The organism is Methylophaga sp. F7, assembly GCF_056863975.1.
The window spans coordinates 113277-170947 of sequence record NZ_JBWPVL010000002.1; the positions used below are offsets into that span (position 1 = coordinate 113277).

Below are 57671 nucleotides of genomic sequence, written 5' to 3' on the forward strand. Positions count from 1 at the left end.
AGCCAAACACCTACTATCCCACCGCTTACTAAAGAGGCTGTTCGCAAGGATTACAGTGAGCAACCATCGTTTACGAACCTTCTCCCGTGGAGAGAGTATGACAGCGAGAACCAGGTCTTTCTTCTTGAAGATGGAAAGGGGATAGGTGCGCTTTTCGAGATTGAACCTGTAGGTGTCGAAGCAAAAACAGAAGATTACATTCTCGAAATTCAGGACAAGCTTCAAGCGACAATCACTGAAACGATTCCTGAAGACAACATTGCACCATGGACATTACAGTTTTTTGTTCAGGATGAACTAAGCGTTCGCACCCTTACTGACCAGATTAGAGAGTATGCACACCCACGGGCTGTAGGCACACCTTACACAAAGCACTTCCTGAACGTTATGGATGAGCATTTACGCCAAGTAGGCCAGCCAAACGGCTTGTTTCATGATGAAGTGGTTACTGGTGGTCGCTGGCAGGGTAAAAGACGCAAAGTGCGTATGTGCCTTTATCGGTATTTCCCAGAAAACTACAAGTCCGACTACGACAGAGATGTGCGTGAGCTTGGCAGAATTCGCAAACGCCTTATGACTCAGTTTACGGGTATTGGGGTTAAAACCTCTGTTGCTGGTGGTAAAGAACGGGTTCTACCCCGATTCCACGGACGGTTTTAAAACACTCGCAAACATCACATCTCGCTGAGCAACCCTTCTTCTCATTCGAGGATTATGGAATCGCTCAATATAGTCAAATAAATCCGCTTTGGCAGAATCCAAGGTTGGGTAACGCATTCGGTTTGTCCGTTCTCTTTTGAGAACACCAAAAAAGCCTTCACAGGCCGCATTATCGCCACAATGACCGACCGCGCTCATGGAACTCATCAATGTGTTTTTACTAAGCAATCGCTGGTAATCGCCGCTTCTGAATTGGCTGCCTCGATCAGAATGTAAAATCACAGGCTCACTTCCCTGACGCTGCCACACGGCCATTTCGACAGCGCGTAATACCATTTGTCGATCTTGTCGATGATGCATTGACCAGCCAATGACGAGTTTGCTGAACAAATCGAGAACAACGCACAAATACAGCTTGCCTTCACCTGTTTTGAACTCTGTGATGTCGGTGACCCACTTGGTCTCTGGTTCCAGGGCCATGAAGTCCCGCTCCAATAAATTACTTACCCCAGGTGGCGTTAATAAGGGCGGTTTCTTCTGTCCACGCTTCTTCTTTCTCGGCCACCCTTGCAGTCCGGCAACCGACATTAAACGTGCTATCCGGTTTTTGCTGGCTGTTTCACCTTCAATCGTCAGATCTTCATGCATGCGCGGTGCACCCAAAATACCGCCACTATCTGCGTGAAGTTCACGAATGCGCTTCAGCAATCGATTGTTATCAATCTTTCGTTCGCTCGGTAAACGTGATTCCCAGCCGTAATAACCACTAGCGGAAACTTCCAGACAACGACACATTAAGCGCACGGGAAACTCGACGCGACAACGTTGGATCGCCTGATATTTCAGGACGACTCCCTGGCAAAGAACGTCGCCGCTTCGCGTAAAAAATCCCGCTCCTTCTTCACCCGCGCCAGTTCACGTTTCAGGCGGGCGACTTCTTCATCGCGAGGGCTACCCGTGCCAGTAAAGGCCTGTGGGCCATTCTGATCTGCTTCACGTCGCCACCTTGTTAGCAGATTTGGGGCAAGGCCCAGTTCTTGAGCAATCTGAGCACAGCTAACACCGGGCTGCCGGGTTTGTTCAACAGCACCATGTTTGAACTCGGGACTGTATTTTCTTCTCTTTGACATAAACACTCCTTTTGCCCATTATCAGGCTTCTTTGAAGTGTCCGCAAAATCAGGGTAGAACCCAACTGAGCATATTTTTCATAGCCCAGATGTTCTTCAAGTTCGGCATTCAACGCTGCTTCAACCGTTATTTTGGTTAACATCTGGCTAAAGTCAGCTAGGTCTTTTTCGGTTTTGATGCCCTTCGCTGCCTCTTTGGCAAAGGCTTCCAGTTCTTTCTTATTCATCTGCTTATCTCCTTTCGGTCAATGATAAGCAGTTACACAGAATTTTTTACAGTCCCAGACAAGCAAACTTTATCGTTCTGGATGATTGGCTCAACGAAACTCAAGACCTGCTCAAACTCAATCTACTTCTAGACAAACTTTCCAATAATCTTACAGCAGCTCAACTCAGACTATTAGAATGTTGGAAAAATAGAAATTCACAGCGCGACCTAAAGTATATGTGACACCGATAATAAACTTAATTTATCCTATTCGCTTTAACGCTTTCTTATAAACTAAGTTTTTATTCCGCTTACCAACAGTAATTACATCGATGGTGATGGTTTCATCAACAACCGTATAGACCAGTCGATAACCATCATCTCTAAGCTTTATCTTGTATGAATCTTTCATTCCAGTAAGCTTCGCCGACGGTACCCGAGGTGTTTCACGCCGATCTTTCAACTTTTTTGCGAGCTTCTTTCTGATCCCCGCATCAAGCTTGTCCCATTCCTTCTTGGCATCTTCAGTAAATCTTAAACTATAGGTCATCCCAATCCACTTCTATACGAGGCTGGTGCTCCCTCGCACGCACAAGGGCAGCAAGTTCTGCATCTTCCAGCCGCTCCATCATCGCCTCATACGCTTCCGCGGGAACCGCATAAAACACCGCTTTGTTCCTGTTTAAAACAGCAACAGTTTCCCCATCTGATTCGTCGACAACAACCATCGGATTACGCTTAAGCTCTGTAATACCAATAGTCACTGAAGACAAGACGGCACTTACCTTTCTCATCTCCGCTACTCCTCTTCCTGACTACGCTTATCACACCAGCCTAGTCAGCCCATCATGGTTTTTTGCTCCTTAACTGATCAGGCTTCCTTGACCAAACCAGCTACCCTCTATTAGCTCAATATAGCACACTTAAATGACCATATAAAGATGCTTTATGTGTTAGTAACATTCATAACCACTACCCCTATAAAAGAACATTTTATGCCGTACACAGGGTGGGGCTTTTTTAGTTATGTTTAGATTAACTCCGCGTCAAATTCACCTACATACCGATAAACTATACCCAGCATCTTTTGCTCCACTGGATCAACCACACCTTCATCCACCAGCACATGAAACACTTCTTTCCATTCTTCCAGTTCATCTGGCTTAGCCCAAACCATCACACCAAAAAAAGTGAATGTCTCTGTAAGACACTCATTATTTATATGTTCTATTAACGTTTTTCTCGACATAGTTAAATCCCTGTAACGCCTGATTCCAAGGCATAGATAAAGCCATTTTCCTTGCGAGACATCCAAGACCGCTTTATCTGCAATGAACGAACGCTCACCGATAGCGAAGTGAATACAGCTGCTGCTGCGTTTAGTGATTTTTGGCTTCCCTGGCACCTTCATAACAACACTGGCTTTGGGATGCTCATCGGCAGGGGAGAAGGTAATCACTCGCTTGATAATGGTAATCGGCACATTCTTCTTAACTGGTTTACTGTCTTTTCCTGGCTCACCTGCAGCTGCAATTTCAATACACTTCTGCATAGCATCAATGAGGTTGTCACGTGCTATATGGGCAGTGAACGTTCCATCGCCATTATCGACACCTGGGGCGTAACCACCACCGTATTGGGTGGAGTCGTGTATCGAGATAGATGGATTGCTGATCAACACATATTTACCTGTGTCCAAGGGGGACGTGCTGGCAGGTGTAAAGCTAAATTGTTCTTCAAGTTCTTTCATTAATTCTCCACTAACTCACTATGGCTGAATACCAGATTTAAGGTTATCCCAGCTTTGTGATCACGCAAGTATGAACAGGAGGCCAAGAGATGCTGTAAAAAGCGGATTATGTTATTATTAAGTCATTGATTCTGCGTACTTGATTACTCAAGTACCTGAAGTGCCACAGCTGCTTTAACGCTGTGCTCAACGGATACTGACCACGGTTGGTATCTTACATAATGTTGCTGCTTCTATGGACGCAGTTAACCTCAACCCTGAAGGGAGAATTCCCTTCAGGGGGCATTCTCCCTTTTTTATTTTCGGAGAATGTCTATGAGGAAAGACGCAGGTGAAGCTTCCATTAAGGTAGGCACCAATGTCATTACTGCAGGTTTCATCGGGTTAGCATTTGCTAATAGTGGTGAATCACTGGCTAGCGCTTTCATTGCTATATTGTTGGGAGGCGTTTTGATTTACTATGGTATTAAGTTTAGAGACGGAGGAAATGAATGATGACTATTTTAGAATACATAAAGCCGGAATTAGTAATAGGTGCTGTTCTAATTTTAGCGTTTTTCATTTGCCTTGGTAACTATGCAACCAGAGTAGATGAGAAGCGTAAGCACAAAGACAAACATAGTGACAGAACCGCATAAGAGCTAATTCCTACTGGGATTTAGTAAAGCCTCTACCTTCTTCGGGTAGGGGCTTTTTTATTAGCAAGTAATAGCTCCAGCTATCATAAAATGCTGTACTCAAGGCATATCAAGGCTTTTAAGGCTTTTAAGGAATATCTTGGATTAAAGGATTTAGAATGAGAGAAAGCAACCCTGAAATCATTTATCGATATCAAGCATTCAATGCCCTTTCCCTTAATGCCTTATGCCATGACCAGCTATATTTTTCCGATCCTACAAATTTTAATGACCCACTGGACTGTAATCCAGCTGTAGAGCGAGACTCAGATAGAGAAACATTAAGACAAATACTAAGCTCAGGGTTCTACCCCGATTTTGCGGACACTTCAAAGAAGCCTGATAATGGGCAAAAGGAGTGTTTATGTCGAAGAGAAGAAAGTACAGTACTGAGTTCAAACATGGTGCTGTTGAACAAACCCGGCAGCCCGGTGTTAGCTGTGCCCATATTGCTCAAGAACTGGGGCTTGCTCCAAATCTGCTAACGAGATGGCGACGTGAAGCAGATCAGAATGGCCAGCAGGCCTTTAATGGTACGGGTAGTCCCAGAGATGAAGAAGTTGCCCGTCTTAAACGTGAACTGGCGCGAGTGAAGAAGGAACGGGATTTTTTACGCGAAGCGGCGACGTTCTTTGCCAGGGAGTCGTCCTGAAGTATCAGGCGATCCAACGGTGTCGCGTCGAGTTTCCCGTACGCTTAATGTGTCGTTGTCTGGAGGTTTCCGCTAGCGGTTATTACGACTGGGAAGCACGTTTACCGAGTGACCGACAGAATGATAACAATCGATTGCTGACGCGCATTCGTGAACTTCATACAGATAGTGGCGGTATTTTGGGTGCACCGCGAATGCATGAAGATCTGACAATTGAAGGTGAAACAGCCAGCAAAAATCGGGTTGCACGTTTAATGACGGTTGCCGGACTTCAGGAATGGCCGAGAAAAAAGAAACGGGGACAGAAGAAACCGCCCTTATTAACACCGCCTGGTGTTAATAATTTGTTGGAGCGAGACTTCATGGCTCTGGAACCAGAGACTAAGTGGGTCACCGACATCACTGAAATCAAAACAGGCGAAGGCAAGCTGTATTTGTGTGTTGTACTCGATCTGTTCAGCAAGCTGGTGATTGGCTGGTCAATGCATCACCGGCAAGATCGACAGATGGTATTACGCGCCGTTGAAATGGCTGTTTGGCAAAGCCAGGGAAGTGGGCCTGTTATTTTACATTCTGATAGAGGCAGTCTATTCAGAAGCGGCGATTACCAGCGATTGCTTAGTAAAAATACATTGATGAGTTCGATGAGTGCGGTCGGTCATTGTGGCGATAATGCGGCCTGTGAAGGCTTTTTTGGTGTTCTCAAAAGAGAACGGACAAACCGAATGCGTTACCCAACCTTGGATTCTGCCAAAGCGGATTTATTTGACTATATTGAGCGTTTCCATAATCCTCGGATGAGACGAAGAGTTGCTAAGTACGATATGAAGTTATCAACCGTTTTTAAACCGTCCGTGGAAACGGGGTAAAACCCCAATGATGTAGATAAATTTAAGAAAACATACGAAAAGATGAGACGAAAATCTTTGATCGCATGGGAAAATCAGCAGAGCTAGCCTATGCCAACCTTGTAACCTATATTGACACAGCTGAACTATTACAACAATCCGACTATGTGAAAGAAGAATATGTTTTGTGCAGAGGAGGAGAGGCCTATATTGGCCCACCCATTTATTGTGATTTAACGACAAATGACCGAACTACATATTTTGGCGTTAATGCAGATCCACTCGATGTAAAAAGGCTCTCTTTGGAAGAAGCTGAGTTCTTTTGAAATTATCTTAAATATGATGTTGGTAATTTAGATATTGAGATAATCGCTCTTAATAATGCTATTGATAACTCACATAAAATCAATCTTGGACTGCGTAAGAAACTAGTGCTCTACCTACAGAGCAAAGGAAAGATATGATTATTTCCGGCGCTGACCATAGACAGCAATTGAGAAATAGAGAATCATTTCTATTGATATCGCAAAATTTAAAAGTCTGTTATGTACTTTTTATTGTCAAGGCTATTCTAGCTTAGCTTATCCAGCATTTTTCTATGTTTTAAATCTGACGAAATAAATCCATCTTTGTGGGTGCCCTCGGTGGGTTCGTCTCGTATTGCCCGTTAATTTTCCATCGTACTGACTACGATAAATTAATTTACACTTGTTTAATCATAATACCGATTGACGGTCGGTTTTATATGTGAGATAGTTTTAGTGTATATATTGGGTGAGTAAGATATTAACGTGACTCTAGGTGAACTTGAAAAAGCGGTACTTCAGTTTTTCTGGAAGTATGGTGAGGCTGATGCTAAGCAGGTCCATGCTTATTTCGAGCCTAAGCGAGGTGGGACGCTTAACACCATCCAAAGCACTTTAGACAGGCTTTATAAAAAAGGGCTACTAAAGCGCCATAAAAGTGGCTATGCGTATCTATATCAAGCCACAAAAACGAAAGATGACTTCATAGGTGAACTGTTTGTTGACTTAACGAAGGACTTCTTTGCAAGCCCTGAAAACGCTCTTCATGCAGCTTTCTCATCCTTATCATCTAGTCTATCTGATAAAGAAATCACTGAGTTGGAAGCGCTCATTGATAGACATCGAACTGCTTCAGATTCAGAGTAATGGATTTGTTTTTTGACCAAGCAGCACTCTTGCTCAACACGCTCTCTCTTGGGTCAGTCGCCTTCTTTGTAGGTATTGGAGTCTCTAGCTTAATAGTGTTGCCAAAAAGATACTGGTATTCTCTTACTCCAGCACGCAAAACACAATTTATGTGGCTTACAGTGAGCATGCCGTGGGCCTTAGCTATAGCTTCACCTATTTTTGTTGGGTTGTCACTCGATACCACTTTTCCTTCGTTAGCTAATTTAATGCACTGGCATCACCCTGATGTTTTTGTTTTGAATAGTTGGCATATCTATCCGACTATACTTTTACTTATAGTATTCAGTTTCACTTTAGTCAAAAGCGGTGTATTGGTTGCAAGACATGTAAGAAATTTCAGTGCAATCAGTTCATTTCCTGATAGTGAAGGAATCCTGGATGTTAAAGAACCAAATGCATTCTCTGCAGGCTTGCTGAAACCCAAAACATTTATAACGAAAGGGCTCGCAAATGAGCTCGAAACTTCTGAATTAAAAATTGTTCAGTTACACGAACTCAGTCATGTAATAAACAAAGATTCTTTGCATAAGCTCATTTTTGGTTTTATGTCCTCTTTTTTCACTGGAGGCGTAAGGAAGACAATTCAGCATGAGATGGCATTATCAATGGAGCTTAAAGCTGATAATTTTGTTGTCTCAAATGGAATTTCAAAACTTGATGTTGCCGCGACCTTATTGAAAGTGACGAAAATCATTAATGCATATGAAAAAAGCTCTGATGAAAGAAGTCTTCAATGCGGTTTCAGTAGCAATGATGTCAAGGTTCGTATCGAAAGTCTATTGACTCAGCATCCAGCTCGCTCGATCACTAATTATTCGCTTTATGGCTCCTTATTTGTAATCAGCTTATTTTGTCTTCTTAGCCTAGACACCTTTCATCACGTCGTTGAGACGTTTTTTAATCATTAGGAGTCACGTTTGTGGAAAATCAAAGAAAAGTGTTGCCCATAAAACCGATTGGCAGTCGGTTTTATGGTGTTGTTACTCATGGCTCTCCAAGGCCCAGATTTTTCTCCAACAAACCGATTGCCGGTCGGTTTTTATTCAGAAAGCTGTTGATAGGCATGGTCTTTGTCACGGCAATAATTGTATGGCTACCTGTCTATGCCAGTGAGGATAACGAGGTTTTAAATTCAATTTCACTGAGAGAGGCTGTAAACAAAACACTGCTTCTACATCCAGGCTTACCAGGCTACAGCCAACTCATAAATAGTGCCGATGGATACATCCAACAAGCAGGTGTCGGTCAGCGGCCAGAGCTAAGCTTCATGCTTGAAGATGCCCTGGGAACAGGTACCTACAGCAACATAAGAAGTACACAATCAACGCTTAGCCTGAATTGGCTACTTGAAAGTGAGTTGCTGGAAAAGCGAACCATTATTGCTGAGAGAGAAAAGTCTAGTTTAGTTGTGCAGCAAGAAATCAAGCGCTTAGACATTGCTTCCGAAACAGCAAGATACTACCTGTCCGCCCTATTCTTTCAAAAGAAAAAAGGGCTAGTAAATGAGGCCGTAGCAGAGCTTGAGCGAGTAGAAAAAGAAGTTAGTCGGCGTGTAAGAGCTGGCGCTGCGCCAGATGCAGACAGATATCAAGCCATCGCTAATTTAGAAGAAAAAAAGCTTTCCCTTCACAATAGTAGTTATGAAATTGATGTAGCTGTTAAGAGTCTAGCTTCTCAGTGGGGGAGTTCGAGCCAACATTTTCTGAAGTTCAAGGAGAGTTGGATTTACCCACTGAACAAATTAACTTTGAACGACTAAGAGAGTATTTAACCAATCACCCAAATATCGAACTTTTATTAAGTGACGAAAGAGTTGCTAGATCAAAAGCCGAACTTGCCAAATCTGAAGCCAAAACTCAATGGCGTTTCAATGCAGGAATTCGTCGATATGAAGCAGCCAATGATTATGGATTGGTTGCTGGATTTACCATTCCCCTAGGCAGTCCCGATCGTAATATGGCAAAGGTACGAGCGCTTGGTGCTGAACAAGCAGCTTACCGAGCCGATGCTGTAGCCACCCGTATTAGGATGGAAACTGAGCTTGCAAATTACGTTCGTTCGTACGAACGGTATCAAAACTCTGTCACATCACTACAAGAAAAAGTTATCCCTAGCCTCAAACTTGCAGCTGATGAAGCAGAAAATGCCTACAAGTTAGGAAAATACAGCTTTGTTCAATGGAGCTCGGCTCAACAGGATCTAATCAAGGCTCAAGAGACATTACTAAACCTGCAATTCCAGGCTCACCTCAATCGTGTCGAAATTGAGCGTCTGGCTGGTGTCGCACTGTAACTCAAAGGAAATCATGAATGAAAAATATACGTAATAGAGGCCTGATCTTGGTCATACATTTGGCATTATTTTCAATGACATCGTTGCCCGTCTACGCAGTGAAGAATAACGAGAGTGGCTACGAAGAGGTAGAAAAGGGGCCAAATAACGGAAGAATGCTAAGGCAAGAAGATTTTGCGATTGAGTTAGCCATTTACGAAGATGGCGTGCCACCCGAATTCAGGGTATGGGCAACAGAAGCTGGTCAGCCGATAAGTCCTGACGAGATTAAGGTACGTGTAGTTCTGGATCGGCTGGGAGATGTTCAAGACGACATCGGGTTTTATAAGCAAGAAGACTACTTGAGAGGTGATATGGCCATCTATGAGCCTCACTCTTTTGCCGTGAAACTCCATGCCGAATATCAAGGCAAAGACTACACCTGGACTTATGACAACTTCGAAGGTCGAGTCATTATCAATGATGACATCGCTAAGGCAAGTGGAATTAAAACGGAGAAAGCCGGCCCAGCCAACATACGCAAAACCATTTTAGCCTATGGCCAATTGATTTCTCCGATAGAGAATACCAGAACAATATCTGCTCGCTTTGATGGGATTGTGAGAAAAGTGCATGTGAATCTGGGTGATGAAGTTAAAAAAGGCACGCCGCTTTTGACGATAGAGAGTGATAAAAGTCTAAATTCATACAATATATATTCACCAATTGGTGGTGTTGTAACCGATAGAAACATTAATACCGGCGAGCACACCAAGGGCAATTCATTACTGCGAATTGTAGATAAAAAGTCTTTGGCAGCTGAACTATTCGTCTTTCCTGAAAATCGCTCAAAGATTCAAATAGGTAACCCCGTCTCACTAATGGTTGAAGGGGTAGCTTCTCCTATCGAGGGTGAAATCAACTACATAAGCCCGGAAATGGATGGTGTAGATGGTGTGGCGATACGCGTATCTATCAAGAATTCATCAGGAAATTTAAGCCCGGGTGCGATGGTGAAAGGAACAGTTACCACCAACATCCATGAAGTCCCTCTTTCGGTAAAGCGTGATGGAATTCAGGCATTTCGAGATTTTCAGGTGGTGTACGCAAAAGTCGGCACTACCTATGAAGTCCGAATGCTTGAGCTAGGCGAGCAAGCTGGTGATTGGGCTGAAGTTAAAGGTGGACTTCAGCCCGGAACAGAATATGTCACCAGCAACAGCTATGTCATCAAAGCCGACATAGATAAGTCTGGCGCGTCACACGATCATTAAGAGGCAACTATGTTAGATACAATATTGAGAGCGTCTCTGAATGGTCGCTCTGTCATCATGGCATTGGTGCTGTTCATCAGCATCCTGGGAATCTGGAATTTCAACCGGTTACCTATAGATGCAGTGCCAGATATTACTAATGTTCAGGTAGTTATTAACACAGAAGCTCCGGGTTATACACCTTTAGAGGTTGAGCAGCGTGTTACGTTTCCTATTGAGACCGCTATGGCAGGATTACCTAATCTTGAATATACGCGTTCAGTGTCTCGTTATGGACTTTCTCAGGTAACAATTATATTTAGTGATGACACTGATATTTACTTCGCCAGACAACTGGTCAATGAGCGACTCACCAATGTTAGAACCAAGCTTCAGGCCTCATTGAACCCCGAGCTCGGACCGATGGCTACTGGTCTGGGTGAAATATTTATGTTCACAGTTGACGCGCTACCCGGTGCAACAAAAGACGATGGAACTGCAATCACGCCTACAGACTTGCGTACGGCTCACGATTGGATAATTAGACCACAGCTCCTGCGCGTACCCGGTGTAGTCGAAGTGAACCCAATAGGTGGTTTTAAACGTGAAGTATTAATAGCAATGAAGCCGGAAAAACTGCTTTTTCATCAAGTTTCACAGCAGGAGCTTATTGACGCTATTTCTGACAGAAATCAAAACCGAGGTGTAGGTTTTGTTGAGAAAAAAGGTGCACAACTTTTATTACGTGTTCCTGGACAGGCAAATAATCTAGAAGAAATTGGCAATATCTTAGTGAAGCCTTCTGAGAAATTGCCTGTTCGTGTCAAAGACCTCGCGAATGTAGAAGAAGGTAAAGAGCTTCGGTCAGGTGCGGCTACGCAAAACGGTCGTGAGGTAGTAATGAGCACGGTCTTTATGCTGGTTGGAGAAAATAGCCGAACGGTTGCTAAAGGTGTTGCAGAAAAATTAGAGGTTATCAACGCTAGTTTGCCAGAGGGGATAGTAGCAAAGGCCGTTTATGATCGCACTAAGCTCGTTGATAAAACACTTAAGACAGTTCAAACCAACCTTTTGGAAGGGGCTTTGCTTGTTATCGTTATCTTATTTTTCTTACTTGGGAATTTTCGGGCTGCGTTATTAACTGCGGCGGTAATTCCAATTGCGATGCTAATGACTATCTCTGGTATGGTACAGACTCGAGTCAGTGCGAACTTGATGAGCTTAGGCGCGCTTGATTTTGGTCTTCTTGTCGATGGTGCCATTATCATCGTTGAAAACTGTCTACGTCGTTTGGGTATAGAAGCTAAGCAAGGTAAAACGCTCTCATTATCTGAACGGTTGGACGTGGTCTATAACGCTACGCGTGAAGTTATCAGGCCGGCAATGTTTGGTGTCTTTATCATCACTGCTGTTTACCTCCCCATTTTCTCTCTCACGGGGGTGGAAGGTAAGATGTTTCACCCTATGGCAATAACTGTTGTCATCGCTTTAGTTTCATCAATGATTTTATCAATTACATTCGTGCCTGCGGCAATTGCTTTTCTTTTCAAAAAGCCCCTGGCTGAGAAAGAAAGCAAAACTTTCAATGCTTTGCATAATGGTTATCAGTGGTTACTCATTAAGGCAATAAAAGTCAGGTGGCTAGTGATCCTACTTGCTGGAGCACTTGTCGCTTTATCAGGGTGGTATGCAACAAAGCTGGGGAGTGAATTTGTTCCCAATCTTGATGAAGGTGACATTGCGATGCATGCACTTCGCATTCCTGGCACCTCGCTGTCACAGTCAATTGAGTTCCAGCAAATTTTGGAGAGTAGGATTAAGGAATTGCCTGAAGTTCAAAGAGTCTTCGCAAAAATTGGTACTGCTGATGTAGCGACAGACGCTGTTCCACCAAGTGTTGCGGATAACTTCATCATTCTTAAGCCACGTTCTGAGTGGCCTAACCCAGATAAATTAAAGAGTGAAGTTGTTGCTGATTTAGAGACGTTAGTCAGTGATATTCCTGGCAATCGATATGAGTTTCTTCAGCCAATTCAAATGAGATTCAATGAACTTTTATCGGGTGTCCGAGCTGAGTTAGCGATCAAAGTATTTGGTGATGACTTGGACTTGCTGGCTGAAGTTGGCCGTAACATAGAAGAAGCTATTTCTGACGTCGAAGATATTGTTGATGTTCAAGTAGAACAAACGAAAGGCCTGCCATTTCTGGCTATCGAACCTAAATTTGATGTTATGTCACGTTATGGAGTCAGTCTGGACATGCTTCAAGATCAACTTGCCATTGCAATTGGTGGGCAAGTTTCAGGACTCTTTTACGAAGGGGACCGTAGCTTTGATATTACAGTTAGGCTTCCTGAGGAGCGCCGAACGGATCTTGATAGCCTAGGTTCTCTACCAATTCAGGTCACAAATCAACGATATGTCCCTCTAATGGAGCTTGTCGAGTTCAGCTACATCGATGGTTTGAATCAGGTTAATCGTGAGAATGGCAAACGACGAGTTGTTGTCACGGCTAACGTTCGAGGGCGTGACCTAGGATCTTTTGTAGAAGATGTTAAGAGAACTGTCAGTCAACGAGTTGATATTCCGGCTGGTTATTGGGTGGAGTATGGCGGCACTTATCAAAGCCTACAATCAGCCTCCAAACGGTTGATGGTAGTTGTGCCTGCAACCCTATTCATGATTATCGGATTATTGCTGCTGGCACTTCGTTCTTTTAAAGATGCCATGGTGATTTTCACTGGTGTCCCACTTGCTCTAACTGGAGGCGTGATGGCACTAGTGTTAAGGGATATTCCATTTTCTATTTCCGCTGCAGTTGGCTTCATCGCCCTATCAGGCATAGCCATTCTGAATGGCCTGGTGATGTTGTCGTTCATCCGAGAACTGCTGAAAGAGGGACTTGAAGTGACAGATGCGATTGTGAAAGGAGCAATGACTCGTTTACGACCAGTCATTACTACTGCATTTGTCGCCTCTCTGGGCTTTGTACCTATGGCACTCAATACAGGTATTGGTTCAGAGGTTCAAAGACCATTAGCAACTGTAGTTATTGGAGGCGTTATTTCATCCACGTTGTTAACGTTGTTTGTACTTCCGGCTCTGTACCGGATAGTACAAAGAACACATAAAAAAACTATATAAACTCAAAGGATTAAGGGGAAAAACAATCATGTTTAAATTGTTGTTAGTGCTAGGTCTAATTTTGATTAGTCCGTTAGCTTTTGGCCACGGTATGTCAGCTGAAGATCAAGTTCGCATGCTCAATGCTAACTTCATGGAATATATAAGCCTAGGGGCGACCCATATGCTTACGGGGTATGACCATCTGCTGTTTTTGTTCGGTGTCATGTTCTTTTTAACCAAGTTCAGCACAATCGTTAAGTTCATCACAGCTTTTACTGTTGGTCATTCAATTACCTTAATATTTGCTACATTAATAGGCATTAAAATTAACTATTTTTTGATTGATGCAATTATCGCTTTAACAGTCTGTTACAAGGCATTTGACAATTTAGACGGCTTTAAGCGTTACCTTAATACAAAGCCACCTAGCTTGCTTTGGATGGTATTTGGTTTTGGTTTAATCCATGGTTTTGGCCTATCTACACGTCTGCAGGAGTTACCTTTAGGTACAGAAGGGTTGGTAGCAAAAATCCTGGCATTCAATGTAGGTGTTGAATTAGGCCAAATCGCTGCACTGGCTGTAATGCTTGTTGTACTGACTATTTGGCGTAAACGTGAGAGTTTCTCAAGGTTTGCTGTTGCATCGAATGTCAGTCTTATGATGGCCGGTTTGGTCTTGCTGATGTTCCAGCTTCATGGCTACACACATACGAAATTCATTGATAACTTTCCGATAAATAAGGATGAGCACCTCCATACTCATCAAGATATGGCTGCAGCTGCAGATAAAAGCGAATCCAGTACTAAAGCAAATACACTCATCAGTAACGCCTTCGCAAATGAGAGTGAACACACTCATGACGGCACTAGTTATCACAGTCATATGGATGATAACGCTGAAAAAGAGGTATCTGCAGCTTCAAATGAGAGCTCGTATGATGAAAGGCTACATAGTCATGATGGAGAAAATTATCACATTGACGGTGAAGAAATCTCAGAACAAAAATCAGATTCTCTCTTAGAGCAAGATACCCATGATGAAAGTGTTCATGATCATGGATTGGGTGATGAACACAGACACTAATACTAGCGCTAATCACAGAGTTCGCCTGCGGTTTAAGAGATAAAAAGTATGAATGATAAATTTATTATCAACTGCGCCTTAAAAATACTAAAAGGGCTCGCTGCGACAGAGAATGAAGTATCAATCGGGAAGTTGCATTCAAGCTGGGCGAAGGTTGATATTCAGAATATAACGATCGTAGGGCGCTCGGAGGACTATGCTGTTGTCGAGGCAACAAATTCAGCTTTGCCTGACACTACATACCTGATGGTCTCGAACAAAGGTGAGCTTTATGAAATTAATGATAGTGGTAATTTTTAAAGTATAAGAGGTTATATGAAATGGAAGCACTAATTAAAGTTTTTCTGGCAGCCGGTATTATTTCAGTCACATCATGCCTGTCAGGAAAGAAGCCGGAGTTAGCTGGTTTTATTATTGCTCTACCCATGGTCTCTATTTTGCCATTACTTTTTCATATGTTGAGCACAGGGAGGCTGAGACGTCAATCACTCTAGCAAAGAGTGTGATACTCGGTGCTCCTGTATCTTACCTGTTTTTTTACCTTTCTTTTTAGCAGAAAAATTAGGATGGGGGTTTTGGGAGCCATACATTTGTGGATTAGTTCTGAGCATAATGGGTTATTTCTTACATGGCACTCTCATGAAGTTTATTGGTTAATGAAATATCACCCCCCAACCAGCTGAATCAGCACGTGTTTGTCAGGAGGATTTTTATTTCGGTTCTACCCCGTTTTTAAACCGTCCATGAAAACGGGGTAGAACCCGAATTACACACTGCAATGTCTTGGGGACGCATTTGTGCTTAAACACTGACCACTATGAACAATTAAAGCTATTCCAATATTCAAAAAATTAAGGTGAACCATGTTTAATGTATTGAGGCATCGCACATATCGGCACCTGTTTTTCGCACAGGTTGTTGCCTTGTTGGGAACCGGCTTGGCAACTGTTGCTCTCACTCTTATGGCGTTTGATCTGGCCGGTAATGATGCCGGCCAGGTGCTGGGCACGGCAATGGCCATCAAGATGATCGCTTATGTATTGATCGCACCGCTTGCTTCGGCGTTAGCGGAAAGCGTCCCACGCCGGGCGATGCTGGTGTCGTTGGATATTGTTCGTGCTTTAACAGCGCTTGCATTGCCTTTTGTTACCGAAGTCTGGGAGGTGTATGTGCTGATCGCAGTACTTCAATCTGCTTCTGCAGCATTTACCCCAACCTTTCAGTCGATTATCCCGGATACGCTTCCGGATGAAGATGATTACACCAAGGCTCTATCGCTTTCCCGCCTTGCTTATGATTTGGAAAACCTCATTAGCCCGGCTCTGGCAGCAATTTTCTTGCTGGTTACAAGTTGGCATGGACTTTTTTCAGGCACAGTTATTGGTTTCATTGGCTCAGCATTGCTGGTGGTCTCTGTGGTTATTCCATCAGGTGTCAAACCCGAGAAGCATCGCAGCGTTTATGAGCGTGCCCGGCGCGGATTTAAAATCTTTGCTGCAACGCCCCGGTTAAAGGGACTAATGGCGTTAAACTTTGTTGTCAGCTTGGCCGGTGCCATGGTGATCGTTAACACTGTGGTACTGGTGAAGGGCCAGTTCGGCCTGACAGATCAGCATACGGCAATGGCCTTTGCGGCATTTGGTGGTGGTTCGATGTTGGCGGCGTTGACTTTACCTGCTTTGCTCAAGCGATGGCAGGATCGTCGGGTCATGTTAACGGGAGCAGGTATCCTCATTTCAGGAATGCTTTTGGCCATCGCTGTAGACAGCTTGGAATGGCTGATCCCGGTCTGGGCTTTGCTTGGAATTGGCTCTTCGACTGTACAGACCCCCGTCGGCAGATTGTTAATAAAATCATCCATTGGGGTGGACCGACCCGCACTTTTTGCTGCCCAGTTTTCCTTATCCCACGCCGGTTGGCTTGTTGCCTATCCGCTGGCTGGCTGGCTTGGATCTATAGCCGGTTTACAGATAACTTTGGTGGTGCTTGCAGGTCTTGCATTGATTGCGCTCATTTCAGCTATCAGGTTATGGCCATTTAATGAATCTACAGAGTTAATGCATAGACATGATGATCTGGCTGATAACCACCCGCACATCGCAACATCTGGACGTCAGCATATTCATCATTATGTTATCGACAATCTGCATCCTAAATAGCCATGTCAACCCAGTGTCCGTTTTAAAATGGAGCTATTACAGTAAGTTTCTAAAACTTTCATAAGAAGGATATTAGCCGATGATACTTTCTGAAAGAAAATGAGCGGAGAAACCTAGTCAATGTTTCGATTGAAGGATTATCCAGTCGTACCAGTACTCTTTTCCCAGATTTAGTAAAGCGAATGGCGTTGGAAAGTAGGTTAGATATTGCTCTGCGCAATATGGCTTTATCGCCATGAATTGGTCATGCTTGACCAGCTATGGTTAGTGCGACTTTGTGGTCTTCTGCTAGCGCTTCAAAAAAACCAAACAACGCTTTGACTTCATCGGATAAATCCAGCGGTGTTGGTTCAAGTTTGATTAAGCCGTGGTCACTTTTTGCTAACCACAACATATCATTAATCATCTTTGCCAAACGTTCTTGTTCTTCCAAATTTGAGTACAACAATTCACGGTATTCTTCGAGTGTTCTGGACTTGCCTAAGCCAACCTGTGTCTGGGTGATGAGATTAGTCAGAGGTGTTCGTAGCTCATGTGCAATATCAGCTGAAAAATGTGATAGCTGATTAAAGCTATCCTCAAGTCGACCTATCATGTGGTTGAATGAAGACACCAAGTCCTGTAATTCAGATGGGACAAAAGAGGGGGTCAAGGGTACAGCTCGGCACAAAGTTAAGGCAGTGCATGCCGCTTACACCCAGTTAATAGTCGGCACTGAAAAATGCTTTTAGTCTAGCTCGGGTGGGTTTTATCACTGACAAAACAATCCATATCACATTGATATTAATCAGAATGATGAATATTTATTAACTATTTCATTGCGAAAATAGTCAGTTGTTCAGTCGTAGTTCAGTTTCTTTATGATAAAAATGTCTTCAACAATAAAAAGAAATTTGAAATCAACTAGAGAGGTTCTTTCTAATGAACATTATCAAAACAACAACTGCTGTTATCTTAGGTGCTTCAGCACTTTTTTCTGCCGCTGCAATGGCAGAAGTTCATGAGGTACAAGCTGTGGGGCTGGCATTTAAACCTTTAGTTTTGAAAGTCCAGCCAGGTGACCAAGTTTCATGGACAAAAATGACCATTCACAACGTTAATACTGAATTTACATCAAATGATGGTGTGAAACAATATATTCCTGAAGGTGCAGAAGGATTTACGTCAAAAATTGGAGAAAACTTCACCAGTGATCCACTTACTGTTGAGGGGGTTTATTTGTATAAATGCGATCCGCACTGGGGTGCCGGTATGGGTGGCGTAGTTATCGTTGGCGAAGCAACTAACTTACAAAAAATCGTTGACGAAGACCCTAGTGGTGCATTAGGTCGTCTTGTTAGAAAAACGCAAAAAGCTGTTAAATAAAACAATCCTAATTAATATTTACTAAATAATCTCTAGTATTTATTGAAAAATCATTAAATAACAAAAAAATTAACGGCTAAATAATAAAACAAGCCCCTGATGGCTTTTAGTCACCGGGGGTTTTTAACTTTAATTTTGCCAGCCAGCTTTGAACGGCAATGTTCTATAGAGTGTAACCCCTATAATCCTCTCCCATATTAACTCATGTCAAATGTTATTATTTTCCTGTTTTCTATGTTGAAAACCTAGTAACCATATGATTAAATTGAATTTTAATATCCACACTTAATGTTAAGTACAGATTACACCAAGAACACAGATTCATCTAACATTGCTGTAAAAGTAGAGGTGCAAATCCACCACCCGGTGTACGTAAGTTGGTAGCTTGACCTCGATAAAGTCTTGCTGCAGCAAGTAATAACTCCCCTCGGTAGGTATACAATCGCACATCAACCTTAAGCATTTCACGTTCGTTATCAACCATCACAACACGTTCTGAGGGTGGCACATAGGCCTGTGCAACATAATCACTTTCAAGAATACGTGCAAAGGTGCTTTTAGTCAGCTTGCTGCCACGATAGACACCCTTACTGCCATGGCCAGCCACCGGTTTAAAAAACCACTGTCGCCGTTGCAGCCAAAGCGATTGCTCATCATATGCATTAACCTGAATGGTGTGCGGAATACCCTTTTTTAAAAGTTCAGCATTTTCAGCACTTAACCCCCAATCTATCAGGTTATGTTGATCTGACAGTAAGACCAGATTTCGCTTATCAGCCAATAGAGCGTGCGTATAGGGATTCGGGGTGATAACGGCACCACCTTCTAACCATGCAGAGCGCAAAGCGGCATGTTCAGGTGCATCTAGTCCAAAATCGACCAGACGGTTGTATACCAAATCGATTTTCTGGTTATTACCATACAAGACTCCTGATTCGTATTTGAGATCCTTTGGGGAGAGTATGACGGCATCAATGCCATGTTGGATGAAAAGCCCTTGCGCGAGTTTGAACTCCGGATAGAGATGTTGTTCTTCTGGTGCATCGTCGATGATTGCAATTCGGTCAGGTTGACCGCTACCTCGCTGGCTTTGCCATTCACTTATAAATTGCGTAATGACCGCTTCATCGAAATCTTTAGCCCAAGATGCCTGTGCACTGCCGCTACAACATTTTAGTTGGGCACGAGTCAGAATGGCATTAAGAAAAGCGCCACCGGCATTGGTGTTGATTTCGATAAGACGAGGGCCATCTTCACTCAGGTGGAAATCATAGCCCATAAAAGCGCCTACTGGACCGGGATTATGCCGTGCACTCTCAGGTGCCCAAGACATGATCTGTTGCTGATATTCTGCAAGTGAAGCAGCGGATTCGATTGCCTTAACAATCGCCTGCATTTGTTCAAGATCAGAACTTGGAACAAAAATCGCGGCATTTGAGAAGAATTGGCGCATGCCCGAAGTAGACAGGATGCCTTCAGCGTTATCACCCAATTGGTTGTTGAGATCGCGAATAATCGCTGACCAATCTAGAGTAACGCAGGTACAGTGATGGTTTAGCCGTTGTGATCTTGTCTGCTCTTGAGAACTATCGATTTTTTTCATTGATTCTCCTCTGTCGGAATACGTTATATTAATGTCCAACGGTTAACTTTAAATCATAGGTGTTTAGTTTGATTAGTGACCGTTATTGCAATCTTTACCAGCCTGCTTAAAGCCCCTTTGTTGGACGTCCTCTATAGTTAAACAGGATGAACATTCTGCCTGAGGCTTCCATAATCCTTGTAATAAGCAAAGGAAATCGTGAACACAAAAGAATAATTAACAAAGGCAGGTAGGGCAGAATATAGTTCGTATGCTCTACAAACGGTAAAAAAATGCCACTCCAATAAGTAAAAGTGTTGAAGCTGCGTGAAGCTTTATCTAGTATCTGAAATTGTTAATCACATTATATTTAATGTCGCTGATAGGAATAACCACCGACATATCCCAACCATCATTCAATAGCTTTAATCGTCGTGGGTAAATAGATGATGAATGCAGTCTTATCACTTTTAGATGTGACTTCTACCCGCCCACCATGGGCATCAATAATCGAACGAGCAATGGCGAGACCAAGACCGGCACCTTCACCTTGTCTTGACCTAGAAGGATTTGCTCGATAAAAACGGTCAAAGAGATATGGCAAATGTTCAACTGGAATTTCAGGCCCAGGATTCTCAACTGTCAGGGAAACCTCGTTGTCTGAGAGATTTTTCAGTCGAACTAGTACTGATCCCCCAGATTTCGTATAACGAATGGCGTTGGAAAGTAGATTAGAAATTGCTCTGCGCAACATGGCTTTATCGCCCAGAATGAGGTGAGCGTGGCCTTCCTTGGTGAGTGCGATTTTTTTGTCTTCTGCCAAAGCTTCAAAAAAACCGAATAATTCTCTTACTTCATCGGATAAGTCCAGCGGTGTTTGTTCAAGTTTGATTAAGCCGTGGTCACTTTTTGCTAACCACAACATATCATTAATCATCTTTGCCAAACGTTCTTGTTCTTCCAAATTTGAGTACAACAATTCACGGTATTCTTCGAGTGTTCTGGACTTGCCTAAGCCTACCTGTGTCTGGATGATGAGATTAGTCAGAGGTGTTCGTAGCTCATGTGCAATATCAGCTGAAAAATGTGATAGCTGATTAAAGCTATCCTCAAGTCGACCTATCATGTGGTTGAATGAAGACACCAAGTCATGTAATTCAGATGGGACAAAAGATGGGGCAAGTCGCATATCTAGACGATCTGCTTGTATGTCACCCATTTTGTTCGAAAGTCTTCTTATTGGTGCATGCGCTTTGTGCACGCCATACCAAGCAGCCAACAGGGTAACGGCCCAAGTAAGGACCATTATTAACCATAGCGTTAGACGAAATTTATGGAGAAATTGAAGGTGAAAGCCAATATCGATGGCAGTAATAACCAAGTAGTTATGACCCGCTATCGCATTGTGCGTGAGGACACCCCGAAATGTCTTATCGTCCGCATGCCAGACTTGTAGGTTACCGGCACTAATTTCTGTAACGTGGCGAAGGCTGTCCTTCACTATTGAAAGGTTTGCGCCGGCACTTTCGAAAACCACCTTATCTTGTTGATTACGTACTTGATAATAGACGCCATGATGTCCAGAGACAGCACCGAACAGCGCTTTACTAAGTTGTAAATTGCTGTCGTTATTATTTCGCAATACGTCTATGACATCCTTATTAATAACGGCAACTTCTTCTGCATCCTGTTCAGCAAAATGGCGTTCGACCGCATTCAGTACAAGGATGCCAATTAAAAGTAAGCTTAAACCTACAGATGCGCCAACGAAAAACATTACCCTTGCAGCGAGCGAAAGAGGTTTTTGATTATAAGGCTTCATCAACGGGCTCTACGTCAAGTTTGTAACCCATACCGCGAACCGTATGGATAAGTTTCGGTTCAAAATCGTCATCAACTTTTGCTCGCAGGCGGCGTATTGCCACATCTATCACGTTGGTGTCAGAGTCAAAATTCATGTCCCATACCTGAGAGGCAATCAAAGAGCGTGGTAGAACCTCACCTTGGCGACGTGACAATAACTCTAAAAGACAAAACTCTTTGTGGCTAAGATTGATTTTTTTACCTGCTCGCGTAACTCGATGCTTAGGTAAATCTAAAGTCAGATCTGCTACTTTTAGAAGCTCAGTAAAGGTTGGAACACTGCCTCGGCGCAATAATGTTCGAATCCGGGCTAGCAGTTCGGCAAAAGCAAAAGGCTTAACCAAATAATCATCAGCACCTAATTCCAGACCTTTTACACGATCATCCACAGAATCACGTGCCGTGAGGAACAGCACTGGCGTGTGGTGCTCGGCCTCACGTAATGACTGCAAAATACGCCAACCGTCAACATCCGGCAACATAACATCCAGAACGATTAAATCGAATGCTTCTGTCATTGCCAAATGATGACCATCTAGGCCATTTCGAATGAGGTTGACCTGAAATCCTGCTTCAGTTAGCCCCTTCTGTAAGTAGTTGCCTGTTTTGATCTCATCCTCAACCAGCAGTAATCGCATGGGCGGGTTCTCCGTTAATTAGCTTCTAAGGTTAAAAGACCAACAAGCACCGTAGAATTACATAAAGATTACATTTTTGTAATGTTCGGGTCATCCAGATGACAGAGTCTGCGGATTACTCTTTAATAAAAGTTTTAATCGGAGTGCTAACATTGAAGTTACCAATTCAATCTGTCCTTAATTTTAATCCGAAGCGTCGTCAATTTGTGCAGGGTATCGCTGCTGGTGGTGTGCTGGCCACCTTCCCAATGCTGTTACACGCCGGAAGCCATCCCAACGAACAAGCATACCGAGGCACGGCACCCGTGTTGACGGGGCAAGTTATTGATTTAACTGTTTCTGAATCAATGGTTAATTTCACTGGCGTAACACGTATAGCGACAACTATTAATGGATCCATTCCAGCGCCAACTCTCCGTTTACGAGAGGGAGATGACGTCACTATCCGAGTAACTAACCGGCTGAAAGTACCAACATCCATTCACTGGCATGGCATTATCTTGCCATATCAGATGGATGGTGTTCCCGGCATCAGCTTTGGCGGCATAGAACCCGGCGAAACTTTCGTGTACCAATTCAAACTTAAGCAAAGTGGCACATACTGGTATCACTCTCACAGTGGTTTTCAGGAAATAACCGGCATGTACGGTGCACTGATTATTGAGCCCCGTGAATTTCAATCCGATTCGGCAAAAGCCCATGTATCGGCAGATCGTGACTACGTAATGTTGCTTTCTGATTGGACTGATGAAGATCCGATGTCCGTATTCTCTAAGCTGAAAGTTCAAGGGGATGTATATAACTATAATCAGCCGACGGTGCCGTCATTTTTTAGTGATGTCTCAAAACTGGGAATCAAAGGCGCATTTGAAAAGCGACAAATGTGGAACCAGATGCGAATGAACCCGACCGATCTTGCCGATTTATCCTCAGCAACATTAACTTATCTTATGAATGGCACAACACCTGCTGGTAACTGGACAGGGCTTTTTCAGCCGGGGGAAAGGATAAGGTTACGATTCATTAACGGCGCTGGTAATACATTTTATGATGTGCGTATCCCCGGCCTGAAAATGACAGTAATTCAGGTTGATGGTCAGAACGTACAACCCGTTAGCGTGGATGAGTTTCGTTTTGGTCCCGGAGAAACATATGACGTCATTGTTGAACCACAAAATGATGTATATACCGTCTTCGCTCAGAGTATGGAACGCACTGGTTATGCGGTGGGCACGCTTGCTATCAGGGAAGGACTGACCGGAGATATACCTGAACTTGATCCGGTTCAGTGGCTGACCATGACCGATATGATGGGGGAAATGGATCATGGTTCGGCAAATAGCAATATGAGCCATTCAGAAATGAATCATGGTGAAATGGCGATGGATCACAGCCAACATGGCAAGCAACATGATGCACTTGCCATACCATCACAGCAGGTTAGGCATGCCAGTACAGAATATGGCCCTTCAGTTGACGCTCGTGTCGATATGCCTCGTACAAACTTAGACGATCCCGGTATAGGCTTAAGAGATAATGGACGAAAGGTGCTGACCTTGTCAGATCTCCACTCTTTAGAAGGGGTATTTAGCGATAAACGGCCACCATCTCGGGAAATCGAACTACATCTTACCGGTAATATGGAACGATACAGTTGGTCTTTCGATGGACTTGAATTTGGTAAAAGCACACCGGTGCATTTGCCGCACAATGAACGTATACGTGTCATTTTGCAAAACGACACCATGATGGCTCATCCCATGCATTTACACGGAATGTGGAGTGATTTAGAAGATGACCAAGGCAATATGCTTGTTCGCCGCCATACGATACCCGTGCAACCTGCCCAGCGAATCAGTTTTTTGACAACACCTCAAGACCTGGGTCGATGGGCATGGCATTGTCACTTACTTTTTCATATGGATGCGGGCATGTTCCGTGAAGTGGTGGTGTCATGAAAAACTATTCTCTGACTCCTGCAATCAGACAGATCATCATTGCTTGTTCGATGTCTTTAATCATTTCCCCACTGTGGGCACAGTCTGATGATGTCACCAAAAACCTAGACGCTATGACAGAACAGACAACGACAATGCAAAAAGATGACATGGAAGGCATGGCTCATTCTGAGATGCAAAAAGATGACATGGAAGGCATGGATCATTCTGAGATGCAAAAAGATGACATGGAAGGTATGGATCATTCTGAGATGCAAAAAGATGACATGGAAGGTATGGATCATTCTGAGATGCAAAAAGATGACATGGAAGGCATGGATCACTCTCAAATGCAGAAAGATGATATGGAAGGCATGGATCATTCAGAGATGAATATGGGGAGTAATCAACCACCATCAGACGCAAGGGATCCACATGCCTATTCAGATGGTTTTACACTGACTAAGGGTCCTTATGCATTCTCAGAGAAACGCGTTCTGAAATTAATGGATGAACATTATTTCGGATCTTTTTTAGCTAATCGACTGGAATATGATGCAGATAATGATGCTGTCATATTTGACCTTCAGGGCTGGTATGGCAGCACCTACAATCGATTTACGGCCAAGCTTGAAGGTGACGTGGTCGATGGCAAGTTAGAGGAAAGCCAATCGGACCTATTGTGGACGCATGCTATTAGTGCTTTTTTTGATACTCAGTTGGGTGTGCGATTTGATCAGTACGACGAAGGCAAAAATCGTCAATGGCTGGCTTTTGGTGTTCAAGGACTCGCTCCCTACTGGTTCGAATTGGATATGACCGCCTACCTTGGAGAAAGTGGCCGATCAGCACTTTCAGTGGAAGCTGAATATGAACTGCTGCTTACACAACGTCTGATTTTACAGCCCCGAGCTGAACTGACTGCCTATGGCAAAGAAGATAAAGTTAATGGTTTAGGCAGTGGCTTATCTGATGTTGCGTTTGGTTTGAGACTTCGTTACGAGTTATCACGTCAATTCGCACCCTACATCGGTATTGAGTGGACCGAGAAGTTTGGAGAAACTGCAGATTTGGCCCAACTAAATGGTAATGATGACAGCGACACTATCTATGTTGCTGGTATTAGGTTCTGGTTTTAATCTCTCTATATAGTTTTACCTCGACTAAGGAGTCGCCGTATGAAACGTCATTTATTGTTATATTTAATTGCTTTACCAGCTCTGGTGCTGACTTTGACTGCGCAGGCACATGATCCAAAAGAGCATATGAATGAGAAGCAGACACCGGACTGTGCTGCGATGAAAGAGATGGATCATTCAAAAATGAATATGAATGATCCCGTTATGCAGGCCATGATGCAAAAATGTATGGGTAAAGATACGAAAATGTCATCAGACGGACATGATGAGGCAGAGGTAAAAGAGCCAGCTAAACACAAACACAAGTAGTAATGGATGACTAAAATTAAGGAATAAACATGGTGTCTTTTGGTTTTGTGCGATGTATCAAGTGTCTTTCTGTTGCAGCTGGGTTGATGGTGCTGACAGGGATAGCGTTTATCTACTCAGGTCTCTACCCGATGGGTGCAGATAATCAGCATACCAGGCTTACTTTTTGGGTGCTGGAAACTTTACGCGAGCATTCAATCAGTCGAGCAGCCCAGGACATTGAAGTACCCTTGGATCTGGATACGCCAGCACGTTTACTAAGAGGTGGTTCAGATTATGCTGCAATGTGTGCGAGTTGCCATCTTGCGCCAGACAAAAAAGAGACAGATTTTACCAAAGGGCTTTATCCGAAGCCTCCTAATTTAACAATGACACATTTAGATCATGGTGACCCTAAAGATCAAGACAAACAATATTTTTGGATTATCAAACACGGTATTAAGGGTTCAGGCATGCCGGCTTGGGGACCTGGGCATACTGATGAACAAATATGGAATCTAGTTGCTTTCCTAAAGCGATTACCTGAATTGACACCTGCCCAATATCAAATATTAACAGCAAACGTTCCTGAGTAATTTTCCATAATTAATACTTTAATGGGCATTGATTTCCTGGGCAATATTAGCTCCGAATTGAATTTAAGTTTATTGTTAGACATATAGTGGGTAATGGACCGGAGGATTCATGAATAACCAGGGAGATAGAACCACACAGTACAGGGAAGGCAGCTTAACGTTGGCTGGAACGGTTATGCTGGGAACCGGTGTTATGATTGGTGCTGGCATATTTGCACTCACCGGCCAAATGGCGCAGATGACCGGAGCACTGTTCCCGCTTGCTTTTCTTGCTGCAGCCGTCATAATCAGCTTTAGTGCCTATTCCTACATCAAAATCTCCAACGCTTACCCCTCCGCCGGCGGTATTGGTATGTATCTGCATAAAGCTTATGGCGACCGGTTGCCAACTGCTTTTAATGCTTTACTAATGTACTTCTCAATGGTGATCGCACAAAGCTTTTTGGCGCGAACATTTGGTTCTTATACCATGCAACTTTTTGGTGGTGATGATAGCGGTATCATGGTGTCTATTCTCGGCGTTTCACTGATATTGGCTGCCTTTGTCATTAATCTTTCAGGCAATCGTCTGATTCAAGGTGTGGCCTCTTTTATTGGTGTTTTAAAAATCGTCGGCATTCTGATTTTTGGACTGGTGGGCGTTTGGATCGCCAACAGTATCTCAGTCGACTTTTCAAGCCCAGGAGAAGCGGGAACCTTCGGCAACTTCCTCGGTGCAACTGCACTGGGAATACTGGCCTTTAAAGGATTCACCACTATTACCAACAGCGGTTCTGAGGTAAAAGATCCTAAACGCAACGTGGGGCGTGCCATTGTTATTTCTATCGCGGCCTGTGTGGTGATTTATAGCTTGGTCGGTTTTGCTGTAGCGAGTAATTTGTCGTTGTCAGAAATCATAAAAACACAGGACTATTCTCTTGCAGCAGCAGCAAGGCCTGCCTTGGGTGAATATGGTGTGTGGTTTACGGTTGCTATTGCCATGATGGCGACTGCCGGTGGTATTTTGGCCAGCATATTTGCCGTTTCCAGAATGCTGGCAATGCTGACGGAAATGAAACTGGTTCCGCATCGGCATTTCGGTATGCCGGGTAGTATTCAAAAACATACGCTGGTCTACACGGTCGTTTTAGGACTTATTCTGACGGCATTTTTTGATCTGTCTCGAATTGCTGCACTGGGTATCGTGTTTTACCTAATTATGGACATTGCCATTCATTGGGGCGTTCTTCGTTATTTGCGAGAAGACATTAACGCCAATAGATGGGTGCCAACTACCGCGATTATTTTAGATTTGCTCGCGCTAGGGGGCTTTGTCTGGGTAAAACTGAATACGGATCCGTTTGTGATTGGTGTAGCGGTTGTTACGATGATTGTTATCGCTGTGGCTGAGCATATTTTCCTGAAAAAAATGGCTAAGCGTGGATCATTAAGTCAGAATAAATCGCATCCGCATCGTCACTAAAATCTGAAATTTTCCTAAAGGATAGAACGACTATGTCTGACCACAAGCATGCTCATCATCAAGATCAACCGGCACATGACGCTCATTCTGAAAATGATCCGGTCTGTGGCATGAGTGTGGAGCCACAAACTGCGCAGCACAAAAGTCAATATGATGCTAAGAATTGGTACTTTTGCTCTTCAGGTTGCAAATCCAAGTTTGACGACAACCCAAATCGATATTCAGGTGATCAGCAAAAGTCGGTACAGCCGACAATGCCAGGCACGATTTACACCTGCCCAATGCATCCTGAAATCCGCCAGCCAAAGCCTGGCGATTGCCCCATTTGTGGTATGGCTCTAGAACCTGAGCAAGTCAGTTTGAATGATGGGCCTTCTGAAGAGCTAAGGGATATGACTCGCCGGTTTTGGATCGGTTTGATACTGGCATTACCGGTATTGGTGCTTGAAATGGGCGGACACCTGACCGGACTCGATCATATTGTGCCGCCGCAGCTATCCAACTGGATTCAGCTGGTACTGGCAACGCCTGTAGTTCTATGGTGTGGCTGGCCTTTTTTTGTCAGGGGCTGGAAATCTGTTATTAGTCGTAATCTGAATATGTTTACCTTGATTGCCATTGGTACTGGCATGGCGCTGCTCTACAGTCTGGTAGCAACTCTGATGCCGCAAATTTTCCCCGATGCCTTTCGTCAGGCGGATGGTTCTGTCGCTGTCTATTTCGAAGCGGCTGCAGTGATCGTTGTATTGGTATTGCTTGGGCAGGTATTGGAATTGCGAGCGCGGGAAAAGACTTCCGGCGCGATTAAGGCCTTACTGGATCTGGCGCCAGCAACTGCCAGAAAGCTGGAAGATGATGGTGGTGAATCTGATGTGCCGCTGGACGAAGTTAAGGTTGGTGATCGCCTGCGGGTACGTCCGGGCGACAAGGTACCATTAGATGGTCAGGTGCTTGAGGGTAACTCCAATATCGATGAATCACTGGTGACCGGTGAGCCGTTGGCGGTCAGGAAGACCGCTGGCGATCAAGTTATCGGTGGCAGTATTAATCAGCAAGGCAGCTTTATTATGCGCGCCGACAAGGTTGGCCGGGATACGATGCTGTCTCAGATTGTACAGATGGTAGCTAATGCCCAGCGCAGCCGTGCACCCATTCAGGGATTAGCAGACAAAGTGGCGGGTTGGTTTGTCCCGGTCGTTATCGTTATAGCCGTTATCGCTTTTATCGTTTGGTCATTTTTCGGCCCGGCGCCACCAATGGCTTTTGGTCTGATTGCAGCGGTTAGCGTCTTAATTATTGCCTGCCCGTGTGCGTTAGGTCTGGCAACCCCTATGTCCATTATGGTTGGTGTCGGCCGGGGTGCGCAAAGTGGTGTGCTGATCCGCGATGCAGAAGCGCTGGAGCGTATGGAAAAGGTCGATACGGTTGTCATCGATAAAACCGGTACCCTGACTGAGGGCAAACCGCAGGTCACGAAGCTAGTTACAGCGAATGGACTCAGCGAAGCTGAGCTGATGCGTTATGCAGGTGGCCTTGAAAAAGGCAGTGAACATCCATTGGCCCACGCTATTTTAGAAAAGGCCAGGGCAATGGATCTTAAGCTGCCCGATGCTGAAGATTTCGATTCCTCTAATGGTAAAGGGGTCACGGGTTCGATTGATGGCCAGCGGGTTTTATTGGGAAATCGACTGCTTATGGAAGCAGAAGCTGTTGATACCGCAGACTTTGACAATGAAGCTGATACGCTTCGCGGGGATGGCGCTACCGTGATTTTTGCCGCAGTGGCTGGCAAAGTCGCTGGCTTACTTGCTATTGCCGATCCGGTTAAAGAAACCACTCAAGCGGCCATTTCGGCGCTGCAAAAAGACGGTATCCGGATCGTTATGCTAACCGGTGATAATCGTACCTCGGCCGAAGCCGTTGCCCGCAAGCTGAATATTGATGAAGTAGAAGCAGAAGTTCTGCCGGAAGACAAAGGCAAAATTATTCAGCGCCTTAAAGATGAAGGCCGGATTGTGGTGATGGCTGGTGACGGGGTAAATGATGCGCCTGCGCTGGCAACGGCGGATGTTGGCATTGCCATGGGCACCGGCACCGACGTGGCGATTGAAAGTGCCGGAATTACTTTGTTGCGAGGTGACCTGATGGGTATTGTTGAAGCCCGCCGTTTATCTTTAGCAACTATGCGCAATATCAGACAAAACCTGTTTTTTGCTTTCATTTACAATTCTGCCGGGGTGCCGATTGCCGCTGGGATTTTATATCCGTTTTTCGGCATATTGCTGTCGCCAATTTTTGCAGCGGCTGCTATGTCACTTTCATCTGTGAGCGTTATCATGAATGCACTGCGGTTGCGGCTGGTTAAATTATAAAGAAATAAACTTTATCGTTTTAATAACAGAGTATTTGTTGAACCTTCACCAGCACTTTTGGTCAATAATATTTACAAACTGACTGTAAAAGAGTATTCTTAGACTTAATGCGCATAATAAATTTATTTTTTCTTTGTTTCGCCTTGGCTTTTGCCAACGCCAGCTATGCGCATAGCTATGAGACAAATTGCCCAATGGAAGAAGATGGCAGCATGGCCACGATGGACCATGCCGATATGCCAGACTGCTGTAATGATGCCGTGATGGCCGCTAAAACGGGTCAATCCTGTAAAGCAGATCAAGATTGCAGCATCTCTAATGTAGTCATGTTTTTTTCTGTTCCATCATGGAATTTAATTTCTACTGATAGAAGTAGGGCACTAACCAGCATAGCGTTCGTGCCTAACGCAGCACCTACTGATCTCTGGCGCCCGCCAACCTTAAGCTGATCCCATTATTCCCGTAGTGTTTCAAGCTGCTACTTAGTTCCATGCTTGAAACATCTGCGTTGCTTTTGCTCCAACGCCTTTGACTACATCGGATCCAGCTCATGTCAAACCTATTCACCAGAGCCATTGTGCTCAAAAGATATTTGCCAAAATTATGGCGAATATATTGGCTCGGCTTTGTCGCCTTATTTATTGCCAGTTTTGCAACTGCGGTAATAGCGCAACCACAAGCCGAGTCACTTAGCTTGCAAAACGCTTTGCATCTCGCTGAGCAACGCTCTCAGGCCTTGTTAGCGCAAGATGCTGCAGCGCAAGCCTCCCAAGAGCTGGCCATTGAAGCCGGTCAACTTCCCGATCCCATGCTGGAGTTATCTGTAAATAACCTGCCAGTCAATGGTCCCATGGCTTATAGCCTTACGGAAGATTTTATGACCTCTCGCAATATTGGCATTTCTCAGACATATACCCGTGAAGCCAAGCGCCATGCTCGTGCCAACGTGTTTAAACTTAAAGCAGATAAGGCGCAGATAACTAAAAAACTGACACTTACTGAAATTCGCCAAAACACTGCATTGGCCTGGTTTGATGGTTACTACCAGCAGCAAATGGTGGAACTTTTAACACGTGAGCAGCAAGAAGCAAGCTTACAAGTAGAGGCTGCCGAAGCTATTTATCGAGCAGGGACTGGCCCGCAGTCCGATATTTTTCTGGCCAAAACAACTGTGGCTGAAATCCAGGATCGTATTTATCAAGCTCAAGCGCGCCTTGATAATGCCAAAACGACGTTGGCGCGTTGGGTCGGGGATATTGATAATCTATCTTTAGACGCCGCGCCCGACATCACTCAGTCTTCGCTCGACACTCAGCATTTATATCATCAGGTAAGTGAACATCCAGATATTGCTGTAATGAGGGCTGAGGAGGCGGTTGCAATGGCTGAAGCCAAGGTCGCACGTCAAGAGAAGCAGTCTGATTGGACTTGGTCAGTAATGTATGGCGAACGAAGTTCAGGTTTTTCGGACATGATTTCGATTGGTGTCAGCGTGCCGCTGCAATGGAATCAGGAGAGCCGCCAAGATCGTGTGGTGGCTGCCAAATTGGCCCAAGCGGACCAGGTGCGAGCAGAACGCGAAGAAATGACCCGAGAACATATTGCTGAGACAGTGCGCTGGCTCGATACCTGGAAAAGTAATTTAGTCCGACTCAGTGACTATGAAACGGCTTTGATCCCCCTTGCCAGCCAGGGCACTAATGCTGCACTCGCTGAATACCGGGGAGGTAAAGGCGAGTTAGAGAAAGTGCTTGATGCACGAAGAATGGAAATTGCTACACGTATAGAAAAACTGCGGATCGAAATGGAAACCGCAGCGCTTTGGGCCACATTGGAATATCTGATATTGCCCGATAGTGCCGTCATTCCTTCATCCCGCACCATGGAGTTCAAATAATGAATCGCAAATACATTTTTTTATTTTTAGTCATGGCTCTGATGACGCTTATTGCTGGTTATGCTGCTTATCAATGGGGAATGCAGCAAGGGATGGACATGTCTTCATCGAGTTCAGAGAGCATGGCGGGTAATGCCAAGACCACTGAAGATCCTTCAAGTTGGGGGATTGCCGAAGGCGAAAAAGCGACCCGCCGTCATATCGACGCTGGAATTAAAGCCGGTGATATTGATCCGGTCACGGGCCAAAAGATTCTTTTTTACCAAGATCCGATGGTCCCCGGCAATAAATTCGAGACGCCAGGTAAGTCACCCTATATGGATATGATGCTGGTGCCAGTTTATAAGGGTAGCGCGGGTGGTGAGAGTGCAACCGATGAGCCCGGCGTTAGCATTAACTCCCGCCTACAACAAAATATTGGCATACGGACGGCTTTGGTAACCAAACAGGACATAGCGACGCAGGTGACAGCGGTAGGCGCTATTGCATGGAACGAGCGCGAGGAAGTGAATGTTCAAGCCCGTGCTCTGGGTTATGTGGAAAAACTTTTCGTAAAGGCCACCCTGGAGCAGGTCAATAAAGGCCAGCCGCTTTTGGCTATCTATGTACCTGACTGGGTGGCCGTACAAGAAGAATTTCTGGCTCTTAACAATATGCAAGGAGAAGGATTAGATGAACTGATAGCAGCCTCAATTGCCCGCATGCGCCAAGTGGGGATGAGCGAAGCACAAATCCGTCAGGTAAAAAGCACCGGCAGACTTCAAACGCAGCTGATTATTACCGCCCCCATTGATGGCGTCGTCACAGAATTAGTTGCCCGCGAAGGCATGACCATATCAACCGGTTCCACATTGATGCGTATTAATGGATTAGACCCCGTCTGGGCGAATGCTGAGGTACCGGAGAGTCAGATTGCGTTACTCAACCCTGGTGATCCCATCACCGCCAGCAGCCCGGCTTTTCCCGGCAAACAATTTAGAGGTCAAATACAAAGATTATTACCGGAAGTGAACCCTACAACACGCACCCTTAAGGCGCGTGTGGTGTTGGACAATCCACAGGGTGAATTGGCGCCGGGTATGTTCGTCAATATGCAGTTGGCAGGCAAACAAATTAACGATGCGCTGATGGTGCCAACCGAAGCGCTTATCCGAACGGGCAAACGCACCTTAATCATGCTGGCACTCGATAACGGCAGTTTTCGCCCGGTTGAAGTCATAACCGGACGCGTAACTGATGATAAAACCCAAATCCAGCAAGGACTGCAGGAAGGTGAACGGGTTGTGGTATCAGGTCAGTTTTTGGTGGATTCAGAAGCCAGCCTGAGAGGTGTTGAAGCCCGACTAAGTGACGATAACACGTCGAAAGCCGATGACCATTCAATGTCTGAGATGACAATGGAGACTCATCAGACCGAGGCACAAATCGAAGCCATAAACGGGCAGATATTGACTTTGACCCATCCAGATATTCCCACCCTGGAGTGGCCGGGTATGACCATGGACTTTGAACTTTCGTCATCACTCAATCCAGATGAACTGACGGTGGGTGAGCAAATTGAAATTGCCTTTCGTTTAGAAAAAGGCGCGGCGCCATTGATTGTTGAGTTTCAACCGCTCTCAAAAGCTCCTGAAATGGCAATGGAGAGTCATGAGACGCAGGCAAAAATCGAAGCTATAGACAGGCAGATTTTGACGCTGACCCATCCAGATATTCCCAGCTTAAATTGGCCGGGCATGACCATGGACTTTGAATTGTCATCCTCGCTGGATCCTGATGGGCTAACAGTGGGCGAGCAAATAGCAATTGAGTTTCGCTTAGAAAAAGGCTCGGCACCTAAAATTATCGACCTGCAGCCTTTGTCAGCCGAGACTGAAATGGAAGGTGCAAAATGATTGCTAGACTCATACGTTGGTCGATCGACAACCGTTTTCTGGTGTTATTGGCGACGCTGATGATGCTTGCCTGGAGCTTAGTATCGTTATCACGCACGCCGCTGGATGCGCTGCCTGATCTCTCGGATGTTCAGGTGATAATTAAAACGAGCTGGCCGGGACAAGCACCACAATTGGTCGAGGATCAGGTGACTTATCCATTAACCACGACCATGTTATCGGTGCCCGGTGCCAAAGTGGTTCGTGGTTTATCATTCTTCGGCGATAGCTATGTCTATGTCTTGTTCGAAGAGGGTACCGATCTGTATTGGGCCCGCAGTCGGGTGCTGGAATACCTTAATCAGGCGCAGTCAAGGCTGCCGGATACGGCAAGTTCCTCAATCGGTCCGGATGCCACCGGTGTGGGTTGGATCTATCAGTATGCTTTGGTAGATAAATCCGGTACTCAGGATATTTCACAACTGCGTGCCTTGCAGGATTGGTTTCTTAAATTTGAGCTGAAAACCGTCGCCAATGTGGCAGAGGTCGCGACTGTTGGCGGCATGGTGCGCCAATATCAGGTGGTGGTCGATCCGGACAAATTAGCGGCTTATCGCATACCGCTCTCCCGCGTGATTGAGGCTATCAATAATGGTAATCAAGAGACCGGCGGGGCAGTGCTGGAGATGGGCGAAGCGGAATATATGGTGCGCGCCTCCGGTTATTTGCAAAGCTTAGAAGATTTTCAATCAATTCCCTTACTCACCACTGATGCCGGTATATCGGTGACTTTGGGCGATGTCGCGCATATTCAAATTGGCCCTGAAATTCGGAGGGCTATCAGCGAGCTCAACGGTGTCGGTGAAGCGGTGGGCGGCATCATCGTGATGCGCTCTGGCAAGAACGCCTTGACCACCATTGCTGCTGTGAAAGACAAACTGAAAACTTTGCAAAAGAGTTTGCCCGAGGGTGTGGAAATTGTTCCGGTTTATGATCGCTCAGGCTTGATAGAGCGAGCTGTCCATAATCTTAATGAAAAGCTTGTTGAAGAATTTATTGTTGTGGCATTGGTGTGTCTTATTTTCCTGTTCCATCTACGTTCAGCCTTGGTGGCTATTGTGTCGCTGCCTCTGGGGATCTTGATGGCTTTTATTATCATGCACTGGCAGGGGATCAACGCGAATATCATGTCCCTAGGTGGTATTGCGATTGCTGTTGGCGCCATGGTCGATGCAGCGGTGGTGATGATCGAAAATGCTCACAAACATTTAGAACGATGGCATGAAAAACATCCCGGGTTAAAGCTTGAAGGTGAAAGTCGCTGGAAGGTGATTGGTGATTCTGCCGTCGAGGTGGGCCCCGCGCTATTCTTTTCTTTGCTGATTATTACGTTGTCTTTTATCCCTATTTTCACCTTAGAAGCTCAGGAAGGCCGACTGTTTTCACCGCTGGCATTTACTAAGACTTATGCGATGGCTGCAGCAGCGGGTCTTGCTGTAACACTTATTCCGGTCCTAATGGGCTACCTCATTCGGGGCAAAATTCCCGCAGAAAAAGCGAATCCGTTGAACCGCTTTTTAATTGCTTTATATCGACCTGTATTGGCAGGCGTACTGAAGTTTCCAAAGATGACCTTAGTGGTCGCCAGCGCATTGTTACTGACCAGTTTATGGCCGTTACAACATATCGGCAGTGAATTTATGCCGCCTTTGGATGAGGGTGATCTGCTGTATATGCCCAGCGCTTTGCCCAGCTTGTCGGCCGGTAAAGTCGCGGAATTACTGCAACAAACGAATCGAATGATTAAAAGCGTGCCGGAGGTGAAAACTGTCTACGGTAAAGCCGGGCGTGCTGATACGGCAACGGATCCGGCGCCGTTGGTGATGTTTGAAACCACGATCCAGTTCAAACCTCGTGAAGAATGGCGGCCGGGCATGACTAAAGAAAAATTGATCGCCGAACTTGATAAAACCGTCAAAGTGCCGGGCTTAACCAATATCTGGGTACCGCCGATCCGTAACCGGCTTGATATGCTGGCGACCGGTATCAAGAGTCCTGTGGGCGTCAAAGTGTTGGGGGAAGATTTAAATGTTATTGATAACATCGCCGGTGATATTGAAAAAGTGCTTAAAGATGTACCCGGGGTCACCAGTGTTTTTGCCGAGCGTCTCACCGGTGGCCGTTATGTGGACGTTGACATTAAGCGTGATGCTGCGGCACGCTATGGCCTTAATATTAATGATGTGCAGTTGATTATCAGTTCGGCTGTGGGCGGCATGAATATTGGCGAAACGGTAGAGGGACTGCAGCGCTTTCCCATTAATGTTCGCTATCCCCGGGAGATCCGGGATTCACTGGCCTCGTTACGGACCTTGCCTATCGTGACTATTCGCGGTCAGCAACTATTACTGTCAGACGTCGCGAATATTAGTGTCAGTGATGGTCCACCCATGGTAAGAAGTGAGAACTCGCGATTAGCGGGGTTTGTGTATGTCGATATTCGGGATCGGGATTTGGGATCTGCAGTAGCGGAGATGCAGCAAACCGTCGCCGAGCACATTGATTTGCCGACCGGCTATTCAATTACCTGGTCCGGGCAATTTGAGTATCTTGAGCGCGCCACTGCCAAGCTCAAGCTGGTGGTGCCTTTCACTTTGCTTATCATCTTTGTTTTGTTCTACCTCACGTTTAAGAATTTTGGCGAAGCATTGCTGCTAATGGTGACTTTGCCATTTTCTTTAGTTGGCGGCATCTGGCTGCTATATCTGCTGGGACACAACTTGTCGGTGGCGAGTGTGGTCGGCTTTATCGCTTTAGCCGGGGTAGCAGCCGAGTTTGGCGTCATCATGCTGCTCTATCTTAAGCAAGCCTGGCAAAAACGGTTGGATGAACAAAAAGGAACGGAAGCTGATCTGCTTGATGCCATAAGTGAGGGCGCAGTACTCAGGGTTAGACCCAAGGCCATGACCGCGACCGTTATCCTTGCAGGCCTGCTACCCATTATGTTTGGCAGCGGCACTGGTAGTGAGGTGATGCAGCGCATTGCTGCGCCAATGGTTGGCGGCATGGTGACGGCACCGCTGCTGTCGATGCTGGTGATCCCAGTAATTTATCTAATGATTCGTAGACCGCGTGCACAGCGGCAGACGAAAAACCAACCAATTCAATCACAAGCAAATAACGAGTGATGAATCACGCCGGGTCATTTAGCGTTTCTTGATCCGGATATTTTTTAACGCAGTGGAGAAAATTAAAATGAAAAAATTATTAGTAAGTTCTTTGACGATCATTCTGTCCTTTTCGGCAACCTCGATACTAGCGGAGCAGAGAATGAATCATGACGATATGAAGAACATGGCTCCAAAAGCGGAGACATCGGATCAACAGATCACCCATTCAGCTAAAGGCACCGTCACTAAAGTCGATGCCAGCTCAAAAAAAGTAACTTTGGCTCATGAACCGGTTGAAAGCCTCAGCTGGCCTGCCATGACCATGGGATTTATGGTCCAGGATGAGCAATTACTTAATAATCTTAATGTGGGCGATACGGTTGATTTTGAGTTTATGAAAGCAGAACAAGGTTATGTCATTACTGAAGTCAAGTAACTGACAATATGCAAACAGTTTGGAATGAGCGATTAAAAATAATTGTCTAAAAATAGGAAAACTGGGTCTTGCACCCTTTACTTGAGGTAAACAACCATGAAAACACAGTTTAAATCTTGGGCTGGAATGCTCTTAGCTACTTTATTGACGACGTCTTACAGTATTGTCAATGCTGACACTCAACGCAACTCGTCGACAAATTCTGACAAAGTAATTACTCAACCTGTCGAGGCAAAACATAAGCATCGGTCTACGCCACTTTATAATTTAACTCAAGGAAACTAGCATCATGAACATACATCTAGGCGATATTGCCCCAGACTTTGAGGCGAATACCACAGAAGGAACGATTAACTTTCATGACTGGATTGGCGACGGATGGGCGATCCTGTTCTCTCACCCGGCCGACTTTACGCCAGTATGCACCACGGAACTAGGTGAGACCGCCAAGCTGAAGGAAGAATTCGACAAGCGGCAATGCAAAATAATCGCTATTTCGGTTGACTCGGTGAAAGAGCATAAAGCCTGGGTCAGCGATATTGAGGAGACCCAAGGACGCGCGGTCAACTTCCCGATTATTGGAGATGAAGATAAACAAATCTCTCGGCTTTACGATATGCTGCATCCCGGGGAGGATGATAGCTCGGCAGTGCGTTCGGTATTTCTGATCGATCCGAATAAGAAGATTAGAATGACGCTGACCTATCCGAAGAGTGCGGGCCGAAACTTCAACGAAATCTTACGGGTGCTCGACTCGATCCAATTAACTGATGGCTATAAGGTTGCTACCCCAGCAAACTGGTGCAATGGTGATGATGTCATCATAGTTCCCTCTTTATCAGACGAGGAGGCTAAAGAACACTTTCCTGAAGGTTGGAAGACGCTTAAGCCATATCTTCGTATAGTCAAGCAGCCTAATCGTTAAGGTGGGGCGCCTACCATTTTAAGTAATGAAAAGGATGACGAATATTCAAGTTGTTCGTAATATTAGGGAGTTCTTTTGCTAAGATTTCCTTCTAATAGTTTTAATCTACAAAGTAGATTAGCATCAAAAAGACATACGCCTCATTAGAGGCGTATGTCAGACTTCTTATGCAGCCATTTTTCTGCATTCTTCAGCGCATTTTCTGCACTCGTTAGCACAGTCTTTACAGTGCTGGTGCTCATACTGAGCACAAATTTCAGCACATTTCTCACAAATTTCGGCACATAAATTACATATTTGAGCTGCATAATCACTGCCACGAGCCATCGCAGCCGCTGCAAAACGACACATATCCGCACAGTCTAAATCCATACGTACGCAATCTGCCATTTTGGAAACATTACTTTCTTCTAAACAAGCCACTGCACAATGATCGCATTGCGCAGCGCAGCGATAACAAGCTTCGATACAAGATTGATATTTTTCATGAGACATAGTGACCTCTCTTTAATTGATGAAACATGCTTAATTGCATGTTAAGGGCATTTAGCAAGAAATATACCAATATAAATTAGCCAATGAGTCGCTGCATTTCCCTTTTACCAAGCTGTCACAATCAGATTATTTATAATGTGGGTTTGACATCCTCCCCGGCCTAAAGGCCGGAGATTCCTACGGCGCTCATCCCGGCATCGCGCCGCAATGAGTTGCTTCGGTGGGTTCCTGCTGCTGGCGACATTACTGCGTCGCTCACTTCACAGGCGCAACGGGCGTGTCCCGCCCTGAGAATGTTGATCGCACCAACTACATCGGCGTTTTCCTCGAAGCCGCACGCAACACACCGGAACCGGGCTTGTGTGCGTCGGTTCTCTTTGGCGACATGGCCGCAGCACGGACACTTCCGGCTGGTGTTTTGGGGTGGTACGGCAACGAGTTGTCCGCCATTCCAAGCGAGTTTGTAGTCTAACTGGCGGCGGAACTCATACCAGCCTTGATCTAGGATGGCTTTATTCAGGCCGGATTTGGCCTTGACGTTTCTGCCCGGTGTCTCGGTAGTGCCTGATGCTGACTTGGACATATTCCGAACCTGCAAGTCCTCGATACACACCATCGCGTGGTTTTGGCTGACCGTGGTCGTGGCTTTGTGCAGGTAGTCGCGTCGGGCATTGCCGATATGGGCATGGATTTTCTGGACTTTGGCTTTTGCCTTTTTCCAGTTGTTGCTGAACTTCTTTTTTCGGCTCATGGCTCGCTGAGCATTCACCAAGGCTTTTTCTTGGCGTTTGAAACTATTGAGCGGGGCGAAATAGCTGCCGTCGCTCAGTGTGGCAAAACGGGCAATGCCCATATCGATGCCGACAATGGCGGTCGACGGGTGGATAGGCGCTTCGACTTCGCGCTCGGTTTGAATCGACACATACCACTTGCCTTGTTTGCCGGATACGGTGACGTTTTTCACAATACCCAACACTTCCCGGCTGATGCGGTAGCGAACCCAGCCTAGTTTTGGCAGAAAAATCCGGCTGTTGCCTTGGTCGAGCTTGCAACCTTGCGGATAGCGAAAGTTATCCGACTGGCCTTTCTTCTTGAAGCGAGGAAAGTCTGCGCGTTTCTCGAAGAAGTTTTTATAGGCTCGTTCCAGGTCTTTAAGCGTTTGTTGCAAGGGTTGGGAATGGGTTTCAGATAGCCATTGCGTTTCGCTACTCTTGCGCCACTCGGTCAGTTGTTTGCACAAATCGGCATAAGACAACTTCTTTTTGCTTTCTGCGTAGTGCGCTTGTTGCAACGCCAATGCCTTATTGAATACAAAACGGCACGACCCGGCGAAACGGCGCATATTGCGCTGTTGTTCGCCGTCCGGCATTAATTCGTATTTGAAAACTTGAAGTCGTTGCATGATTCAATCATACTCTGGTCTATGGGCAATGACAATGACATTAGGCACGGTAGACACTGTGTTTTTAAGATGCACGTTCATCTGGTCTTTGTGACTAAATACCGCCGTGGTGTATTCACAAAAGCCATTCTGGACGACCTTCAAGAAATCTTCTCCAATGTATGCGCCGACTTTGAAGCGGAGTTAGTGGAATTCGATGGAGAGGACGATCACGTTCACCTGTTGGTGAACTACCCGCCTAAGGTGGCAATATCGAAACTGGTTAATAGCCTGAAAGGCGTATCCAGTCTTCTTATCCGAAAAAAGAACTACCCAAGCATTAAGAAGAAACTGTGGGGCGGGGCCTTGTGGTCGCCAAGCTATTTCGCTGGAAGCTGCGGCGGTGCGCCGATTGAAATCATTCGGCAATACATCGAGCAACAGCAAACACCTCATTAAGTATTCAAAGGACGGCGCTGCCGTCCGCGCTATTCATCCCCGCCCTGAACGACGGGGCTTTTCGCGCAATCCGGTAAAATATTCATGATGGCATTAATTATGTTTGTAATCATTACAAAGAGAAGTAGAAACGAGATATTTCGTAGAGTGTCTTAATCAGTTTGTATAGTTCATTTGAATTCTTGTTTCCCCAATCCGCCTTAAAATAGTCTTTATCGACAACTAATAGATTAATAAGACCTACGCTTGACCCCGAGCATGGCCGAACTTCACAATAAATTGCATAACATCACCTAAACACAAAGAAGAAAGTCATTGCCTTTTTATATTGGTAGCAACAATTTATTGTTTAAGGTCAATAAACATCCTCTTAAACCTGTGTGAGTTAAAACGCCTATCATTCTAGTAACCGGCATTGACCAATATCCGGTTATTCATGGACTAACCAGGCTTACTCATTTTAAATGCCACCCTGAGCATAAAATTAATCAACAAAAAGGAGAGCGTCGTGGCTGAAGAGTTGGAAACAGTTGACTCCAAAAGAGAAAGTCGTCAGAAAGTTGAAATGGAAAAGGTTAGACAGTTTTTGACTGAAGAAGAGGTTAAAAGCGAGTTTTACATGGAGATGACCGTAAAGCTCCAGTCAGCACAGGCAAAACGATTATTTCGCCGGACCTTCGATCATATCCAAACGCAGATGACAGCAGCAACGTTGCTCACACGTAAATTCGGATTACGTGAGCTTTCTGATGAAAATGTAAAAAAAATTACTGAAAGTATTAAGCATCTGTCTACTGAAATGAATCGGGATATGGAACAAGCAGATCACATTCTGGACAGCATTGGAATCAAGAATGCTGCCGTCACAGATAATAGTGTTTATTTGCTAATCAAAATCACGTGCCCAGAAGGCATGGCATTTATGAACCTGATCCGTCAGCTGGATAATCTGACAATGAAACTTAAAACGCTTTGGATGGCCGGGGAAGTTCCGCTTGCTCATTCAGAAGATAGGTCTCATGCATGGCAAGTTCGTATCTTTAAAATTGCTGATGCAATCAGAGCACTTGGGCAACAAGCTTACATAGCATCTGATAAGAAAAAAGACAGTGATTTAAATAAGGCTCAGGCCAAACGACAATCGTATAAAAAACGTCAGCACAATGCATCCAAGAAAGCAGCGACTACAGGCTGAAATAAATAATAGTCATGAAAGACATCTCGCTGATTCTTATCCTCGACAAATTAAGTCTATCAGCGTTTGAAGCTGCCTATTCTTTTGGTAGTACCGATACGGAGACATGACTTAAATGGAAGTCAAATGAAAAATTAGTTTCTAACACCGTAACTATACGAATTAAGCAATGATGCGTTACTGGTCGTTATAGGAATTTGAGAGCAATGCCTATTTTCGACCTGTGGTTATCAGACGTGAGGTGGTCATTCCTACCAGATAACCAATCAGATTCAGACATAAAGCTGCAGCAGCAATAACAAAAGCTTACCAACCACAGCCAATAATAGTTTCTGCATTTGGGCTTAATATAGTGAGCAATATCAGAAGATAAAGAAATGTGCCAATTCCTGCATAAGCCGAATCACGACGTGAAAAAAATGCTGAAAACTTTGTTCGCAAACTCACTCCCAAAATGGTGGAAACGAGAACAACCAACACTAATTCGAAAATAATGGTGTCAAGTGATACTTCCAGTTGAATGCCCGTCAGCTATAAAAAAAGCAGAGGAACAATGAAAGGGGATAAAGCAGTATTTACGGCATTAAAAACGTCAGCCAGGGCAACATTGCCTCGCGCCATCAACACTAACAACGGAGATGATACATCTGTGGGTGCCAAGCAAAGTTTGACCCATAGCCAACGAACCCCTGCAAAAAAAAATCGGCCGGTCAGTAGTCCGGCAAGCGACATTGGGCCGTAGACTAGAATCAGCGCTAAAAATTGCCTTGAAGGTTTACGAAGCACTAATCGCACGGCATGGGCATCAAAAGTCGGCTGATAATAAACATTAATGCAGCAAGTAATAGCCCAATTAGTGGTTGGAAATATTTACCCGCCTCAGGTAATACCAATCCAAGCCACAATAATGACAAACCAAACGAGATTTGATTCTACGTAATAAATTAATCTAGTCATGGTTTTAAATTTCCAAACTTCATGTGTGGATGAGAATAAATTACCCAAACATAGAACTAATTTAAATCGTGCAAAAAGGGATCAATAATAAGTAAATACTCAATATCATGATTAATATAACAACATTAATAACATAGAAATCCTTATCTGTAATGCGGCCAATCAATAACTGCATAATAGGATGAGAAATGCTAATTTTTGTTTGATGGATGCCCAACAGGCATATCGTAACGTTGCTGACGGTATAGCCAAGAAGGTAGTAATACATGTGCTAATGCTTCGTTAGCATCCTCTCTATTTGCCGGACCTTTGAGCTCTAGTTGACGCTTTTTGAGAACATACTGCCCAGCCAGAGCTTTCTTTTGAGGGCGTAAAATGGTCACCTTCTCACCTTGCAACAGGGCAAAATAATCGGCAAATTGCATCATTGCCCTGCCGGGTGACTGCTGCTCGGCTGGACGGCTCAAATCTCTGCCTATCATTGGTGTCTCAGCGCTGATGCCCATCAGTGATAGTAAAGTAGGCGCCATATCAATCTGGCTCGCCACCGTCTTGATATGTTTTGGTTTTATATCAGCCCCTAAAATGAGACCCGGGATTTGAAAACGTTCTATCGGCACAAGTGCATTTCCATAAACATTCAAATCATGATCAGCAATCAGCAAAAAGAGTGTATTGTCCCAATAATCACTTTTCATAGCTGTGTTAAAGAATTGTCCCAAAGCATAATCTGCATACTTAACAGCATTCAAATCAGTTTGTTTCTCGGCCGAATGCAGATCGATCTTTCCATCAGGGAATTCGTATGGCGAATGGTTGCTGGAGGTGAAAACTAAACTAAAGTACGGTTGGTTACTCAGGTTCGCTTGAACGATCCGTTTATGCGCCATATTGAATAGATCTTCATCTGAGACCCCCCAACTGCCTACGAAGAGTGGATCAACGTAATCATTTTGGTCAATGATAGATTGAAAGCCATTTCCAATAAAGAAGTTAGCCATGTTATCGAAGTGAGATTGCCCGCCATAAATAAATTCAGTTTTGTAGCCACGTTGACCCAATAAATCTGCAATAGTGAAAAAATTCTGTTGTGATAAAGAAAGTTTTACTACGCTTCTTGCGGGCGAGGGCAAAAAACCCGTTATCGTGGCTTCAATTCCTCTTACTGAACGCGTACCGGTTGCATAAAGTTGTTCAAACCACCAACCCTCATTTTTCAGTTTTTCCAGTTCTGGTGTTACGGAATACTCCCCACCCAAAGACTTGACGAAAGTGGCACCCAAGCTTTCTTCAAGAATGATAACCAGGTTAAGTGGTATATCTCTTTCAACTGTCGCGGGGCGCTTATTGATAGTTGGAAAGGGTGCATTTGGATCATTATCAAGCCAAGGATAATTCTCGCTCATTTCCTGCATAATTTGTTCATCAGTAAGCGTACCATAGACTTCTCCGGCTTCTGCTTCATGCTTCATGTTGTAAATAGCAAAATACACTGACCAGGTTGAGTTAATGACTAGGCTATTGACCATAGCATCCGAAGTGATTGCAAACATTGCCGGATTGGCTGGACGATGCGAAAAAGTAGACCGGATCATGACTACTAGGATGAGAACCATAAGCGGCCAAGTCAGCCAAACACGCCAAACCGGCCAGTCCAAATGATATTGTTTTAACCAATGCTGTAACAGCCGATTCGTGAAACAGCCAGCTAATATAGTGAAAACAACCCCGAGAATAAGTGGCAGACGAAAACCTTCCCACAAGGTTGAGAAAACTTCTTTTGGATATTGTAAGTATTCGACAAAGAGTCTGTTCGGACGCAAGTCATACTGAACAATAAATGTCGGTGTGGCAGACTCCATAAAAATGATCAAAACAATGATCATTAAACTCCAGAACCACACCAACTTTTGCCATAATTGCCAGGTTAATTTATTGACCAGTAGCGGCATCAACAACATCAGTGGCGCAATAAGCATACCCATAATAATGAGATCAGCTCTGAGCCCCTGAATGAATAGTGATGGCAGATCAATTGCTGCCGATACCCGATCCCACTGCCATACAACAAGCCCTAATCTTGATAGCGAGAGAATAAGAAGCCCAATAAGCAGAACCTGAAATAAAATGCGGTAAGGTCCGAGCAGTGAGGGTGATTTTGTGAATATATCTTTTTCGTTTGAATTCAAAAAAATCTGTGCCATAGCAATAATGTCCATGCTGTGATTGAAATAATAAGGGTAAGTAAGACAGCCAGTGATCCATAATCTTTGGCCCGACCGGTTAATAAGTGATGCTCCAAACTGACTCTATCCAGCGTCGATTCAATTGCTGAGTTGATCAACTCGACGACCATTACAGCGATCATGCTGGCAATTAATATAAACCGCTCAATAGCGGTAAAGTCTATCCAGAACACAACTGGCAATAATAAGACAAAGGCAATAAATTCCTGACGAAAAGCAACTTCGTGACGCAGTGCAGAATGCAACCCTTTGTATGAATAAAAAGTGGCCCAAAGCATACGTTTGAAACCAGTGAACTTTTTAGGTTGGATATTAATAATTGTCATTTTTTTATTTGCGTAAAATGTTATTGAGATGCTGTTTAATGGTCACTAAAATCTCTGCAATGCTCCTGATTCAGCTCAAGCTCTATCGTGGTGTGATCTAGATCATATTGAGATAAAGACTCGGCAATCGTTTGTTTCATAGCCAGGTAATTTTCAGAAGAGACATTATCGTTATTAAGTGTCAGGTGTGCAGTGAGGACATGGTGTTCACCATCAAGTGACCAAAGATGTAAATGATGTACCTCATTGACACCCTCAATGCTGACAAGAGTTTTTTGATCTCATCATGCAGCGCTTTATCGGGCACTGCCTGAAAAAACAATTTACCGGTCACCCACAAATTACGAACAACATTAAACAAGATGAATAGCGTAAAACCAATGGATAAAAGCGGATCTAAAATCGGCCAGTCGGCAAACTGCAGAATGATGGAAATGATCAACACAGCCAGCCAACCTAATACATCTTCTAATAAATGCCAGTTGAGTATTTTTTCATTAAGAGACGTCCCTTTACTCAGCCGATAAGCCGCAAACCCATTAACAGTAACCCCCAATACGGCCAATGCCAGCATACCTTCGGTAACCGGCATTACTGGATCGGCCAAACGTGGTATTGCTTCACTCAACACCCATATTGAGCCAGCGATTAATACCAAGCCGTTTATCAGAGCACCAAAAAGAGACAAGCGTCGATAACCATAGGTGAACACAGAATTAGCAGATTTATTGCCTGCGCGGTTCAAAAACCAGGCACTGCCGATAGACAGACTGTCACCAAGATCGTGAACAGCATCAGCCATAATTGCTGTGCTGTTGGTTAGCCAGCCACCGATGAATTCAATGATGGTAAAACTAACATTTAGAAAAAAAGCCGTTGCAATCCTTTTATCAGAAGCACCATCCTCTTGATGATGTGTATGCATAGAGATATACCTTTATGTTTTTGTTTATTGATAAACTCAGGAAAGGTTGGCGGCCAATACAGGCCGCCATGTTTTATCTTGATTTTCCACGGCCGTGCACTATCCGGTAAAGTGCCGGCAACACCACCAGTGTTAGCAAGGTTGACGAAATAATTCCGCCAATGACGACCGTTGCCAGTGGCCTTTGCACCTCAGCCCCGGTACCGGTATTGAGTGCCATCGGCACAAAACCGAGACTTGCTACCAGAGCCGTCATCAATACTGGCCGTAACCGAGTCATTGCACCATCAACGATTGCTTTGTGCAGATCGCCGTGCCGGTGCCAGTAATCCCTGATGAATGACAACATGACGAGACCGTTTAACACCGCAACACCCGAGAGTGCAATAAAACCAACCCCTGCGGAAATAGATAGCGGCATATCTCGCAGCCAGAGCGCCAGCACCCCACCAGTTAATGCCAATGGCACACCAGTGAAGATAATCGCTGCATCACGAAATGAACCAAACAAGGTAATCAGCAGGCCCATAATGATAACCAACGTAACCGGTACCACAATCGACAGTCGTTGACTGGCTGATTGCAGTTGTTCATAGGTTCCACCGTATTCGATCCAATAACCGGGTGGTAATTGCACTTGCTCAGCAATACGCTGTTGAGCTTCTTCTACAAAAGAGCCCAGATCCCGGCCTCTGACATTGCTGGTGACCACGACACGCCGTTTGGCGTTTTCTCTGGAAATCTGACTCGGCGCCTCCGTTAATTCGATGGTTGCGACTTCAGACAAAGGTACGTAATCACCACCAGGTAAACTCACGGGCAGATTTGACAAGGCGGGTATGTCTTGTCTAATTTCTTCAGGCAACCGCACCACCAGATCAAAGCGCCGATCGCCATCATAGATCAGGCCAACTTCGCCACCGCCAACGGCGGTTGATAACATGTTTTGCAAATCATCAACATTAAGACCATAACGTGACATGGCCATACGTTTGGGTTCAATGGTCAGCATAGGCATATCATCGACCTGTTCCAGCCGGGCATCAGCAGCGCCGGGGATCTCCTGAATCACAGCCAGAACCGCCTCTGCATTTTGCTTAATCAAGTCCAAATCATCGCCGAAAACTTTAATACCCAAATCCGCACGAACGCCTGAAATTAACTCGTTAAAGCGCATCTCAATCGGTTGGGTAAACTCATAGTTGTTACCTGGTAATTGGGTAACCGCCGCTTCAATTTCTGCAAGTAGTTCGCTTTTAGGTAATTCCGGATCCGGCCATTCACTCCTAGGCTTAAGTATAAGAAATGTATCGGCCACATTAGGCGGCATCGGATCAGTCGCGACTTCTGGTGTACCGATTTTGGCAATCACCTTATCTACCTGTGGGAAAGTTTTGAGCCGCTGTTCAAGCTGTTCCTGCATTTTGATAGATTGCTCAAGGCTGGTACCGATCGTTCGCAGTGCATGTAAGGCAATATCACCTTCGTTCAGTTGCGGAATAAATTCCGAGCCCATTTTGCTGGCCATGTTGACAGACAAAGCAACCAACACAACAGCCAAAAGCATCAGCAGCCAACGCAATTTGAGGCTGAGCAGCAACACTGGCCGGTAAAGCCATTTGGCACCACTGATGATAAAACTTTCTTTTTCAGTGATTCGCCCCCCATAAACATAGCGATGGCAGCCGGCACGATAGTCAGCGTAAAAACCATGGCAGATAGTAATGCAATAACTACTGTGGCAGCCATTGGCTCAAACATCTTGCCTTCAACCCCTGTCAATGAGAATAATGGGATATAGACAATCGTGATAATCATGACGCCAAATAAGCTTGGGCGTATCACTTCATTGGTGGCCTCATAAACGACATTTAAGCGTTCTTTAACAGGCAACACTCCACCGTTTTGTTTTTGTGCCATAGATAATCTTCGGATAGAGTTCTCAACAATAATTACCGCACCATCGACAATCAGGCCAAAATCAAGTGCCCCCATACTCATCAAATTGGCAGAAATACCTGCCTGTACCATTCCAGTAATCGTTGCCATCATTGATAGTGGTATAACTGCAGCCGTGATTAAGGCCGCGCGGATATTGCCTAACAACAGAAACAACACAACGATAACCAGCAAAGCACCTTCAAGCAGATTTTTTTCAACCGTGGCAACGGCTTTATCGACCAAGGTGGTGCGATCGTATACCGCTTCCAGTATGACGCCCTCCGGTAATGACGATTGAATCTCCGCCATTTCACGAGTCACAGTCGCAGCAACTTCACGTGAATTTTCTCCAAACAACATCATAACTGTGCCGACAACCGTCTCTTTACCATCACGTGTTCCCGCACCACTGCGCAACGGCTTACCAATCACAACGTCGGCCACATCTTTGACGAGCACCGGCCGATCATCGATATTTTTCACTACCACCTGACCAATATCATCGATGGATTTAAGCTGTCCTGGCGATCGAACCAAAATCTGCTGCCCATAACGTTCAATATAACCGGCGCCCCGATTATCATTGTTTTGCATCAGCGCCTGTTTCAGATCACTGAGGGACACGCCAAAATTCAGCAATTTCGCTGGATCCGGCTGAACATGAAATTGCTTTTGATAACCACCGTTAACATTGACTTCTGTGACCCCTTTTACCCGCTCCAGCCGGGGTTGAATGACCCAGTCCTGAAGCACTCGTAAATCGGTAGGATCATATGAACTGCCATCAGGTTGCCTGGCATCAGGTTCTGCGGTAATTGTGTACATGACAATTTCACCCAGCCCGGTCGCGATAGGTCCCATCTCCGGTTCAATACCCTGTGGCAGTGAGCCTTTTATCACTGCCAAACGGTTATTAATAAGATTACGCGCAAAATACAGATCGGTGCCTTCTTCAAATATCACGGTGACTTGTGATAATCCATAGCGAGAGATGGATCGGGTGTAATCAAGATCCGGCAGTCCGGCGATCGCTCTCTCGATGGGATAAGTGATGCGTTGTTCAGATTCCAGCGGCGAATACCCGGGTGCTCTGGTATTGATCTGCACCTGTACGTTGGTGATATCAGGCACCGCATCAATCGGCAGCTTCTGAAAGCTCCAGATCCCAAGGCCAATGATAAGAAATATCATTGACAACATCAGGCCACGTCTCTCGATTGAGAGACTTAAAATATTATTAATCATGTCTGTTTCCTAAATCAGTGAGCGTGAGCTGCGCCGGCTTTTTCCAGATCAGCTTTAATCAGATAGCTATTTTCAGCGACGATGTCATCGCCCTGCCGGAGTCCGGATATAACCTCACTGAATTGACCATCATTAAGACCCAGTTGTAATGGCCTGACTTGATATTGATTACCTACTTTGACAAAAGCGACTGATGCGCCTTCAAACTGTTGTATGGCACTGTTAGGAATTCTTAGTTTGACTTCTGTTTGCTCGGTAATGGCTTCAGCCTCAACGAGCAAACCCGGAAACCAGACTTGCTGCTGATTATCAAGTGCAACGCGGGCAATCCGATAAGGGGCATCATCTTTGCTTGGCACCAGTTGCTTTATCGTCGATTCATAAAATGTGTTGTTATGTAACAGACGCACTTTCTGACCGGGTTTTATATTCATGGCCTGTCCTGGAAAGACTTTGAGTTCAGCCCAAAGTGATTGGGTATTCGTGATCGTAAACAAACTTTGATCTGCCGCGACTTCGCCGGTATTGGCATCTTTTGCTGTAATGACACCTGAGATGGGCGCGGTTACGTTATAACTCTGTAAGCTGTTGTTTGACTCAACACTGGCTAATAGCTGACCTTTTTTGACAGAATCACCAAAATTCACATAAACGCGGGTGATTTGACCCGGAAAACGTGCTCTGACTTGACTTATCTCATCAGGTGATAAAACCACTCTACCGTAGAGTTTGGAGGTGACCGATATTTGTCCGGCTGTAACTTCTGCAGTTACCACACCGTGTTTTTGAGCCATACCGTCATCCATTTCTACATGCTCACTACCTTCATCCTCAGCGTCGTGAGCATGCCCTTCTTCTTCGGGTTTTGATTCAGCGCTATGATCATGTTCATCCTCTTTTGGCATCGATTCATCATGGTTATCTTTATCATGTGTTATCTCATGATCATGCTGCTGATTTGATTCTGCTAGCTGGGCTTGTGCTTGTTGATCTGATTGAGGAGCCTCATGCGCATGACCATCTTCAGCAATGGCAGGTGACATGATGAGCAATATTAGCGCTGCTACTGATAGTAGGCTGCGCATGGGTAAAAAAACGAAATGTGATTTATTAAACATAGTTTTGTCCTGATTCATATTGCTTACTCTGCAGCTGTTAGCGGTTCGGCGGTGAGTTGTTCGATTTCTGTCTGATATAGCAATGCAGCCGTTGCAGCCTCAATGACACTACGTCTGGCACCTAGCAGGTCTTGTCTGACGGTAAGAAATTCCAGATAACTGTAGAGTCCCCGTTGATAACCGGTTTGCGTTTGCTCCAGACTTTTAGTGAGTTTGGGGATAATCTGTTGTTGCAACTTGGAAATACTTGCAATTGCTTGTTCACGCCCGGAATAGGCCCGATAAAGCTGAGCATGAAGTTGTAACAGCATATCTTGACGGCGATAGCTGACTTCATTACGCGCGGCCAATGCTGATTCAATATCCCCTTGCGCTCGCTGGCGGCTGAACAAAGGCACTGACACACCAGCAACTAACGCCGAATCATTCAGTCCTTCATCTCGCCTGATCCCAACTGACCAGGTCAGATCTGCAACTTGCTGAGTTCTGGCAAGACGTACTTGTGCATCACGAACCCGCGTTTCTGCAGCGAAACGTTCCAGTTGCGGATTTTGCTGGGCCTGATTAAATAAGGCTTCAAATGACATGGCCTCGCTAAAGGCAAACAATGAGCCTGTGGCGGTCTCAAAATTAGGTTGATAACTCCCCCACAAATTAGCGAGTACCACTTTGTTGGCTTCCAGCTGACGTTTTTCGGCAGCCAATATCAGTTCAGCCTGATTAACAGAAGCTTCGGCGCGGCCCAAATCTGCTTCAGCCGCGACGGCAGCACCTACACGTTTATTAACTTCTGTTAATGTTGTTTGCGCCAGTTCCAGCCCCGTCTCGGCTAGCTTTACACGCTCCTGGCTATTGAGCACTTTAATAAATTGTCGTGTTACCTGACCTAGCAAGTCCAACGCTTTTATTTTGCGATCAACACGGACAACATCACTTTGTTGTTCCACCAGTTCAACACGGGACAATCTTTTATCACCCAGTTCAACGACAGAGGAGAGAGTGACCGTGGTTTCCAGTGACTTGATACCGCTTAGTTCTCTAGTGCCAGCGAAATTTTCAATCTCAGCACCAACAACATATGCCGGTTTGAGATTGGCCGTTTTTTTCTGGGCTTCAAGTTGTTGCTGTCGAATTGGAAAAACCTGTAATGCCGGATGTTGCGCCAGTGTTTGTTGCATGGCCTCGTTTAAACTCAACGTTTTCGTTTGTTGAATGTTATCGGCAATAACCGGTGAGACAGAAAAGGCAACCAGCATCGAACAAAGCAATGCACGGATAGCAGGCGCACGCACATTTGTAGTGCGATCAAAGTGTATTTTCATGAAATTAGATCCTGTTTAACTGCAAACAACGGACTTACGTTAAGTCCGCAAAAACATCAGCAGTTCAAGATCTCGGAGGGCGGTACATACTGACTGTAAAGTCAGGTTTTGGCGATCTAGGGTGGAGGTTGAAATAATTGTATGGAATAGCAGCAACATTAATTCCATCAATATTAAAGATGGCGATAAAATGTGAACACTGACAATGCATACAAAAATCACAATCGCCAGTACTTTGTGCATCATGCGAAGACGCATTGTTCGCTTGTTGAATTGCATTGGAATCATCAAGAACAAGCTGATGTTCTTGTGATGTCTTGGAATCATATGTATGAATGTCAGCCGCAACTATGCCTGATTGCATCACAATCATAAAGATGAGCATGTTGATAATTAATTTTACTGACATTCGTTAATTTTATTAATGGATTCTGATGTCTTAGTTAACAACATAATAACTTAGTTCCCAAAAGATTAGCAAAATTAAAAGTTCTCTGCTGGGTCTGTGAGAGTCTGTCACTGTTTTTATGTAACAAACACAAAGTTTGTGATGATTTTGAATAGTGTATGAGATCTTATGCTCGGGGTCTCCGGATCTATAAACAAAACTAAGGCACTATAATTCGCTAATACTAAGGCGAGAGAAATGTATTGGCTGAAAGATCTTGAGCTATAGAAATTCAGAAAGTGTTATGTATTCATATTTTCAACTAAAGCAGCTAATTATGAATAGATAGCATGTTGCTAAGTCTACTTAATATGTGCTCGAACTCATTGCGTTCAACACGAAGCTTCTGTTTTCTGACTTGGTACCCACACTTTTGGCGTCAACAGCACCACGTGGTCGACCTCGGCAGTCCAAGTCACAGCTACAATAGAGTGTTCCTAATGATCCATTACGATTCTGGTCATGATAAACATGATCACGAAGCTCAGCTCTTGCTTGTTCAAATGATTCTGGATCTGCCAGTGCTTAGACCAAGATGAGTAACCCAGCGAATAGCGATAATATGATTTTATTCATTAATCTTTTCATCTTCATTTTATTGTTCATACAATCACTGTCACTAAACGACTGACACGCGGGTTACGAACTTTGACGATATCGTTTGCCGGCGCATTATCTCGAATTAACGCCCAGGTTTCTGTGGTCCGGTTTGGCTTTCCATTCCGAAGAGTTTGCTGGGGCTTTATTATCTTTCAGTTGGATGAGGTGAGTAATTTAGAAAGCCGACGCCAGGCACGGTCAATCGAGCTGATGACCATTCGCTCACAAAAGTGTTCGACATCAAGTAGAGAGGGGTGAACATCACCAATATGCGTTTTGATTTGTAGGTCTAAGCAATCATTTGGTGATGTCTTCAACCTTACCACTAAACTATGCAACCCAATCTGTTCGGCTGGCCACTCTGACAGATGCTTCAGCAATTCGTGTTTGATGAAAGCGGCCTTTGAGATATGGAGGTGAGACCAATTGAGGATGTCTTACCTTAACGTAACCACTTTCTAGCGATAAGCTTTTGTCTAATTGAAAAAATGATTATATGAAATAAAACTTATCACGATAGTTGCCCCGATTTCGCTTCTTTATTACAAAAAACAACAGGAATTTATACTAAAAATTAAGATGCGTTATATTGTACCAAAGTACAGTTTGATTAGACGTAAAAAGCATGTCATGGTGTCCTTAATTGAAGTAATTTTGAAATTCTACTTGAACCAGACGCCAAACTCGTTGTGAAATGAGGACGGAAAGCTTCGGGTCTTTAAAGTAAAGAAAGATAGCCGGGTTGCATTGCACCATTTTCTTTTTTCTTAATGTTAAGGACTTATGCTATGAAAAAACACTCTTTTTTATTACTGCACTAATGTTCAGCATTTCAGCTAATGCGGCATCAATTAACGTAACGCCAACAGTAACCTCTCCCTACACTATTACCAATAACGGTAGTAATAACGTATCGGTCGCTGCAACTTACAGTGCTTTTGTAGGCGCTTTTCTTCTCACCACTGGTGTGACTAGTGATGTTGACACATTGGTGAAATTTGACTTCTCGTTTAATAACTTACCTGCGACTCCTGGCAGAGTTACTTTTTCTCAACCTATCAGTGGAATGATTACTCCAGTGGAATCTTTCGCCATAACATCATCAAGCTTGACCTTCACGAGAATGTTATTTGCTGGACAAACAGCATTTTTTAATCCTATGCCGGGTGCGGCTGGTTCATTTGATTTGAGCATTGCAGCACTGCCCTCAGAATTGCCAGTACCAGCAGCATTGTTTTTATTCGCACCAGCCTTGCTTGGTTTTTTAGGTCTACGTCGTAAAATGGCAAAAAACTAAAACATTAAGCTTTATTTTTAATTGAATAAGTGTCATCCGGTTAATACCGGATGACTTTTTATTAACGAAAAACAATATCAAAAGTACCAGAGTTCAAAAACCAAAAGGGTCAGAATCAATTGCTTCATTCCTAACATTATGGAGTTTGCGTTATGGGATGTATCAAGATAGATATTTTTCCAGAGTTAGATTTTGAGTCGGAAATATTTGGAAGCAGTTTAATTGGCTATATAGCTTCTGGTGAGCAGAAACTCAATATCGAAATTGCTGTTAAAGACATTATTACCTATAAATGGGCTCTGAGAATAAAAGCTGTAAATGAAACAAAGATAAACATCATTGAAATCGCAGCAAATGGGATTCGATTACTGCTTTGACCGGTGAGACTCTTGTCTCCTGATCATAGTTAAGAAAATTTCAATATATTGGTTGAGATGACTAGGCATGTAAATGCCAATTTAATTACCATACAGCATTTATCGTTAGAAGAGGCGGCTAGCCTTACCTATACGCCAGAACGTTTCAGAAGTGTTCGTAGATAATCGTGTATTTAACACATGGCAGATCATTAATTTAGAAATCATCTGTTTGATGAGTAGATTGATTTAACGGTTTAAAAATATCCCTGTATTTAAGTATCTTAATGATGCTTTCTGCTAAAGCTTCATCTTTGGATAGCACAATCACCCTTATGAGATCATTTGAAAGTAATTGTTTGTTAATTGAATGCACTAATTGAAGTCTGTTGGGTTTACTCAAATAAATGAGTTACACTGGGCAACAACACGAAAGGGGCTAAAAAGGGCTTTTGCCTGCTTTTTTTGTCTATTATATTAGCCATACATCATTGGCTTTCCAAACCCACACGGAGATCGGCTCTTCCGTATGAGGTGTCGATCCCAAGGAAATCAATGTGGAAACCTATCCAGTGATCGCTTTAAGTACTTCTCATATTGAGCAGGCCGATATCAATGCATTACGCATTGCAGCGTTTCAGACCAATATGGTGATGGAGCGTGAATCCGGCTTCTTTATTAAGCTGTATATGAACGATTTGGCAGGAAACCTCCGAGGAGATTACAGTCCTTCACTCTGCAAAGTTATTGAGTTCGCATTTAACAATAATTTTGAAATGATTGAACTGGATTCAGATGCCGAGGCCATCCCAGAGTTAGACCAGCACGACTGGTAGAACATTACCCCTGGCAACAGGGGTATTCCAAAGCGTATTCACAGAGTACGTTTCGGAATAGATATCCAGTAGATAGCCAAAAACTATCTATTTGATAAGTCAGCCGGACTTATTTAAAACCGGCCTCAATGTCCAAGCAGTACGCTGTTTGGAATCTCAAAAACCCATAGGGGAAGTAACCTTCCCTTATGGGGGACGGGTGCCTCCCCTTTTTTTATTATTGGAGAAGCAGTCATGGGATGGAGCTATTCAACGCAATGGCGATCAAAAAAACAATTGGTCGAGTATCTTACTGATTCATATCGCTTTGGCGAAAATCAAGAACTCTTAAAGTCCAGTGTAGTGGGTAACAACCACTGGTACTTGGCCAAACTGAAAACGACCGGAGAAATCTGGATTGGTCTTGATATGATGCAAAGTGGCCGTGAGGATGGTTGGGGCTATAAGGACCTGACTGCTTCGTGTGGCCCGGTCGAAGTGAACTGTCCGATTTCATTTTTGAAAGAAGCCAGTGAGCCAAACCCGGATAGTTATGATGGCCAATGGCGTAAGCGAGTAGTGGCTTATCACAAAAGCAAGCGACAGAAGGCTAAACGTAGCTATGAAGCCGGAATGGTTGTTCAGTATGGTGGAACTGATTATCGGTTAGATAGACCTGCCGGTAGTCGTCGTGGCTGGTATGTCAACAGACAGCCCGATGGTATGTTGTTTCGTATGAACGCCAGACAACTCGGACAGGCCGAGATAAGAGGAGCTAATCACTGATTGGTTCTAAATACTCCCTTCTTTAAGAAGGGGGTATTCCAAAACATCTAACCAGGTGTTTCGGAATACCAGATTCTTGGCAACAAATTTGTTGTCTTGAAGAGTCAGCCGGACTCACCAAAACCGGCCTCAACGTCTTTGCTGTACGCAGTTAAGGCAGGTTTCACCCTCTGGGGGATTTATCATTCCCTCAAAGGGGTTGGTGGATCTCCCTTTTTTATTTGTATTTAGGAGATCCATCATGCAAAACCAAGTAATCAAAGTGCAAACCAATGAAAGCATTATCAGCAAGCTGAAAAATGCGTTTACTTCACCTGGCTGCGTACTCTCTGAAGCGATGCAAAATGCCCGCCGGGCAGGTGCAAGCAAAGTAGAGTTTTCGTATTTGGATGAAGACGCGCTGCTCATTGTTGATGATGGCCAGGGAATTCGTGATTTAGCTGATTTTCTGACTTTGGCAGGTTCAGGCTGGTCAGAAGAAGTAATTCAGAAAGAAGGTGCCTTCGGTATGGGCAGCTTCTCAATGCTTTACTACTGTGATCGGCTGCGAGTGGAATCGAATGGCTATGGCTTTGAAGCATATACACAGGACATTTTGAATGGTCTTGAAATATCTGTGTTTCAGAGCGATGTGACATCAGGTACCAGAATCGCACTGTATGGCTACGAAATCAGCGATGAAAACAATGCCAGCCGGATTGAGCTTTTATTAAAGCGTCTGGCCAAAGGGTTTTCAATTCCGGTCTTTTATGACGGCACTGAATTGGAACGGCCATATAGCCTTGATAAAGCTGAACTGAATTTTACCGAAACGCCGATTGGTTTCTGTGCAATGTCCGAGTTTGACGATGACTCGATCATTGGCAAGCCCGGTAATTATTACAGGGACTATGGCACGAAGGTGAGTCATTTGTTTTATCAAGGATTGCCAGTCGATAGTATCTGGGGGGAGGAGCATTCATATCGTGAACGCCCTGGTAACATTATCCATCTTGATGAGTTGCAATTTGATGTGCGGATGCCGGACAGAGATGTTCTGATAGATCAGGCAGTTCAGAGCGGAAAAATCGAAACAGTTTTAAAAGAGCTGTGGCGAAAAAAGTTTATTGAGCTGAAAGGTATATTGGAACCAGCCATGTTTGCCAGTAAGTTCCAGCGCGCCCTAAAATCGTGGGAGTGTTTGG

At 44.5% G+C, this 57671-nt stretch carries 47 protein-coding genes, 4 pseudogenes and 1 riboswitch (2 of these 52 cut by a window edge); of the genes and pseudogenes, 33 read left to right on the top strand and 18 right to left on the bottom strand.

The features are described from left to right. Nucleotides 1–660 carry the 3' portion of a TraC family protein gene (locus AC08OG_RS15875; RefSeq protein ID WP_482930586.1) on the top strand. It extends 24 nt beyond the left edge of the window, so 660 of the gene's 684 nt are visible here — the last part of the coding sequence; the start codon falls outside the window, past its left edge; it ends in the stop codon at nucleotides 658–660. Here AC08OG_RS15875 and AC08OG_RS15880 read toward each other — a convergent pair. From AC08OG_RS15880 to AC08OG_RS15900, 5 genes and pseudogenes are all read right to left on the bottom strand, one after another. After that, nucleotides 634–1790, bottom strand: a protein-coding gene (locus tag AC08OG_RS15880; RefSeq protein ID WP_300497071.1) for an IS3 family transposase whose coding sequence is annotated in 2 segments (ribosomal slippage) — nucleotides 634–1550 and nucleotides 1550–1790 — 1158 coding nt in all. Because the reading frame shifts where the segments join, the coding sequence is not laid out codon by codon here. The genes AC08OG_RS15875 and AC08OG_RS15880 overlap by 27 nt on opposite strands. 58 nt (nucleotides 1791–1848) lie before the next feature. Beyond that, nucleotides 1849–2016 (bottom strand): annotated as a pseudogene (locus AC08OG_RS15885) (IS256 family transposase); the annotation flags it as partial. Nucleotides 2017–2259: 243 nt separating this feature from the next. Beyond that, complete coding sequence (locus AC08OG_RS15890; RefSeq protein WP_289245416.1) at nucleotides 2260–2547, bottom strand: type II toxin-antitoxin system RelE family toxin; 288 nt, start codon at nucleotides 2545–2547, stop codon at nucleotides 2260–2262. Then, complete coding sequence (locus AC08OG_RS15895; protein ID WP_289245417.1) at nucleotides 2537–2791, bottom strand: type II toxin-antitoxin system Phd/YefM family antitoxin; 255 nt, start codon at nucleotides 2789–2791, stop codon at nucleotides 2537–2539. Before AC08OG_RS15895 ends, AC08OG_RS15890 begins: the two co-directional genes overlap by 11 nt. A 236-nt stretch (nucleotides 2792–3027) precedes the next feature. After that, a complete protein-coding gene (locus AC08OG_RS15900) occupies nucleotides 3028–3747 on the bottom strand; it encodes a hypothetical protein (protein WP_292411660.1) in 720 nt (239 codons plus the stop codon). A gap of 315 nt (nucleotides 3748–4062) precedes the next feature. On the opposite strand from AC08OG_RS15900, the gene AC08OG_RS15905 reads away from it, so the two are divergent. The 12 genes from AC08OG_RS15905 (at nucleotide 4063) to AC08OG_RS15960 (ending at nucleotide 17031) form a co-directional block, all read left to right on the top strand. Then, a complete protein-coding gene (locus tag AC08OG_RS15905) occupies nucleotides 4063–4242 on the top strand; it encodes a hypothetical protein (RefSeq protein ID WP_289245420.1) in 180 nt (59 codons plus the stop codon). 546 nt (nucleotides 4243–4788) lie between these two features. Then, nucleotides 4789–5945 (top strand): IS3 family transposase gene (locus tag AC08OG_RS15910; RefSeq protein WP_482930587.1). Its coding sequence is split into 2 segments (ribosomal slippage): nucleotides 4789–5029 and nucleotides 5029–5945, totalling 1158 coding nucleotides; the frame shifts between segments, so codons are not numbered across the junction. A 65-nt stretch (nucleotides 5946–6010) separates the two neighbouring features. Next, entirely contained in the window at nucleotides 6011–6250 is a 240-nt protein-coding gene (locus AC08OG_RS15915; protein WP_292411657.1) for a hypothetical protein, read from the top strand. Between the two features lie 465 nt (nucleotides 6251–6715). Then, complete coding sequence (locus AC08OG_RS15920) at nucleotides 6716–7096, top strand: BlaI/MecI/CopY family transcriptional regulator (RefSeq protein WP_292411655.1); 381 nt, start codon at nucleotides 6716–6718, stop codon at nucleotides 7094–7096. Further along, nucleotides 7096–8046: a M48 family metalloprotease gene (locus tag AC08OG_RS15925; protein ID WP_292411653.1), complete on the top strand. Its 951-nt coding sequence runs from the start codon at nucleotides 7096–7098 to the stop codon at nucleotides 8044–8046. Before AC08OG_RS15920 ends, AC08OG_RS15925 begins: the two co-directional genes overlap by 1 nt. Before the next feature lie 11 nt (nucleotides 8047–8057). Beyond that, nucleotides 8058–8897: a TolC family protein gene (locus AC08OG_RS15930; protein WP_482930588.1), complete on the top strand. Its 840-nt coding sequence runs from the start codon at nucleotides 8058–8060 to the stop codon at nucleotides 8895–8897. Then, a complete protein-coding gene (locus tag AC08OG_RS15935) occupies nucleotides 8858–9430 on the top strand; it encodes a TolC family protein (protein WP_482930589.1) in 573 nt (190 codons plus the stop codon). The genes AC08OG_RS15930 and AC08OG_RS15935 overlap by 40 nt, the downstream gene beginning before the upstream one ends. Nucleotides 9431–9447: 17 nt before the next feature. Continuing rightward, a complete protein-coding gene (locus AC08OG_RS15940; RefSeq protein WP_292413596.1) occupies nucleotides 9448–10683 on the top strand; it encodes an efflux RND transporter periplasmic adaptor subunit in 1236 nt (411 codons plus the stop codon). A 9-nt stretch (nucleotides 10684–10692) separates the two neighbouring features. Further along, complete coding sequence (locus AC08OG_RS15945; protein WP_292479053.1) at nucleotides 10693–13806, top strand: efflux RND transporter permease subunit; 3114 nt, start codon at nucleotides 10693–10695, stop codon at nucleotides 13804–13806. A 28-nt stretch (nucleotides 13807–13834) separates the two neighbouring features. Then, a complete protein-coding gene (locus tag AC08OG_RS15950) occupies nucleotides 13835–14872 on the top strand; it encodes a HupE/UreJ family protein (protein WP_292479052.1) in 1038 nt (345 codons plus the stop codon). A gap of 48 nt (nucleotides 14873–14920) precedes the next feature. Continuing rightward, nucleotides 14921–15172 carry a DUF6488 family protein gene (locus tag AC08OG_RS15955; protein ID WP_292413601.1) on the top strand — a complete coding sequence of 84 codons (252 nt, stop codon included), beginning with the start codon at nucleotides 14921–14923 and terminating at the stop codon, nucleotides 15170–15172. A 563-nt stretch (nucleotides 15173–15735) separates the two neighbouring features. Then, the gene (locus AC08OG_RS15960; RefSeq protein ID WP_292413603.1) at nucleotides 15736–17031 is read left to right on the top strand and encodes an MFS transporter; all 1296 of its coding nucleotides are present in this window, start codon (nucleotides 15736–15738) and stop codon (nucleotides 17029–17031) included. A 139-nt stretch (nucleotides 17032–17170) separates the two neighbouring features. Here AC08OG_RS15960 and AC08OG_RS15965 read toward each other — a convergent pair. Next, nucleotides 17171–17683 (bottom strand): annotated as a pseudogene (locus AC08OG_RS15965) (histidine kinase dimerization/phospho-acceptor domain-containing protein); the annotation flags it as partial. Between the two features lie 269 nt (nucleotides 17684–17952). Here AC08OG_RS15965 and AC08OG_RS15970 point away from each other — a divergent pair. Further along, nucleotides 17953–18396: a plastocyanin/azurin family copper-binding protein gene (locus AC08OG_RS15970; RefSeq protein WP_296593931.1), complete on the top strand. Its 444-nt coding sequence runs from the start codon at nucleotides 17953–17955 to the stop codon at nucleotides 18394–18396. A gap of 325 nt (nucleotides 18397–18721) precedes the next feature. Here AC08OG_RS15970 and AC08OG_RS15975 read toward each other — a convergent pair whose 3' ends face one another. The 3 genes from AC08OG_RS15975 to AC08OG_RS15985 form a co-directional block, all read right to left on the bottom strand. After that, nucleotides 18722–19999, bottom strand: coding sequence for an ATP-grasp domain-containing protein (locus AC08OG_RS15975; protein WP_482930590.1), 1278 nt, complete (start codon nucleotides 19997–19999; stop codon nucleotides 18722–18724). A 391-nt stretch (nucleotides 20000–20390) separates the two neighbouring features. Then, complete coding sequence (locus AC08OG_RS15980) at nucleotides 20391–21800, bottom strand: heavy metal sensor histidine kinase (protein WP_482930591.1); 1410 nt, start codon at nucleotides 21798–21800, stop codon at nucleotides 20391–20393. Then, nucleotides 21787–22479 carry a heavy metal response regulator transcription factor gene (locus AC08OG_RS15985; RefSeq protein ID WP_482930592.1) on the bottom strand — a complete coding sequence of 231 codons (693 nt, stop codon included), beginning with the start codon at nucleotides 22477–22479 and terminating at the stop codon, nucleotides 21787–21789. Before AC08OG_RS15985 ends, AC08OG_RS15980 begins: the two co-directional genes overlap by 14 nt. A 98-nt stretch (nucleotides 22480–22577) precedes the next feature. On the opposite strand from AC08OG_RS15985, the gene AC08OG_RS15990 reads away from it, so the two are divergent. From AC08OG_RS15990 to AC08OG_RS16045, 12 genes are all read left to right on the top strand, one after another. After that, nucleotides 22578–24437 (top strand): copper resistance system multicopper oxidase, encoded by a 1860-nt coding sequence (locus tag AC08OG_RS15990; protein WP_482930593.1) that lies wholly within the window; start codon nucleotides 22578–22580, stop codon nucleotides 24435–24437. After that, nucleotides 24434–25555, top strand: coding sequence for a copper resistance protein B (locus AC08OG_RS15995; RefSeq protein WP_482930594.1), 1122 nt, complete (start codon nucleotides 24434–24436; stop codon nucleotides 25553–25555). Before AC08OG_RS15990 ends, AC08OG_RS15995 begins: the two co-directional genes overlap by 4 nt. Nucleotides 25556–25594: 39 nt before the next feature. Further along, complete coding sequence (locus tag AC08OG_RS16000) at nucleotides 25595–25864, top strand: hypothetical protein (protein WP_226069897.1); 270 nt, start codon at nucleotides 25595–25597, stop codon at nucleotides 25862–25864. Nucleotides 25865–25893: 29 nt separating this feature from the next. Beyond that, the gene (locus tag AC08OG_RS16005; RefSeq protein WP_482930595.1) at nucleotides 25894–26439 is read left to right on the top strand and encodes a c-type cytochrome; all 546 of its coding nucleotides are present in this window, start codon (nucleotides 25894–25896) and stop codon (nucleotides 26437–26439) included. Nucleotides 26440–26548: 109 nt separating this feature from the next. Then, complete coding sequence (locus AC08OG_RS16010; protein ID WP_482930596.1) at nucleotides 26549–27901, top strand: APC family permease; 1353 nt, start codon at nucleotides 26549–26551, stop codon at nucleotides 27899–27901. 32 nt (nucleotides 27902–27933) lie between these two features. Beyond that, on the top strand, nucleotides 27934–30273 hold the full coding sequence (locus tag AC08OG_RS16015; protein ID WP_482930597.1) for a heavy metal translocating P-type ATPase: 2340 nt from the start codon (nucleotides 27934–27936) through the stop codon (nucleotides 30271–30273). 107 nt (nucleotides 30274–30380) lie between these two features. Beyond that, entirely contained in the window at nucleotides 30381–30722 is a 342-nt protein-coding gene (locus AC08OG_RS16020; RefSeq protein WP_439504173.1) for a hypothetical protein, read from the top strand. 101 nt (nucleotides 30723–30823) lie between these two features. Continuing rightward, on the top strand, nucleotides 30824–32170 hold the full coding sequence (locus AC08OG_RS16025) for a TolC family protein (RefSeq protein ID WP_482930598.1): 1347 nt from the start codon (nucleotides 30824–30826) through the stop codon (nucleotides 32168–32170). Further along, the gene (locus tag AC08OG_RS16030) at nucleotides 32170–34065 is read left to right on the top strand and encodes an efflux RND transporter periplasmic adaptor subunit (RefSeq protein ID WP_482930599.1); all 1896 of its coding nucleotides are present in this window, start codon (nucleotides 32170–32172) and stop codon (nucleotides 34063–34065) included. The genes AC08OG_RS16025 and AC08OG_RS16030 overlap by 1 nt, the downstream gene beginning before the upstream one ends. Beyond that, entirely contained in the window at nucleotides 34062–37232 is a 3171-nt protein-coding gene (locus AC08OG_RS16035; protein ID WP_482930600.1) for an efflux RND transporter permease subunit, read from the top strand. Before AC08OG_RS16030 ends, AC08OG_RS16035 begins: the two co-directional genes overlap by 4 nt. Before the next feature lie 67 nt (nucleotides 37233–37299). After that, nucleotides 37300–37650, top strand: a complete 351-nt coding sequence (locus tag AC08OG_RS16040; protein WP_136555629.1) for a copper-binding protein — start codon at nucleotides 37300–37302, stop codon at nucleotides 37648–37650. A 289-nt stretch (nucleotides 37651–37939) separates the two neighbouring features. Next, on the top strand, nucleotides 37940–38575 hold the full coding sequence (locus AC08OG_RS16045; protein ID WP_304917597.1) for a peroxiredoxin: 636 nt from the start codon (nucleotides 37940–37942) through the stop codon (nucleotides 38573–38575). A 165-nt stretch (nucleotides 38576–38740) separates the two neighbouring features. Here AC08OG_RS16045 and AC08OG_RS16050 read toward each other — a convergent pair whose 3' ends face one another. Next, complete coding sequence (locus tag AC08OG_RS16050; protein ID WP_226069738.1) at nucleotides 38741–39070, bottom strand: four-helix bundle copper-binding protein; 330 nt, start codon at nucleotides 39068–39070, stop codon at nucleotides 38741–38743. Nucleotides 39071–39230: 160 nt separating this feature from the next. Then, a complete protein-coding gene (locus AC08OG_RS16055; RefSeq protein WP_482930601.1) occupies nucleotides 39231–40472 on the bottom strand; it encodes an RNA-guided endonuclease InsQ/TnpB family protein in 1242 nt (413 codons plus the stop codon). Nucleotides 40473–40493: 21 nt separating this feature from the next. Here AC08OG_RS16055 and tnpA point away from each other — a divergent pair, with 21 nt between their 5' ends. Both tnpA and AC08OG_RS16065 read left to right on the top strand, forming a co-directional pair. Beyond that, the gene (gene tnpA / locus AC08OG_RS16060; protein ID WP_226069670.1) at nucleotides 40494–40910 is read left to right on the top strand and encodes an IS200/IS605 family transposase; all 417 of its coding nucleotides are present in this window, start codon (nucleotides 40494–40496) and stop codon (nucleotides 40908–40910) included. A 508-nt stretch (nucleotides 40911–41418) separates the two neighbouring features. Beyond that, on the top strand, nucleotides 41419–42105 hold the full coding sequence (locus AC08OG_RS16065) for a hypothetical protein (RefSeq protein WP_226069809.1): 687 nt from the start codon (nucleotides 41419–41421) through the stop codon (nucleotides 42103–42105). A 1148-nt stretch (nucleotides 42106–43253) separates the two neighbouring features. Here AC08OG_RS16065 and AC08OG_RS16070 read toward each other — a convergent pair. The 7 genes and pseudogenes from AC08OG_RS16070 to AC08OG_RS16100 all read right to left on the bottom strand — a co-directional run bounded on the left by AC08OG_RS16070 (nucleotide 43254) and on the right by AC08OG_RS16100 (nucleotide 52594). After that, a complete protein-coding gene (locus AC08OG_RS16070) occupies nucleotides 43254–45266 on the bottom strand; it encodes an LTA synthase family protein (RefSeq protein ID WP_482930602.1) in 2013 nt (670 codons plus the stop codon). After that, nucleotides 45248–45634, bottom strand: coding sequence for a diacylglycerol kinase (locus tag AC08OG_RS16075; RefSeq protein ID WP_292411109.1), 387 nt, complete (start codon nucleotides 45632–45634; stop codon nucleotides 45248–45250). The genes AC08OG_RS16070 and AC08OG_RS16075 overlap by 19 nt, the downstream gene beginning before the upstream one ends. A gap of 35 nt (nucleotides 45635–45669) precedes the next feature. Continuing rightward, nucleotides 45670–46559, bottom strand: a pseudogene (locus AC08OG_RS16080) (cation diffusion facilitator family transporter). 73 nt (nucleotides 46560–46632) lie between these two features. Then, nucleotides 46633–49745 (bottom strand): annotated as a pseudogene (locus AC08OG_RS16085) (efflux RND transporter permease subunit). 14 nt (nucleotides 49746–49759) lie between these two features. Continuing rightward, a complete protein-coding gene (locus AC08OG_RS16090) occupies nucleotides 49760–50863 on the bottom strand; it encodes an efflux RND transporter periplasmic adaptor subunit (RefSeq protein WP_296594202.1) in 1104 nt (367 codons plus the stop codon). Between the two features lie 23 nt (nucleotides 50864–50886). Next, nucleotides 50887–52185 carry a TolC family protein gene (locus tag AC08OG_RS16095; RefSeq protein WP_292479029.1) on the bottom strand — a complete coding sequence of 433 codons (1299 nt, stop codon included), beginning with the start codon at nucleotides 52183–52185 and terminating at the stop codon, nucleotides 50887–50889. 64 nt (nucleotides 52186–52249) lie between these two features. Continuing rightward, nucleotides 52250–52594, bottom strand: a complete 345-nt coding sequence (locus AC08OG_RS16100) for a hypothetical protein (RefSeq protein WP_226069817.1) — start codon at nucleotides 52592–52594, stop codon at nucleotides 52250–52252. Nucleotides 52595–53900: 1306 nt separating this feature from the next. Continuing rightward, a riboswitch (cyclic di-GMP riboswitch) is annotated at nucleotides 53901–53983 on the top strand. Here AC08OG_RS16100 and AC08OG_RS16105 point away from each other — a divergent pair. The 5 genes from AC08OG_RS16105 to AC08OG_RS16125 all read left to right on the top strand — a co-directional run. After that, a complete protein-coding gene (locus tag AC08OG_RS16105) occupies nucleotides 53976–54530 on the top strand; it encodes a hypothetical protein (RefSeq protein WP_292479027.1) in 555 nt (184 codons plus the stop codon). It overlaps the preceding riboswitch by 8 nt. 152 nt (nucleotides 54531–54682) lie before the next feature. Continuing rightward, the gene (locus AC08OG_RS16110) at nucleotides 54683–54907 is read left to right on the top strand and encodes a hypothetical protein (protein ID WP_292479026.1); all 225 of its coding nucleotides are present in this window, start codon (nucleotides 54683–54685) and stop codon (nucleotides 54905–54907) included. Between the two features lie 536 nt (nucleotides 54908–55443). Beyond that, a complete protein-coding gene (locus AC08OG_RS16115) occupies nucleotides 55444–55722 on the top strand; it encodes a DUF5983 family protein (protein ID WP_300497074.1) in 279 nt (92 codons plus the stop codon). Between the two features lie 234 nt (nucleotides 55723–55956). Beyond that, complete coding sequence (locus tag AC08OG_RS16120; protein WP_482930603.1) at nucleotides 55957–56487, top strand: hypothetical protein; 531 nt, start codon at nucleotides 55957–55959, stop codon at nucleotides 56485–56487. A gap of 241 nt (nucleotides 56488–56728) precedes the next feature. After that, nucleotides 56729–57671, top strand: partial view of a hypothetical protein gene (locus AC08OG_RS16125; RefSeq protein ID WP_482930604.1) — the 5' portion only. Its footprint extends 737 nt past the window's final position; the window shows 943 of its 1680 coding nt (coding positions 1–943); it begins with the start codon at nucleotides 56729–56731; its stop codon lies beyond the right edge, outside the window.

Excerpts from the sequence above, each read along its gene's own strand:
- AC08OG_RS15890 (WP_289245416.1), bottom strand. The coding sequence starts at position 2,547 with ATGACCTATAGTTTAAGATTTACTGAAGATGCCAAGAAGGAATGGGAC.
- AC08OG_RS15895 (WP_289245417.1), bottom strand. The coding sequence starts at position 2,791 with ATGAGAAAGGTAAGTGCCGTCTTGTCTTCAGTGACTATTGGTATTACA.
- AC08OG_RS15900 (WP_292411660.1), bottom strand. The coding sequence starts at position 3,747 with ATGAAAGAACTTGAAGAACAATTTAGCTTTACACCTGCCAGCACGTCC.
- AC08OG_RS15905 (WP_289245420.1), top strand. The coding sequence starts at position 4,063 with ATGAGGAAAGACGCAGGTGAAGCTTCCATTAAGGTAGGCACCAATGTC.
- AC08OG_RS15915 (WP_292411657.1), top strand. The coding sequence starts at position 6,011 with ATGGGAAAATCAGCAGAGCTAGCCTATGCCAACCTTGTAACCTATATT.
- AC08OG_RS15925 (WP_292411653.1), top strand. The coding sequence starts at position 7,096 with ATGGATTTGTTTTTTGACCAAGCAGCACTCTTGCTCAACACGCTCTCT.
- AC08OG_RS15940 (WP_292413596.1), top strand. The coding sequence starts at position 9,448 with ATGAAAAATATACGTAATAGAGGCCTGATCTTGGTCATACATTTGGCA.
- AC08OG_RS15945 (WP_292479053.1), top strand. The coding sequence starts at position 10,693 with ATGTTAGATACAATATTGAGAGCGTCTCTGAATGGTCGCTCTGTCATC.
- AC08OG_RS15950 (WP_292479052.1), top strand. The coding sequence starts at position 13,835 with ATGTTTAAATTGTTGTTAGTGCTAGGTCTAATTTTGATTAGTCCGTTA.
- AC08OG_RS15955 (WP_292413601.1), top strand. The coding sequence starts at position 14,921 with ATGAATGATAAATTTATTATCAACTGCGCCTTAAAAATACTAAAAGGG.
- AC08OG_RS15960 (WP_292413603.1), top strand. The coding sequence starts at position 15,736 with ATGTTTAATGTATTGAGGCATCGCACATATCGGCACCTGTTTTTCGCA.
- AC08OG_RS15970 (WP_296593931.1), top strand. The coding sequence starts at position 17,953 with ATGAACATTATCAAAACAACAACTGCTGTTATCTTAGGTGCTTCAGCA.
- AC08OG_RS15975 (WP_482930590.1), bottom strand. The coding sequence starts at position 19,999 with ATGAAAAAAATCGATAGTTCTCAAGAGCAGACAAGATCACAACGGCTA.
- AC08OG_RS15980 (WP_482930591.1), bottom strand. The coding sequence starts at position 21,800 with ATGAAGCCTTATAATCAAAAACCTCTTTCGCTCGCTGCAAGGGTAATG.
- AC08OG_RS15985 (WP_482930592.1), bottom strand. The coding sequence starts at position 22,479 with ATGCGATTACTGCTGGTTGAGGATGAGATCAAAACAGGCAACTACTTA.
- AC08OG_RS15990 (WP_482930593.1), top strand. The coding sequence starts at position 22,578 with ATGACAGAGTCTGCGGATTACTCTTTAATAAAAGTTTTAATCGGAGTG.
- AC08OG_RS15995 (WP_482930594.1), top strand. The coding sequence starts at position 24,434 with ATGAAAAACTATTCTCTGACTCCTGCAATCAGACAGATCATCATTGCT.
- AC08OG_RS16000 (WP_226069897.1), top strand. The coding sequence starts at position 25,595 with ATGAAACGTCATTTATTGTTATATTTAATTGCTTTACCAGCTCTGGTG.
- AC08OG_RS16005 (WP_482930595.1), top strand. The coding sequence starts at position 25,894 with ATGGTGTCTTTTGGTTTTGTGCGATGTATCAAGTGTCTTTCTGTTGCA.
- AC08OG_RS16010 (WP_482930596.1), top strand. The coding sequence starts at position 26,549 with ATGAATAACCAGGGAGATAGAACCACACAGTACAGGGAAGGCAGCTTA.
- AC08OG_RS16015 (WP_482930597.1), top strand. The coding sequence starts at position 27,934 with ATGTCTGACCACAAGCATGCTCATCATCAAGATCAACCGGCACATGAC.
- AC08OG_RS16020 (WP_439504173.1), top strand. The coding sequence starts at position 30,381 with ATGCGCATAATAAATTTATTTTTTCTTTGTTTCGCCTTGGCTTTTGCC.
- AC08OG_RS16025 (WP_482930598.1), top strand. The coding sequence starts at position 30,824 with ATGTCAAACCTATTCACCAGAGCCATTGTGCTCAAAAGATATTTGCCA.
- AC08OG_RS16030 (WP_482930599.1), top strand. The coding sequence starts at position 32,170 with ATGAATCGCAAATACATTTTTTTATTTTTAGTCATGGCTCTGATGACG.
- AC08OG_RS16035 (WP_482930600.1), top strand. The coding sequence starts at position 34,062 with ATGATTGCTAGACTCATACGTTGGTCGATCGACAACCGTTTTCTGGTG.
- AC08OG_RS16040 (WP_136555629.1), top strand. The coding sequence starts at position 37,300 with ATGAAAAAATTATTAGTAAGTTCTTTGACGATCATTCTGTCCTTTTCG.
- AC08OG_RS16045 (WP_304917597.1), top strand. The coding sequence starts at position 37,940 with ATGAACATACATCTAGGCGATATTGCCCCAGACTTTGAGGCGAATACC.
- AC08OG_RS16050 (WP_226069738.1), bottom strand. The coding sequence starts at position 39,070 with ATGTCTCATGAAAAATATCAATCTTGTATCGAAGCTTGTTATCGCTGC.
- AC08OG_RS16055 (WP_482930601.1), bottom strand. The coding sequence starts at position 40,472 with ATGCAACGACTTCAAGTTTTCAAATACGAATTAATGCCGGACGGCGAA.
- tnpA (WP_226069670.1), top strand. The coding sequence starts at position 40,494 with ATGGGCAATGACAATGACATTAGGCACGGTAGACACTGTGTTTTTAAG.
- AC08OG_RS16070 (WP_482930602.1), bottom strand. The coding sequence starts at position 45,266 with ATGGCACAGATTTTTTTGAATTCAAACGAAAAAGATATATTCACAAAA.
- AC08OG_RS16075 (WP_292411109.1), bottom strand. The coding sequence starts at position 45,634 with ATGACAATTATTAATATCCAACCTAAAAAGTTCACTGGTTTCAAACGT.
- AC08OG_RS16090 (WP_296594202.1), bottom strand. The coding sequence starts at position 50,863 with ATGTTTAATAAATCACATTTCGTTTTTTTACCCATGCGCAGCCTACTA.
- AC08OG_RS16095 (WP_292479029.1), bottom strand. The coding sequence starts at position 52,185 with ATGAAAATACACTTTGATCGCACTACAAATGTGCGTGCGCCTGCTATC.
- AC08OG_RS16100 (WP_226069817.1), bottom strand. The coding sequence starts at position 52,594 with ATGTCAGTAAAATTAATTATCAACATGCTCATCTTTATGATTGTGATG.
- AC08OG_RS16110 (WP_292479026.1), top strand. The coding sequence starts at position 54,683 with ATGGGATGTATCAAGATAGATATTTTTCCAGAGTTAGATTTTGAGTCG.
- AC08OG_RS16120 (WP_482930603.1), top strand. The coding sequence starts at position 55,957 with ATGGGATGGAGCTATTCAACGCAATGGCGATCAAAAAAACAATTGGTC.